Origin of the sequence: Ramlibacter lithotrophicus (genome assembly GCF_012184415.1) — a bacterium.
Classification (GTDB): Bacteria; Pseudomonadota; Gammaproteobacteria; order Burkholderiales; family Burkholderiaceae_C; genus Ramlibacter; species Ramlibacter lithotrophicus.
Map to the genome: position 1 here is coordinate 225434 of NZ_VTOX01000003.1, position 55178 is coordinate 280611.

A 55178-nucleotide genomic window follows, 5' to 3' on the forward strand; every position below is an offset into this window, starting at 1 on the left:
GGACGCGCGGCGCCGGCGGAGCTGATCGACCTGGCCGATACGGTCACCGAGATGGCGTTGGTGAAGCATCACCACCACGCCGGCGTGCCGGCGCAGCGGGGGATCGAGGATTGAGCGACGAACCGGTCATGGTCGTCGCCGGGGCACTCGTCGTGGCGTGGCTGCTGGATGCTGCATTCGGCGAACCGCGCAACGCCTGGCATCCCGTGGCCTGGCTCGGACGCCTGCTCTCGGCGCTGGGCCAGCCCCTGCCCGGCTGGCCGCCCCCGGTGGCTCTGGCAGCCGGAGCCGGCCTGTGGCTGGCCACCGCAGGCACCATCGGCGCCGCGGCACGGTGGCTCGAGGTCACGCTGCTGGAATGGCCCGCCTGGGCCGGCGTGCCGCTGCTGGCGCTGGCGCTCAAGCCAACGTTCGCCTGGCGCATGTTGCGCGAGGAGGTGGCGGCGGTGGAAGTTGCGCTGGCGAGCGGCCTGCCCTGCGCGCGCAAGCGGCTGGCGGGCCTGTGCAGCCGTGACGTGGGCGGCTTCGACGCGACCGCCGTGCGTGAAACGGCGCTCGAGACGCTGGCCGAGAACCTCAACGACTCGGTGGTGGCGCCGCTCTTCTGGTACGCGGTAGCCGGCCTGCCGGGCGCCTGGGTCTGGCGCGCGGTGAACACGATGGACGCGCTGTGGGGCTACCACGGCCGCTGGGAATGGGCCGGCAAATGCGCAGCCCGGGCCGACGATCTGCTGGCCTGGCTGCCGGCCCGCATTACGGCAGCCTTGCTGTGGCGCCCCGGCGTGCAGCCGGCGGCCTTGCGCCGCGAGGCCGCGACCACGCCATCGCCCAACGGCGGCTGGCCGATGGCCGCAATGGCGCTGCGGCTGGGCATTCGCCTGAGCAAGCCGGGCGTGTACGTGCTGCATCCCGGCGGCGACCAGGCGCGCTCCGGCCATATGGCGCAGGCGCTGCGCGCGGCGGGCCACGCTGCCGCCCTGGCCGCCGCGCTGGCCCTGGGCGTGCTGTTGTGGCGGGGTGCGGCATGAACCAGGACGGGCGTTGCCACGGCGGACCGGACCGAGCGTTCGCGGCCCGTTGGGACTTCTCCACCTGCGCCAATGCCGCCGGCCCCTGCCCCGCCGTGCTGGCAGCCGTGCGCGCAGCCGACCCGGCGCGCTACCCCGATCCCGATTGCGCCGTCGTGCGCGAGCGACTGGCCGCGCTGCACGGCGTCCCCGCGCATCGCATCCTGCTGGCCGCCAGCGCCAGCGAGTTCGTGCAGCGTGTGACGGCCGTCGGTGGGCGCCTGTGGCCCGGACCGGTCGCAGTGCCGCGCCATGCCTACGGCGACTATGCAGCCGCCGCGCGCGCATGGGGCCGCGCCTTGCAGTCCGATGCAGCGGGGCCGGCCGTGCCGGCGCTGCGCTGGTGCGCCGAGCCGTCCAGCCCGCTCGGCGACGACGCCGCCCCGCCCCCAGACCCGCAGCGCGTGCCCACCGTGCTGGACGCGGTGTACGCGCCGCTGCGCCTGCATGGTCCCGGCCGCTGGCAGGACTCCGACCGCTCCGGCGTGTTCGTGCTGCACAGTCCCAACAAGGCGCTCGGCCTGTGCGGCGTCCGCGGCGCCTACGCGGTGGCACCGGAACGAGCCGGCTGGGACGTCGCAGCCTGGTGCCGCGCGCTCGAGGCGGCGCTGCCGTCCTGGCCGCTGGGCGCGCACGGCGTAGCCATGCTCGGCGCCTGGGCCTCGGGCGAAGTGCAGCAGTGGGTGCGCGACACGCGGCCGCGCCTGGCCGCCTGGAAGCAGGCCCTGGCGCAGGCGCTGGCCGCCCGCGATTTCGAGGTACGCGCGAGCGGCACGCCGTTCTTCTGCGTGCGCCCGCCGCGGCCGCTGGCCGCCGACCGGCTGCACCCCTATGACATCGCCGTGCGCGACGCGGCCTCGTTCGGTCTGGCCGGCTGGTGGCGCGTCTCGGCACAGCCGCCGGCCGCGATCGGCGCACTGGCCTCGGCGCTGGACGCGCTGTCGAGAAAGGACCGCCCATGAAATCGGCACTGATGGTGTGGGGCGCCAGCAGCGGCGCCGGCAAGAGCCTGCTGGCCACCGCGCTGTGCCGCTGGGCGGCACGCCAGGGACTGGACGTGGCGCCGTTCAAGGCGCAGAACATGAGCAACAACGCCCGGGTGGTCCCGGCACCGGACGGCGCCTGGGGCGAAATCGGCGCTGCGCAGTATTTCCAGGCCCTGGCGGCGCGCGTGACGCCGACGGTGGACATGAATCCGGTGCTGCTCAAGCCCGAAGGCGACGTGGCCAGCCAGGTAGTGCTGCACGGCCGCGTCGACGCCGCGCTGTCGCGGCAACCCTGGCGGGAACGCAGCGCGGCGCTGGCCGCGGCTGCGCGCGCCAGTTTCGACCGGCTGGCCGCACGCCACGAGCTGCTGGTGATCGAAGGCGCCGGTTCGCCGGCGGAAATCAACCTCGCGCCGCAGGACTACGTCAACCTGGGAACCGCCCGCTGGGCCCGGGCGGCGGGCCGGCTGCGGGCCTGGCTGGTGGCGGACATCGACCGCGGCGGCGCCTTCGCCCACCTGCACGGGACCTGGGCGCTGCTGCCAGACGATCTGCGCGCGCACCTGCAGGGATTCGTGCTCAACAAGTTTCGCGGCGACGCCGCGCTGCTGGCGCCCGGACCCCAGCGCCTGCAGCAACTCACGGGCGTACGGGTGCTGGGCGTGCTGCCCATGCGGCGCGATCACGGCTTGCCCGAGGAAGACGGCGTCTACGCCGCGCCGAGTGCCGCCGACGGGCCGCGTGTGGCCATCGTCGCCGGCCCGCACGCCAGCAACGTCGACGAATTCCAGCCCTTGGCGCATGCCTGCCGCCTGCGCTGGGCACGCACGGCCGCGGAGCTCGAGGACGCGGACTGGCTGATCCTGCCGGGCTCCAAGCAGGTCAGCGGCGACCTGGCGTGGTTGCGCTCCCATGGGCTGGACCGGGCGATCCTGCGGCACGCGCACGCCGGCCGGCGCGTGCTGGGCGTGTGCGGCGGCCTGCAGTTGCTGGGCCGGGTCCTGGACGATCCCGAAGGCGTCGACGGCCAGGCTCACGGTCCGCTGCGCGGCTTGGGGCTGCTGCCCTTGGCCACCCGGTATGCGCAGCCGAAGCGGCTGATCGCGGCCCCGGTGTGTTTCGGTGCGCTCCGCCCGCCCTGGGATGCACTGTCCGGCTTGCGCGTGCCGGCGTACGAGATCCGCAACGGCAGCAGCATCGCCCGCGCCTCGGCTGAGGCGGCGCTGCACGCCGACAACGGCGACGCCATCGGCTGGCAGGCCGGCAGCGTGCTCGGCGTCTACGCGCACGGCCTGTTCGAAGCACCGGCCGTCATGCGCGCGCTGCTCGGCGCCGCCGTGCCGACGCTGGACGCCAGCCTGGACACGCTGGCGGACCTGCTGCAGGACCACATGGACCCCGGCGCCCTGCATTCGCTGCTGCCGTGAACCGCCACCATCGCAACCACGACCATGATCAAGACCACGACCATGACCCCGGCCGCCGCGCCCGACATCTCCGATCTGCACGACGCCGCGCTGGCCGCCCAGGTGCAGCACGATCTCGACCACAAGACCAAGCCGCAGGGTTCGCTGGGACGGCTGGAGAGCCTGGCGCTGCAATTGGCGCTGATCCAGCGGCGGCGGCGCCCGCTGCTCGAGGCGCCGCAACTGGTGGTATTCGCCGCCGACCACGGCATCGCGGCCCGGGGCGTCTCCGCGTTCCCGGCCGAAGTCACGCGGCAGATGGTGGCCAATTTCCTGGCCGGCGGCGCCGCGGTGTCGGTGTTGGCGCGACAGCACGGCATCGCGCTCACCGTGGTCGACTGCGGCGTGGCGCACGACTTCGAGCCGCAGCCCGGCCTGCTCCGCGCGAAGGTCCCAGGGGCCGAGCACGGGACCGCGGACGCGAGTCGCGGGCCGGCCATGAGCGCGGCGCAACGCGATGAGGCGATCACGAACGGCCGCCGCATCGTGACGGGCCTGCCCGGCAACGCGCTGCTGCTGGGCGAGATGGGCATCGCCAACACCTCCGCGGCGGCCCTGCTGATGGCGCGGCTGACCGGCCGGCCCCTGGCCGACTGCGTCGGTCGCGGCACCGGCCTGGATGACGACGGGCTGGCGCGCAAGCTGGCAGTGCTGCAGCAGACCCTGGACCGCCACGCCGGCGCGGTCGCGCCGCTGGACGCGCTGGCCGCCCTGGGCGGACTGGAGATCGCCACCATGGCGGGCGCGGTGCTGCAGGCCGCCGGCGAGCACCGCGTGATCGTGGTCGACGGCTTCATCACCACCGCGGCGGTGGCGGTCGCGGCGGCGCTGGCGCCGGCGGTGCTGCAGCGCTGCGTGTTCTCGCATTGCTCGGCCGAGACCGGGCATGAGCGCTGGCTGCGGCACCTCGGAGCCCGCTCCCTGCTCGACCTGGGCCTGCGCCTGGGCGAAGGCTCCGGCGCGGCACTGGCCTGGCCGCTGCTGCCCGCCGCCTGCAGGGTGCTGGCGGAGATGGCCAGCTTCGAATCGGCCGGCGTCAGCACGCGCAGCGACTGAGGCCGGCATGCGAGCGCTCGCGCACGAGCTGCGCCTGTTCTTCGTGGCGCTGCAATTCCTCAGCCGGATCCCGGCGCCGCGCTGGACCGGCTTCGAGCCACACTGGCTGAACACCTGCGTGCGGCACTTCCCGCTTGCCGGCGCGCTGATCGGTGCGGCCGGGGCGGTCGTGCTGTGGGCCGCCCAGGCGCTCTGGCCGCCGGGCGTGGCCGCCGCGCTGGCGGTGGCCGCCACCGCGTGGCTCACGGCCGCGTTCCATGAAGACGGACTGGCCGATACCTTCGACGCGCTGCTGGGCGCGGCCGGCCGCGACCAGGCGCTGGCGATCATGAAGGATTCGCGCATCGGCAGCTACGGGGCCACCGCGCTGATCCTGATGCTGGGCCTGCGCACGGCGCTGCTGGCGGCGCTGCTCGGGCACGGCTGGCGGTTCGCGGCGGCAGCGCTGGTGGCCAGCCATGTGCTGGCGCGTGCCGCCGCCGTCGCGCTGATGGTGCTGCTGCCGTATGCCGGCGACGCCGAACACGCCAAGGCCAAGCCGCTGGCACGGTCCGTGGCGCGCCGCGACGCCGTCGCCGCCGCCGGCTGGTGCGGCGTGCCGCTGGCGCTGCTCGGCTCGCTGGCGACGGGCGGACGGGCCACCGCCGCAGCGGCCGCAGCCGTCCTGGTCGTGCTGGCGATGCGCCGCTGGCTGGACAGGCGACTGGGCGGCTATACCGGCGACACGCTGGGTGCCACCGAACAACTGGCCGAAGTGGCGGTGTTGCTGGCGCTGGCGACCACGTGGTGAGCGGCACGCTGGTCGTGTGGCGTCATCCACGCGCAGCCGGCGCGGTCGGCCGCTGCATCGGCCGCACCGACCTGCCCGTGCCGCGGCGTCAGGCCAAGCGGCTGGCGCGCCGCATCCAGCAGGTGGCCCGGCGGCGGCGACTGCCGAAGATCGTCGTCACCTCGTCCTTGCGGCGCAGCGCCGACGTCGGCCGCTGGCTGGCGCGCTGGGGCTGGCGCCATGTGGTCGATCCGGCCCTGTCCGAACTGGACTTCGGCGACTGGGACGGACGGCCCTGGAGCGCGATTCCGGTGGCCGAGCTGGATGCATGGTGCCGCGACTTTCTGCACTACCGTCCCGGCAACGGCGAGAGCGTCGCCGAGCTGATGACCCGCATGGCGGCCTGGTCAGCTCACGGCGCCCGGGTCGCCGTCGGCCATGGCGGCTGGCTGTCGGCGGCGCGCTGGCGCCTCGAGCACGGGCCCGCCGAGCCGGACTGCCGGCACTGGCCGGCCGCGCCCAGGCATGGTTCCAGTCTGCTCCTGCCGACGCCCCCAGCCTGACGCGAACGCCGGCCGTTTCGGTCAATCCCGCAGCGCCGCCTCCAGCATGGCGCCGGCGGCCAGGCAGAGTGCGTCCTCGCCCGGCCGCGCGACCAGTTGCAGTCCCATCGGACGTCCCTTGACGCCGACCGCACCCGGCACGCCGACGCACGGCGTGCCGAGCAGCGTCCAGGCGCGGTTGAAGGTCGACACGCCGGTGCTGGCGTAGCCTTCGGGCGGCTCGTCGGGCGCACTGGGCGTGAGCAGCACGTCGATGCCGTCGAACCAGTGGCGCGCCGCGGCCTGCGCGTGCACGGCCTTTGCCTGCGCGATGGCGTATTCGGCATCAGTGATCCTCGCGTACCCCGCCAGCGTGTCGCGCAGCAGCGCGGAGAACTTGTCGCTGGCGGTTTCCATTTCGTGAGCCAGCGAGCGGACGGCTTCCCAGCCCTGGATGGTGTCGTGGATCGCGAATGCGTCGGCTCCCCACGAGGGCAAGGCGCACGACACCACGCGGACGCCGGCGGCGCGCAAGGCCGCGACGCCGCGCTCCATCGCCTGCCGCGCGCTGGGCGTGAGCTCGCCCCAGGGGTACGAGTCGGGGACGCCAACCACCCATTGCCCGGGCGCGCGCGCCGGCAACTCGCCGATGCGCGTCCCCGACGCGGCCCGCGCGAACGCGGCGACCTCGCCTACCGTGCGGGCGAAGAGCCCCACCGTGTCCAGCGACCACGAGAAACACTTCATCCCGGCCGTGGGCAGCAGCGCGAAGGTCGGCTTGAAGCCGACGATGCCGCAGTACGACGCCGGCCGGATCGTCGAACCGCCGGTCTGCGAGCCGACCGCCAGCGGCACCATCCCGGCGGCCACGGCGGCGGCCGAGCCCGCCGACGAACCGCCGGGCGTGCAGCCCGGCGCGGCGGGATTGAGCGTCGGCGCCGGCTGCAGGAACGCGAACTCGGTCGTCTCCGACTTGCCGATGACCAGCCCGCCGGCGCGGCGGATGATGCCGACGATCGCGGCGTCGCTGGCCGGCTGGTGGCCGGCGTAGATCGGCGAGCCGTAGCCGGTGGGGAGTTGAGCGGTGTCGAAGATGTCCTTCACGGCGATCCACTGGCCGGCCAGCGGACCTTCCAGGCGCGTGGCCTGGGCGGCGGCGGCCGCGTCGTCGAGCAAGGATGCGAAGGCGCGCAGCTCCGCATCCGCGCCGCGCAGCGCGGCGAGATCGGCGACGGACGATGTTGGCGATGTCATGGAGTCCTCCGTTGGTTCCGGGCCGCCGCGGCGGCTCCGGCAAGCGCGGATTGTGCGCGATGCGCGCCGGCATCCGTAAGCGCGCCTACAGAACGAAAGCAGCGGCGCGGCCTTTTTCGCGGCGCGGCGCCGGCGTACCTTCTGCGTCCTGCTGACGCGGGCCTCCGGTCCCAGAAGTACTCCCCCGGCTCCCGTGCGCCAGCACCAGGTTGGCTGTCACACACAGGGAGATTCCTTCATGAGATTTCGTTCGCTCCGCCTCGCCGGCATCCTGGCGCTCGGCATTCTCGCGGGCGGCTCCGCGCTGGCCCAGGCCGTGCGGCCGCTGGTGGTCGCCGAGGACGTCGTGCCCCAGACGTTCGATCCGACCCAGTCGTCGCAGATCCGCACCTGGTATGCGTGGCAACTGGTCTACGAAGGCCTGGTGCGCGCCGACGCCGGTGGCGCGATCGTGCCCGTGCTCGCCACGAAGTGGACGGTCGATGCGGCCCAGACCACGTACGACTTCACCCTGCGCGACGGCGTGAAGTTCGCCGACGGCACGCCGCTGGCGGCCGACGACGTCGTGTTCTCCTTCCAGCGGCTGGCTGAGAAGGGGCTGCCGTACGCCAAGGATCGTTTCAAGTCGATCGAGTCCGTGACCAAGGTCGACGACAAGCACGTGCGGTTCAAGCTGAAGCAGCCCGACGCGGGCTTCCTGCTGAACCTGGGCAGCCCCTTCGTGGTCGGCTCGGCCATCCTGAGCCAGAAATGGGCGCAGACCCACGACCCGAAGCGCGAAATGATGGGAACGGGCCCGTTCAAGTTCGTGTCGTACTCGCCGAACACCCAGCTCGTCCTCAAGCGCAACGAGTTCCACTGGAACAAGGACGGCGCCGCGAAGGTGGCCGACCTCGTGATCCGCTACATGCCCGAGCAGTCGGCCCAGATCGCCGCGCTGAAGTCGGGCCAGATCGACCTGATGTTCCCCAGCGCCGAAAGCCGGCTGCAGCTCAAGGGCGACCAGTCGGTGGGCACCGTGCAGGTCAATTCCACCAACACCGTGCGGCTGAACGTCAACACCGGCCGCAAGCCGTTCGACAACCCGGACGTCCGCCGCGCCATCTCGCTGGCGATCGACCGCGCCGCCGTGGCGCAGGGCGCCTTCCTCGGCGAAGCCGTGCCCAGCGCGCAGGTGCCGCCGTCGTATGCGTGGGCGCCGAAGATGAACACCATGAAGTACCACCGGCATGACGTGGCGCAGGCCAAGGCGCTGCTGGCCAAGGCCGGCTACCCGAACGGCTTCGAGGTGAACCTCAACCACCTGGCCGGCTACGCGACCTACCTCGACCGCTTCGCCGAACTGCTCAAGACCCAGCTGGCGCAGGTCGGCATCAAGGTCAACATCCAGGCCAACCAGAACGCCGTCTGGCTCGACAAGCAGAACCGCGCCGACTACGAGCTGATGGACAACGAATATGCCTACCAGGCCGACCCGCTGTTCTACCTGATGCCGCGCCCCGGCCGGCAAGGGCCCACGCCGCCCGAGATGGCGGCGCTGATCACCAGGGCCCAGGGCGGCACGGCCGAGGAGTACCTGGCGCAGCTCGCCAAGGTGGCCCAGATGCAGGACGACCTGGTGTACCCCGACATCACCATCGCGGCGCGCAACGCCTGGGTGTCGTACGGTGCCAAGGTGCAGTCGGTGGCGCCCGACGCCACGCTGTCGCGCACCTTCCTCGCGGGCGTCACGTTCAAGTGAATCCCGGGCCGGTCCTGGCGGTCGAGGGGCTCACGACCCGCTTTCGCACGCGGCGCGGCACCGTCACCGCGGTCGACGGCGTGTCCTTCAGCGTCGGGCGCGGCGAGACGCTGGGTCTGGTGGGCGAATCGGGTTCGGGCAAGAGCGTCACCGCGATGTCGATCCTGCGCCTGGTCGCCAGCCCGGGCCGCATCGAAGGCGGCTCGGTGATGCTGAACGGCACCGACCTGCTCCAGCTCGACGAGGAGCAGATGCGCGAGCGCCGCAGCACCCAGGCGGCGCTGGTGTTCCAGAACCCGATGACCGCGCTCAACCCGGTGTTCACCGTCGGCTGGCAGCTGGGCGAAACGCTGCGCGCCCACGGCCGCGGCGACGCCTCCTCGCCGGCCGTGCTGCAGGCGCTGCGCGACGTCGGCATGCCCGACCCCGAACGCCAGGCCGCCTCGTTCCCGCACCAGATGTCGGGCGGCATGCGCCAGCGCGTGGTGATCGCGATGGGCATGCTCAACGAGCCGCAACTGCTGATCGCCGACGAACCGACCACGGCGCTGGACGTGACGATCCAGGCCCAGGTGCTGGACTTGATGAAGCAGCTGACCCACGACCACGGCACGGCGCTGCTGCTGATCACGCACAACATGGGCGTGATCGCCCGCATGTGCGACCGCGTCGCCGTGATGTACGCCGGCGAGATCGTGGAGGAGGCCCCGGTCGACGAGTTGTTCGGCAACGCGCGCCATCCGTACACGGCCGGCCTGCTGCAATCCATTCCCCGCGTCGACCAGCCGCGCGGCAAATTGCCCACGCTCCCCGGCGCGCCGCCGGACATGAGCGCGCTGCCGGGCGGCTGCCGCTTCCGCGACCGCTGCCCGCGGGCCCAGGAGCGCTGCCTCTCGCACCCGCCGCTGGCCGAAGTCGGGCCGCGCCACAGCGCCCGCTGCTGGCTCGCGCAGGATGCCGCCGAGTTCGAGACCATGGAGATGAGCGATGCCGCCTGACGCCGCACCGCCGCTGCTCGAGGTACAGGGCGCCGTCAAGCACTTCCGCATCCGCGCCGAGGGCGGTCGCCCCGGCGGCCTGCTGCGCGCCGTCGACGGCGTCTCGCTGCGTCTGGACGCCGGCGAAACGCTGGGCGTGGTCGGCGAGTCAGGCTGCGGCAAGTCGACGCTGGCCCGCCTGATCGTCGGCCTGCTGCCACCCGACGCGGGCACGGTGAGCCTGCGCGGCGGCGACATCTGGGCGCCGGGCACGGCGGGCCGCGAGCGGCGCCGCCAGTCGCAGATGGTGTTCCAGAATCCCGCCGGTTCCATGAACCCGCGCCGCACCGTTGGCGCCAGCGTCGCCGAGCCGCTCGTGGCACGCGGCGTCCGCAGCGCCCGGGCCGACGCCGAGGTCGAGCGCATGTTGCCGCTGGTGGGCCTCAATCCGAAGATGGCCAGCCGCATGCCGCACGAGATGTCCGGCGGCCAGCAGCAGCGCGCCTCCATCGCGCGCGCGCTCATCGCCAGGCCGGCGCTGGTGGTGCACGACGAGGCCGTCGCCTCGCTCGACATCTCGCTGCAGGCGCAGATCCTCAACCTCCTGGTGGAACTGCAGGAAACGCTGGGCACCTCCTACGTGTTCATCAGCCACGACCTGGCCGCCGTGCAGGCAATCAGCCATCGCGTGATCGTGATGTACCTGGGCGAGATCGTCGAGACCGCGCCGGCGCGCACCTTCGCCGAGCAGCCGCTGCACCCCTATGCCGTCGCACTGCGCAATTCCACGCTGATGCCGGATCCGGCGCTGGAACGCAGCCGCTCCAGGATCGTGCTGCGCGGCGACGTCCCCAGCCCGATGAACCCGCCGTCCGGCTGCCGCTTCCGCACCCGCTGCCCGCAGGCGATGGCGCGCTGCGCCGAGGAAGCGCCGCGCCTCGCCGACGCCGGTGGCGGCCACCTGGTCGCGTGCCACCTCGCGCCGGTCGCGGTGGTGCCGCGGCGCGAGCCGGAGGCCGTGCCATGTTGAGACTGCTGCTCTCCCGCGCCGGCGCGATGCTGGCCGTGCTGTTCGCCGTGTCGGCGCTGGTGTTCGCGCTCGGCTCGTTGATTCCCGGCGACCTCACCAGCGTCATCGTCGGCCAGGAAGGCGCGACCAAGGAGCAGTTCGAGCAGGTGCGGCGCGACCTGGGCCTGGACCGGCCGCTGCCCGTGCAGTACGTGCGCTGGCTTGGCAACGCGGTGCGGGGCGACCTGGGCACCTCGCCGATCACGGGCCGCAAGATCAGCGCCGACCTGGCGCACCAGATTCCGGTCTCGCTGGAACTGGCGGTGCTGTGCCTGCTCCTGTCCACGGCCCTGGGCCTGCCCGCGGGCATCGTCGCCGCGGTGCATGCCAACCGCCGGCTCGACGTCGTCATCCGGGCCCAGCTGCTGGTGGCGTTCTCGGTGCCCACCTTCGTGATCGGCATCCTGCTGCTGCTGGTCGGATCGCGCTTCGCGCCCGACCTGTTCCAGGTGGCGTTCACGCCGTGGTCGCAGGACCCGGCGGCCCACCTGCGCTCGATGGCGATGCCGCTCGCGACCATCACGCTGCCGATCGCGGCGATGACCATGCAGATGACGCGCAGCGCGATGCTGGAGGTCCTGTCGGACCCGTTCATCGTCACCGCGCGCGCCATGGGCGTGCGGCTGCCGCGCATCCAGTACCTGCACGCGCTGCGCAACGCGCTGCCGCCGATCGTCACCTTCATCGGCTTCCAGTTCGGCGTGATGCTGGGCGGCCTGATCGTCGTCGAGCAGATCTTCAGCCTGCCCGGGCTGGGCCGCGCGATGCTGGAGGCGATCTCGACCCGAGACTATCCGATGGTGACGGCCACCACGCTGGTGTTCGCCGTGGCCTTCGTGCTGATCAACGCCGTGATCGACATGTTGTATCCGGTGCTGGATCCCCGCCAGAGGCCAAGATGACCAATCCCGACGGCGCCGCGGTGGCGCTTCCCCAGGAACCGGCGGCCGGCGAGCCGCCGCGCTCCGGCTTCCTGGCCGACCTGCTGCGCCACAAGGGCGGCGCGTTCGCGCTTGGCGTCGTGGTGCTGTTCGTGCTGCTGGCCATCGCCGGCCGCGCCGTGGCGCCGTACGACCCCAACACCGGCGATCTCGCCAGCATGCTGGCCGCGCCGTCGGCCCAGCACTGGTTCGGCACCGACGAACTGGGCCGCGACACCTTGAGCCGGGTGATCGACGGCTCGCGCATCGCGATCGTCGTCGCCTTCCTCTCGGTGGCCCTCGCCATGCTCGCGGGGGTGGCGATCGGCGTCGTCGCCGGCTACTTCGGCGGCTGGATCGACAGCGTCCTCAATCGCAGCCAGGACGTGCTGTTCGCCTTCCCGACGCTGCTGCTCGCGATCATCATCGTCGCCGTGCTCGGGCCGGGGCTGTTCAACGCCGTGCTGGCCATCGCCATCGTCTACACGCCGCGTTTTGCCCGGCTGGCGCGCGCCAGCGCGCTCACCGTGAAGACCAGCGAGTACCTGGACGCGGCGCGGCTGGCCGGCGTCGGCACCGGCGCCATCCTGCTGCGGCACATGTTGCCCAACGTGCTGCCGTCGGTGATCGTGCTGGCGGCGCTGAGCATGTCCACCGCGCAGCTGGCGTATGCCTCGCTGAGCTTCCTGGGCCTGGGCGTCAGTCCGCCGCAGGCCGACTGGGGCAGCATGTTGTCGAAGGCGCGCGACTTCATCACCGTCGCGCCCTGGCTGGTGATCTGGCCGGTGACGGCGCTGGTGCTGCTGATGCTGGCCTTCAACGTGCTGGGCGACGCGATCCGCGACGTGCTCGACCCGCGCCACGCGACGGCCACCGGCCCGGCCAACGCGGTGTGACGCCATGAGCGAACTCCATGTCGTGCTGCATCCGCGGTTTCCCCCGGCCGTGGACACGGCGCTGCGGTCCATGCCGGGCGTCGTGCTGCACTGCCCTGCCGACGACGCCGGTGTCGTGCGCGCGCTCGATGCCGGCGCCCAGGTGCTGGCCACCTTCACCTGGCGGCCGGAATTCCTGCGGCCGTCGCTGCGCTGGATCGCCGGCACCGGCGCCGGCACCGAGCAATATCCGCTGGCGCAGTTCCGCGAGCGCGGCATCGTGCTCACCACCGCGGCCGGCGTCCACGCCGAATGCGTCGCCGAGCACGCGTTCGCGCTGATGTTGGCCCTCACCCGGCGCATCGGCGAGGCCGTGCGCCACATGACGGCGCGGCGCTGGCAGGCGCTGCCGGGCGAGCAGCTCGCCGGCAAGAAGCTAGCCATCGTCGGCCTCGGCCGCATCGGCGAGCAGGTGGCCCGCCGGGCGCAGCCTTGGGGCCTGGAAATCATGGGCGTCAAGCGCGATCCGAAGCGCTACGACGGCTGCGTGCGCGACGTGCGCGGCGAAGACCAGCTGGACGCCGCCTGCGAATGGGCCGACATCCTGCTGCTGGCGGCCCCGGCGCGGCCGGACCGCAGCTCGCTGCTCGGCGCAGGGCAACTGGAGCGGCTGGGCCGTGGCTGGCTGGTCAACGTCGGACGCGGCAGCCTGGTCGACGAGCCGGCGCTGGTGCGCGCGCTCGAGTCGGGACGGTTGCGCGGCGCCGGCCTGGACGTCACGGCCGTGGAGCCGCTGCCGCCCGAGTCGCCGCTGTGGGGCATGCCCAACGTCGTCATCACCGCCCACAACGCCGGCGACAGCCCCGGCTTCGGCCCGCGCTGGGGCGCGATCTTCGCGCGCAACCGCGCGGCCTTCACGGGAGACGGCGAGTGGGAGAACCTGGCCACCGGACGGGCCGCCGCATGACACGCACGATGGTGATGCTCGCGGAGCCCGAGGTGCCGATGGAGGAATGGGCCAGCGCCGTATCGGCGGCGGCGCCCGGCCTGCGCGTGCTGGTGGCCCCGGACCACGCGGCGGCCATGCACTTGCTGCCGGACGCGGACGCGGCGTTCGGCACGCTCGATGCGCAACTGCTGGCGCGGGCCGGGCGGCTGGCGTGGCTGCAGGCGCCGCAGGCCGCGCCGCCGGCCGGCTACTTCTTCCCGCAACTGGTGGCACACCCGGTGCAGGTGACGAATTTCCGGGGCATCTACAACGACCACGTCGCGCTGCACGCCGTCGCCATGCTGCTGGCCCTGGCGCGCGGGCTGCCGCGCTACCTGCGCCAGCAGCAGCGCCACGAATGGATCCGGCACCTCGCCGACCAGGACATCCTGCACCTGCCGGAGAGCACCGTCCTGGTCGTCGGCGTGGGCGGCATCGGCGGCGAGATCGCCCGCATGGTCCACGCGCTGGGCGCGAACGTGATCGGGCTGGATCCGCGCCGCACCGAGCCGCCCGCCGGCATGGAGGCGATCTTCCCGCCGCACCAGCTCGACACGCTGCTGCCGGTGGCCGACGCCGTCGTGCTGACGCTGCCGCACACGCCGCAAAGCGAAGGCATGATCGATGCCCGCCGGCTGGCGCTGATGCGGACGCACGCGCTGCTGGTGAACGTCGGCCGCGGCGCCACCGTGCGCCTCCAGGCCCTGACCGACGCGCTGCGGGCCGGCCGGCTCGGCGGCGCCGCCCTCGACGTGTTCGAGCAGGAACCGCTGCCACCGGGTCATCCGCTGTGGAACGAGCCACGGGCCCTGCTCACGCCGCACGTGGCGGTAGTCGGTCCCTACATCGTTGAGCGCCGGCTGGCGGTGCTGTGCGACAACGCCCGCCGCTTCGCGTCGGGCGAGCCGCTCGTCAACGTCGTCGACAAGGCCAACTGGTACTGAGAAGCTGATCGCATGGACGCCACCATCTTCGTTTTCGGCACCGACCTGCTGCACGAGGGCTGGGACACGGTCCTCGCCAACGTGCAGGAGCGCGCGGGCGCGGGGGGCATCGCGCTCGCCGCCACCTATCACGACGCACGCGACGTGTTCCCGCACAACCCGAGGTTCCATGTCTACCGGCACCAGGGCGACGTCGCGTGGTTCGCGCCGCAGCGCAGCCGCTACGCGAGCGGGCTCGTCCCGCAACTCGCGGACGCCGCCGGCGGGGCCGACGTCCTGGCGCAGCTGTGCGAAGCGGCGGGCCGGCGCGGCCTCGCCGTCGATGCCTGGACCATCTTCCTGCACAACTCGGTGTTGGCCACGGCACACCCGGACTGCGCCACCCACAACGTCTACGGCGATCCCTTCCTCACCGACCTGTGCCCTGCCAATCCGCGCGTGCGCGCGTACTGCCGCGAACTGGCGGCGGACCTCGCGCGCTATCCGGTGCGCAGCCTGCTCGCCGAGAGCCTGCACTACCGCCCGCTGGAACACGGCGAACACCACGAACGCTACCTGATCCACCTGCCGGCGGAAGCCCGCACGCTGCTGGGGCTGTGCTTCTGCGGCCACTGCCGCGAAGCCGGGGAGCGCGCCGGCGTTCGGGTGGCAGCGCTCGCGGCTGCCGTGCGCGCCGCCCTGGAGCCGCTCTGGCGCGGCGACATCCCGCCGGGCCCGGCGGCGCCGCTGCTCGGCCCCGACGCGCAGGCCGAGCTCTCGGCCTTCGTCGGCGCGCGGATGGCCACGGTCGCCAGCCTCGTCGCGGAGGTGCGCAACGCCATGGCGCCCTCGGGGGTGCCATTGAGCTTCATCGACCACGCCGGCGGCATGCCGCACGTGATGGCCGGCACCAGCGCCGACGACGAGGTGACGCTGTCGTCGCGCAAGCTCGGCATCGACGTCGCCGCCGTGGCCGGCGCCTGCGACGAGATGTGCCTGCTCGGCTACGTGGACACGCCGGAACGCCTGCAGGCGCTGCTGGCCAGCTACGCCCGCGCGCTGCCCGCGGGGACCCGGCGCCGCGTGGCGCTGCGGCCGCTGCTGCCGGACTGCCATGCCGCGCAGAACCTCGCCGCCAAGGTGGCCGCGGTGCGCGCTTCGGGCGCGCCGGGGGTCGCCTTCTACCACTACGCCATGATGCCGCTGGGCCGGCTGGACTGGATCCGCCGCAGCCTCGCCGGCGAGGAGACGCCATGAACGTGCTCGTCACCGGCGCCGCCGGCCACCTCGCCACCCTGGCCCTGCCGGGGCTGCGCGGCCACGCGCTGCGCCTGGCCGACGTGCGGCGCCCCGCGGCGTTGCCGCCCGGCGCGAGCTTCGTGCCGTGCAGCCTGCTCGCGGCGCCGCAGGCCGAACTGGCGCAGCTGTTCCGCGGGGTCGAGGTGGTGGTGCACAGCGCCTACATCCCCTCCGGCGAGCGCGACGTGTACAGTGCGCGGCCGCCGCAGCTGGAACGCTTCGACGCCGAACTGGACAACGTGCGCATGGCCCAGCGCGTCTACCGCGGCGCGCTGGAAGCGGGCGTGCGCCGCGTGGTGGTGGTCTCGTCCAACCACGCCGCCGACTGGTACGAGCATGCGCAGGTGCACGAGCGTGCGCGCGAGACGGTGTACGAGACCGACCTGCCGCTGGCCGACAACTTCTACGGCTGGGCGAAGGCGTCGTACGAGCTGCTGGCGCATCCCTATGCCTGCGGCACCTTCGGCCGGCGGATGGAGTTCGTCATGCTGCGCATCGGTTCACCCTACCCGATCGACCCCGGCCGCTACGCGCCTGGCGTCGCCCCGCCAGCCACCAGCCTGCCGCGGCCACGGGGCCCCGCCGCCTTCAAGCGGGCGCTGGGCGCCTGGTTGAGCGACCGCGACTGCGCCAGCCTGTTCCGCTGCGCCGTCGATGCGCCGCTCGCCCTGCCGCCGCAGGCGGTGCCGTGGGTGATCGCCTACGGCATCTCCGACAACACCCGCGCATTCTGGTCGCTGGAACAGGCGCGTCGGGTGATCGGCTACGAGCCGCAGGACGACTCGGAGATCGCGTACGCCGATGCCGTGCGGCGGCTCCTGCACGAGGCGCCCGCCGGCCGGCTGGGGCCGCAGCCGGGCCTGCAATGACCATGTCCTGCCGCGGTGGCATCATTGAGGCCGCCATTCCATGCCCAAAGACATCTTGTGATGACAGGATGGTCAGTTCCGGGCGCCAACTTCGATCGAGCCACCAGCCATGAGCCCCTGGAAAGCCGCCCGCGTGGGCGATCCTCTCTCCGCCGTCGACACGCCCGCCCTGGTGCTGGACCTCGACGCGTTCGAGCGCAACCTGCAGCGCCTCGCCACAGCCGTGGCCGGCACCAAGGTGCGGCTGCGCCCGCACGCCAAGAGCCACAAGTGCCCCGAGATCGCCAGGCGCCAGGTGGCGCTGGGCGCCGTGGGCATCTGCTGCCAGAAGGTCGGCGAGGCGGCCGTCTTCGTCGAGGCCGGCATCGCGGACGTGCTGGTCACCAACGAGGTGGTCGGCGACGCGAAACTGCGGCAGCTGGCGGCACTGGCGCGGCGCGCCCGCATCGGCGTGCTGGCCGACCATCCGCAGCAGGTGCAGGCGCTCGCGGCGGCGGCCAAGGCGCAGGACGCCAGCCTCGACGTGTACGTGGAGGTCGACGTGGGCGCCAACCGCTGCGGCGTACCGCCGGGCGAGCCGGCAGCGCAACTCGCGCGCCAGATCGCGTCCAGCGCGGGGTTGCGCTTCGCCGGGCTGCAGTGCTACCACGGGCCGGCCCAGCACATGCGCACGCCGCAGTCCCGCGCCGACGCCATCGCCGGCGCCTGCGAGGCGGTCCGGGCCAGCGTCCGCGCCTGCGAGGCGGCGGGCCTGCGCGTGGAGCGAGTCACCGGCGCGGGCACCGGCAGCTTCGTGAACGAACTCGCCAGCGGCGTCTTCGACGAACTGCAGGCCGGCTCGTACGTCTTCATGGACCGTGACTACGGCGACAACCAGCTCGGCGCCGGCGACATCGCCTTCGAACATGCCCTGTTCGTGCGCGCCATGGTCATGAGCCGGCCCACCGCCGACCGGGCCGTGGTCGACGCCGGCCTCAAGGCCTCGAGCGTCGACAGCGGCATGCCGACCGTGTGGCAGCGTCCGGAGCTGCGCTACGCCAAGGCCTCCGACGAGCACGGCGTCATCGCCACCCCGTCGCAGGAGGCGCTCGCCCTCGGCGACGCCGTGCTGCTGGTGCCAGGCCATTGCGACCCGACCGTCAATCTCTATGACGAACTGATCTGCTTCCGCGGCGACACCGTCGAAGCCGTGTGGCCGATCGCCGCGCGCGGCGCGCTGCTGTAACTCCTTCCCAATTCGATGCCAGATCTTTCCCTCGCCCAGTTCGAAACCCCGGCCCTGCTGCTCGACGAGCAGCGCATGGAGCGCAACATGGAGCGGATGCGCTCGCACCTGCAGCGCCTGGGCGTGTCGTTCCGCCCCCATGTGAAGACCAGCAAGTCGATCGACGTCACGCGGCGGCTGCTGCCCCAGGGCCCGGGGCCGATCACCGTGTCGACGCTGCACGAAGCCGACTTCTTCGCCGGCCACGGCTTCACCGACATCCTGTACGCGGTGTGCATCGCGCCCAACAAGCTGGCGCACGCCGCCGCGCTGCAGGACCGCGGCGTGCGGCTGACGCTGATCCTCGACAACATGGAGACCGCCCGCGTCCTGGCCGCCGAGCGCGAGCGCAGCGGCCGCGTCTGGCCGGTGCTGATCGAGATCGACTCGGACGGCCACCGCTCCGGAATCGAGCCCGGCGCGGCGGAACTGCTGGAACTCGGCCGCTTCCTGGAAGCCGCGGGCATCCCGGTCCACGGCGTGCTGACCCATGCCGGCAGTTCCTACGACTGCGCCTCCACCGAGGCGATCCGGGCGATGGCGCGCCAGGAACGCGACGCCGTCGTGCATGCCGCGGACCGGCTGCGCGCGGCGGGCAGCGCCTGCCCCGTGGTCAGCGTCGGCTCCACGCCGACGGCCACCTTCGCCGACGACCTGACCGGCGTGACCGAAGTGCGGGCCGGCGTGTTCGTCTTCTTCGACCTGGTGATGGCCGGCATCAACGTCTGCCGGGTCGAGGACATCGCCCTGTCGGTGCTGGGCACCGTGATCGGGCATCGCGCCGACAAGGGCTGGACGCTGGTCGATGCCGGCTGGATGGCCATGTCGCGCGACCGCGGCACTTCGGGCCAGGCGGTGGACCAGGGTTACGGCCTTGTATGCGACCTGGACGGCCGGCCGATAGCCGACCTCATCATGGTCGGCGCCAACCAGGAGCACGGCATCATCGCGCACCGCAGCGGCCGCATCGAAGGCGCGCTGCACCTGCCGGTGGGCACCCAGGTGCGGATCCTGCCCAATCACGCCTGTTCGACGGCGGCCCAGTACCAGCAGTACCTCGTCGTCGGCGCCGGCGGGACCGTCACCGCCACCTGGCCGCGCTTCAACGGCTGGTCGGCGTGATCGCCGCCGCCGGCCGTGTTGACGGCCGAGCCCGGTCGGCTATGCTCCATGGAGTATCCCGCGCCGCCTGACGCGGCCGGGTGCGCCCATGGTGCACGACATCACCGACCTGCGCTTCTTCGTGACGATCACGGAGAGCGGCTCCCTGGCAGAGGCCGCCCGCCGGCTTGACGTCACTCCTTCGGCCGTGTCGCAGCGGCTGCGGCACCTGGAGGCCAGGCTGGGCATGGCGCTGGCCCACCGCAGCACCCGCCGTTTCGTGCTGACCGAGGAAGGCCTGTTGTTCCGCGATGGGGTCGCCGCCGTCCTGGGCGACCTGGACCGGCTGGTCGAGAACCTGCGCGAGCGCTCCGGCGAGGTGGCCGGCACCTTGAACATCGGCGGGTCGCTCGGGTTCGGCCGCCGCTACCTGGCGCCGGCGATCGCCGACTTCCACGCCCGGCATCCGCAGCTGAAGGTAGCGCTCACGCTCAGCGATGCGCTCACGGCGACCGAGGCCGGCCGCTTCGACATGATCGTGCACATCGGCAGCCTGGCCGACTCCAGCATGGTCGCTTACCCGGTGGCGCCGAACAACCGCTTCATCTGCGCGGCGCCGGCCTACCTCGAACGGCGTCCCGCCCCGCGCGATCCCAAGGAGCTCGCCGTCCACGACTGCATCGTCCTGCGCGAAAACAACGAGGACGTAACGCTGTGGCGCTTCCACCAGCGGCGCCAGGAGGTGGCGGTGCGCGTGCCGGCCATCCTCAGCAGCAACGACGGAGACGTCGTCAAGCAGTGGGCGCTGGCCGGCAAGGGACTGTTCGTGCGCTCGGAGTGGGACGTCGCGGACCTGCTCGCCACCGGCCAGCTGGTGCGGGTGCTGCCGGAATGGAGCCTGCCCAACGCCGACGTGGTGGCGCTCGCCAGTGCGCGCGGGGCGATGTCCAGGCGGGCAACGCTGTTCCTCGCCTTCCTGCAGGCGCGCTTCCAGCCGGCGCCGCCGTGGCGGCTGGATCTGCCGAAGAAAGGCAGGGGCCAGGGGCCAGGGGCCAGGGGCTAGGTTAGGGAGCGCAGCAGCCCTCGCGTGTCGGCGTGGACTCACAGCCGGCATGGCGGTTTGCCGACAACGTCGCCGCCCTGCTCTGCCAGCATGCCCCCATGAAACCCAAGACCGACCACGAACTGCTGTGGAACATGATCAAGGACATCCGTTTCGGGATGCTCACGCATCGCCATGCCGACGGGACGCTCCACTCGCACCCGCTCATCACCCAGGACAAGTCGCTGGGCGACGACGGGCTGCTGCACTTCTTCGTGTCGCGCCAGACCGAGCTGGGCCAGCGCCTGCGGCTGGACGGCAACGTCAACATCGCGTACGTCGATCCGTCGAAGGACGTCTACGTGTCGCTGGCGGCGCATGCCACCGTCAAGGAAGACGCGGCGCTCAAGAAGCGGTTGTTCAACGCGCTGGACAAGGCCTGGTTTCCGGGCGGGGTGGACGACCCGAACCTCGAGCTGGTCCAGGTGCAGATCCGCCATGCCGAGTACTGGAACGCGAAGGAAAGCAAGCTGACCCAGTTGCTCAAGATCGCGACCGCGGCGGCGATGCACCAGCAGGCCCACGTCGGCGAACACCGCGAGCTGCACGTGGGCGAGCGGCAGCCCTGACGGCTCCCGAGCCAGCGGCCGGGCGCCCCGGGCTCACTCCGAAACCGAAGCCGGCTTGTTCACGAACCCGATCACCAACCCGGCCTGGGTCACGGTGATGTCACCCGGCTGCAGGCCCATGGCCTCCGCCAGCGCCAGGTCGCGCGGCTGCAGCCGGTGCAACACGACTTCCAGCAATGCCTGCGCGGCCAGGTCGCTCGTGGCCTGCTGCAGCAGCGCGGCGGCCTGCCCGCCGAGCCCGGGCACGGTCAGCGACTGCACGCGCAGCGCGTGCGCTCGGATCGTGCGGTCGGCCGGCTCGTAGCGCAGGCCGAAGTCCAGCCCCAGTTCGCCGGCGTAGCTGCGGCGCAGCGCCGGCCCCGCGACCTGCACCGGCAGGTCGCTTGCAACGCGGTTCGCCTCGGGCAGCAGCCGCAGGCGTGGCACCGCCACTACGACATCGAACAGGCCGGCGACCGGGTAGCGCAAGGGAAAGCGCTCCTGCAGCGACTGCTCCAGCTGCCGCAGCGAAACCCGGTACGACGGACCCGCCGCGAGCGGGCGGCCGGCCGCGACCACGCCGAAGGCGATGCCGGCGAGGACGGCGAGTGATGTTCTGCGGTGCACCGCGGTTGGAGCCGGGCCGCTGCGCCGAGTTCTACCCGTTTGCGGCGTACCGCTCGCGCAGTTCGCGCTTGAGGACCTTGCCGATGTCGCTGCGCGGCAGCTCGGCGATGTAGCGCACGTCGGCCACGCGCTGGGTCTTGCCCAGCTGCCCGTTGGCCCACGCTCGCAATTCGCCCTCCGGCGGCGCGCCCGGCCCCGGCACGACGAAGGCCACGGGCGTCTCGCCCCATTCGGCTGACGGCACGCCGACCACCGCCGCGTCGACGACGCCGGGATGCCGGCGCAGCACGGCCTCGAGGTCGCTCGGATAGATGTTGAAGCCGCCCGAGATCACCAGGTCCTTGCGCCGGTCCATCAGCGTGAGGAAGCCGTCCTCGTCGAAACGGCCGACGTCGCCGGTGCGGATGAAGCGGTTGCCGTCGGCGTCGTACCACTCGGCACCGCGAGTGAGCTGCGGCTGGTTGTTGTACGCGGTCATCATCGACGGCGATCGCCCCACCACTTCGCCCACCGCGCCGCGCGGCAGCTCGCGCTCGTTCTCGTCGATCACGCGGATGTCGTGGCCTTCGGGCGGCTTGCCCACCGTGTGCAGCTTGTCCGGGTGGTTGTGCGCCTCCAGGATGCAGGTGCCGCCACCTTCGGTCATGCCGTAGAACTCGATCAGCCCGCCCGGCCAGCGCTCGAGGATGTCGGTCTTCAGGTCGGCATGGAACGGGGCGCTGGTGCAGAACTTCAGCCGGAACGACGACAGGTCGTAGCGGTCGAAATCCGGCAGCGCCATGATCCGCCGGTACTGCACCGGCACCAGCATGGTGTGGGTGGCGCGCTCCTTCTGCGCGATGGCGAGCCAGGTCGCCGCGTCGAACCTGGGCGGGCACAGCACCACGCAGCCGCCTTGCGCGACTGTCGGGAAGAAAGTCACCAGCGTGGTGTTGGAGCACAGCGAGGTGGCGAGGATGGTCACCGAATCAGGACCGTAACCGTAGGCCTGCGCCCGCGCGACGTGGGCCCAGCGCATCGCGTGCGGCTGCACGATGCCCTTGGGCGTGCCGGTCGTGCCCGACGAATAGATGATGTTGAACGGCCACTCGGGCTGCACCGTCACCGGCAGCGGCCGCGCGCCCGCGGGCAGCAGCCACTGCTCCAGCGACGGCGCCGCCGACCCGTCCATCGCGATGCGCTGCACCGCGCCGTCCAGGACCGGCACGCCGGAGTCCACGAAGAAATGCCGCGCGCCGCTGTCCGCCAGCATCCCGGCCAGCTGCGCCGGCTGCGACCCGGTCGGCAGCGGCGCCACGGCGGCGCCGGCGCGCAGGCCGCCAATGAAGATCGCCGCGTACTCGATGGAGTTGGCGCCGCAGATCGCGATGCGCTCGCGCGGCAGCACGCCGTCGCGCTGCAGCGACGCGGCGATTCGGTCGGCGAGGCGGTCGAGCTCGCCCCAGGTGAGGCTGCGGTCGCCTTGCACCAGCGCGCGCTGGTCCGGCCGCGCCGCCGCATGCTCGCGCACCAGGTCGGCGATCGCGCGGAACGGCGGCGCCGCCGTCACCGCGTCGGACTCGAGAACCGCACTCATGCCGCTGCTCCGCCGTGCTGCGGATCGACCAGGTCCCGCATCCGGGGATGGCGCTGGATGTACTTCGCGATGTACGAACAGCTCGGCACCACCCTGGCGCCCTGGCGCCGGACGTCCTCCAGCGCGAACTCGGCCAGCCGTCCCGCGAGCCCGCGGCCTTCGAACCGGGGCAGCACTTCGGTGTGCACCAGCGCCACGCTGTCACCCTGCGCACGGTACTCCACGAAGCCGGCCAGCTCGCCGGCGACGGCGATCTCGTAGCGCTGGCGGCCGCCCTGCTTGCTGATCGAAACGTCCTCGTTCTCGTTGCCCACGAACTGCTCCATCAGGAAAAAGACGCACCTTACCGCAAGGGCCGGCGGCGCTGTCGGCGGCCGGCTCGGCAGTGGCGCGGCCCCGTCTTTGCCGGCTTGCCGCCGCCGTCCTACAGCCGTGGGCGGCGGTGCAGTCCTACATTGTGGCGTCCACACCATGCACTCCATGAAACAGGCCCTGTCCCGCCTCGCCGCATTCCTCGTAGCCTTCGGTTACCGGGTGGGCGGCGCGCTCCGGCGGCATCCCTGGCGCGCGGCGGCCGTGCTGCCGCTCCTGCCGCTGCTGTACGTGCTGGCGCTGGTGCCTTTCACGCCCGGCATCGGCGACATCCGCAAGGCCAGGACCCAGCAGCCGGCCGTGGTGCTCACGGCCGACGGCAAGGAGCTGGCCGTGTTCCGCCGCGTCAATCGGGAATGGGTGGAGCTGCGCGAGATCGCGCCGCACGTCGTGAAGGCCCTGCTGGCCACAGAGGATCACCGCTTCTACCAGCACCACGGCATCGACCTCAGGCGTACGCTGGCCGCCGCGGCCAGCACCCTGGCGGGCGACCGCGAAGGCGGCTCCACCATCACCCAGCAGCTCGCGCGCAACCTCTACCCGGAGGAGATCGGCCGCGCGCCCACGATCACGCGCAAGGTCAAGGAGGCGATCACGGCGCTGAAGATCGAGTCCGCGTACAGCAAGGACGAGATCCTGGAGAGCTACCTCAACACGGTGCCGTTCCTGTACAACGCGCACGGCATCGAGATGGCCGCGCGCACCTACTTCGACAAGCCGGCCCGGCAGCTGGACGTGCTGGAGGGCGCGACGCTGGTCGGCATGCTCAAGGGAACCAGCCACTACAACCCGGTGCTCAATCCCGAACGGTCGCTGCAGCGGCGCAACATCGTGCTGGCCCAGATGGCCAGGCATGGGCAGTTGACGCCCGGGCAGCTCGAGGGGCTCAGGAAGCAGCCGCTGAAGGTCGATTTCGAACGCCAGGAAGACGATCCCGGGCCGGCGCCGCACCTGGCCCAGCAACTGCGGCGGTGGCTCATCGACTGGTCCGACCGCAACGGCTACGACATGCACGCCGACGGCCTGGTGGTGCACACCACGATCGACTCGCGCCTGCAGCAGATGGCGCTGGAGGCGGTGGAGCGCCAGGGCGACAGGTTGCAGGCGACCGCCAGCGCGGCCTGGAAGCCGACCGCCAACCGCGCCTTGCTGCAGGCGTTCCTGCGCGAGACGCGCCAGTTCAAGGAGCAGCGCGAGGGCGGTGCAAGCGAGGAGCAGGCGCTGAAGAAACTGGAGGCGGACGGCGAACTGGTGCGCAAGGTCTGGGCGGACAAGACGCGGCTGCAGGCCGGCTTCATGGCGCTCGACCCGGCGAGCGGCCACGTCAAGGCCTGGGTCGGCAGCCGAGACTTCAGGCAGGACCAGTTCGACCACGTGGACCAGGCGCGGCGTCAGCCGGGCTCCACGTTCAAGCCCTTCGTCTACGGTGCCGCCTTCGAGGACGGGATCAGTCCCGACGAACTCTTGATGGATGCGCCGGTCGAGATCCGGATCGACGCGCGCACCGTCTGGAAGCCGACCGACATCGACGGCTCCAGCGGGCAGCCGATGAGCGTGCGGGACGGCCTGGTGCAGTCGAAGAACACGATCACCGCGCAGGTGATGCAGCGGGTCGGCCCGTCGCGCATCGCCCAGGTGGCCCGCGCGATGGGCGTGCGCCACAGCAAGCTGGACGCGGTGCCGTCGCTGGCGCTTGGCACCAGCCCGGTCACGCTGAAGGAAATGGTGGCGTCGTACGGCACCATCGTGAACAGCGGCAGCTACGTCGAGCCGCTGGTGGTCACGCGGATCGAGCGCGCCGGCCAGGGCGTGGTCGCGGAGTTCCGGCCGCGCGCCGCCGAGCAGGGGCTCTCGACGCACGCCGCGCAGACCTTGCTGGACGTCATGCGCGGCGTGGTCGACCGGGGCACCGGCGTCGGCATCCGCAGCCGCTTCGGCCTCAAGGGCGACCTGGCGGGCAAGACCGGGACCACGCAGGACTACACCGACGGCTGGTTCATCCTGATGCACCCGCAACTGGTGAGCGGCGCGTGGGTCGGGTTCAACGACAACCGGATCACCATGCGCGAATCGTGGGGCCAGGGATCGCGCAACGCCTTGAACATCGTCGGCGACTTCGCGCAGCAGTCGCAGAAGGCCAGGTTCCTCGATGCGAAGGCGGCGTTCGCGGCACCGCGCCAGCCGCCGCAGGCCTTCGACGGCTCGCTGTTCGGCCGGGTCAACGAGTGGCTGGGCGGCGTCTTCCCCGGCCAGCAGGTCCAGGAGGCGCAGCCGCTGCCGCCCTTGCCGCCACAGGAGCAGGTGGTGCAACCGGGGGTGATCCTGGAGCCGGCGCCCGCCAGCCCGGTGGCGACGATCCCGTCCCCCGCCGCCGGGGCCGAGCCGGTCGAGCGGCCGCCGACGGTGATCATGTCGGGCCCGCCCGCGCAGCGCGGCGCCGAATTCCAGTGGCAGGTCGCGCCGCCGCGCAGCAGCGAGCCGGCGCCGCTTCCGCGAGGCAGCGAACCGGCGGCCTTGCCGCCGGGTGCGTCCGAGTCCCGCCGCACGCCGGGAGCCGAGCGCGGCAGCCTGGGACCGCCCGCCGCCGTGATCCTGCCGGCGGAGCCTGCCCGCCCCGGCACCGACCGCCCGGCCGCCGTCATCATCCAGCGACCGGACGGGGGCAGCGAGCGGCGCGGGCCGCCGGTGGTCGAATTCACGCCGCAAGCCGCGCGCGAGCGGCCCGCGGTGCGCATCGAAACCGCGCCGGACGCACCGCCGTCATCGGCCAGCCCGGCCTGGACCGATGGCAGCACCGGTCTCGGCCAGAACTAGTGCCCTGTCCCACAAATATCTGTACTCTCGTTCGGATGGATGCGGGGATGATCGGTGGTTGGCCAGAGCGGGTCCAGACTGGACGTCTGGACCCGCTTTGGACGGCCGCCGAGCGCCCCGCAGGCGCCGAACCCTCCGGGCTGGCTCGTAGCGGGCCGCATGCCGCGTTACGGTCACCGGCCAATACGTCAAGTATTGGCCGGCGCCCGCGCCTTGCCTGCGGCCCGCTACGAACCAGCGAGAGCACAGATATTTGTGGGACAGGACACTAGCACGCAGCGCGGGTTCAAGCTGCATCGGCCGCGCCGCCATCGAGCGCGCGCGCGCGCTGGAGCAGGAACGCGCGCTCGCGCTCGTTGCCCGCCAGGGCGGCCGCCCGCTCGAATTCGGCCCTGGCCTCGCCGGGGCGTCCGAGCCGCGCCAGCAGGTCGCCGCGCACGCTGGGCAGCCACTGGTAGGCGCGCAGCGCCGGGTCCTCATTCAGTGCATCGACCATCGCCAGCGCCACGGCCGGCCCTTGCGCCATGCACACGGCCACGGCGCGATTGAGTTCCACGACCGGCGACGGCGCCACGCGCGCCAGTTCGCCGTACAGGTCGCAGATCCGCTGCCAGTCGGTTTCGGCGGCCGTGCGCGCGCGGGCGTGGCAGGCCGCGATGGCGGCCTGCAGCGCGTACGGTCCGGCGCCGCCACCGAGGCCCTGCGCCCGCGCCAGCGCCGCCTGCCCGCGGCGGATCAGGAGCTGGTCCCAGCGCGAGCGGTCCTGGTCGAGCAGCAGGACGGGCCGGCCGGCGCCGTCCTGCCGCGCCGACGCACGGGAGGCCTGCAGCTCCATCAGCGCCACGAGGCCATGGACCTCGGGCTCGGCCGGGGCCAGTTCCGCCAGGATCCGGCCCAGGCGCAGCGCCTCGTCGCACAGCTGCGGGCGCATCCAGTCGGCACCGGCCGTCGCGGTGTATCCCTCGTTGAAGACCAGGTAGACCGCCTCCAGCACGGATGCGAGGCGCGGCGCTAGTTGCTCGCCGCGCGGCAACTCGAACGGCACCTGCGCCTCGCGCAAGGTGCGCTTGGCCCGCACGATGCGCTGCGCGATGGTCGGCTCCGGCAGCAGGTAGGCCCGCGCGATCTCGTGGGTCGTCAGGCCGGCCAGCAGCTTCAGGGAGAGCGCGACCCGCGCATCGCTCGACAGCACCGGGTGGCACGCCGTGAACATCAGCCGCAGCAGGTCGTCGCCGATGTCGTCCGCGCGCACGGCGTCGAGTTCGTCGACGAAGTCGGGCACGAGGTGCGCTTCCCGTGCCTGCAGGTCGGAGGCGACCTGCTCCAGCCCGGCGGCGTGGCTGCCGCGCCGCCGCAGTTCATCCAGCGCGCGGTTCTTCGCCGTGCGCATCAGCCACGCCGCCGCGTTGTCGGGGATGCCTTGGCGCGGCCAGTGCTCCAGCGCAGCCACCAGCGCATCCTGCGCCAATTCCTCGGCGACACCGACGTCGCGCACCAGGCGGGCGACGGCGGCGACGATCCGCGCGCATTCGATGCGCCAGACGGCGGCGATGGCCTGGTGCGTCGCCGAATGCATCGGCGCTTACTGCGGCGGCACCGCGGCGGCGTCCATGTACGAGAGCTCCCACATGTGGCCGTCGAGGTCGGTGAATCCGTGCCCGTACATGAAGCCGTGGTCTTGCGTGGGCATCGGCGCCGTGCCCCCGGCGGCGACCGCCTTGCGCACCAGGTCGTCGACTTCCTCGCGGCTGGCGCAGGAAAGGCAGACCAGCACCTCGGTGCTCCTGGCGGCGTCGGCCACTGGCTTGTTGGTAAAGGTGCCAAAGAAGCTTTCCACCAACAGCATCACGAAGATGTTGTCGGCGACCACCATGCAGGCGCCTTGCTCGTTGCTGAACTGCGGGTTGAAGGAAAAGCCCAGCGCCGCGAAGAACGCCTTGCTGCGCTCCATGTCGCGGATCGGGAGGTTGACGTAGATCTGGCGGTTCATGGCTTGTCCCTGCGGCCTGGCGAGTTCCGCCTCGAGCCGGTCGAAAAGTTCCTCGTTGCACCGGATGGCGTAGCGGGCCGTCTCGTAGCGCTCGGCCACGCTGTCGAACACCATGCGCCAGCCCAGCGCCGTCGCGCCGCCGCGCTCCTCGAGCGTGATCGTCAGCATGAAGTGGTGGACGCTGCCCAGGTGCTCCAGCACGACGCGCGACGGCGCCTCGATCTCGCGAAAGACGCTGTGGTTCGGCCAGTCGGTGCCGTCGGGCCCGTGCATCACGAACTTCCAGGTGCCGCCGGGCCGGAACTCGAAGATCTCGAACGTGTTGCGAAATCCTGCCGGCCCCCACCAGCGGGCCAGCCGCCCGGGATCCGCGAGGCACGCGAAGATGGCCTCGGGCGGCGCAGCGATCACGCGCTGGCTGACGAGCTCGCGGCCGGCCTGTTCGGTGGACGTGGATGTATCCATGGCGCTCACCGCAGGTCCAGCTTGCGGAACTGCTCGACGGCATCGAGCGGCCCCGCGATCGCTTCGATGTCTTCCAGCTCGTACAGCTGGCGCACCTCGATCTCGCAGGTGCCACGGCCGGGCATGGGGTTGGGAAAACGCCTGGACCACTCCAGCGCTTCCTCGCGCGAGCGGCACTCGATCAGCGTGTAGCCGGCGATCAGCTCCTTGCTTTCGGCGAACGGGCCGTCGATGACTTTCGGCGCACCGGTGCCATAGCGGATACGCCAGCCTTTCGAACTCGGCTGCAGGCCGGACGCGTCGAGCAGGACGCCGGCCCTGGCCAACTCGTCGTGATAGTCGGCCATGGACTGGAACAATTGCTGCTTGGCTTCGCCTTCGGGGAACCAGGCTGCCTCGGTGTCGGGCGTGGCCCGGACCATGATCATGAAACGCATGTGGTGCTCCTTCCTGTGGAGCGGCACCGCGCCGCCCCTGCTCACACGACGAACGAGGAGAGGCGAAATCGACAGGATTCCGACTGGGACAAACCCTAGGTAAAGCAAGGACCGGTCTCGCGCACCTCGACCGTTGCCCACTCCGCCGCCGGGCAGAGTGCGGCGATCGCCACCGCTTCCTCGCGCGTGGCGCAGTCGAGCAGGAAGAAGCCGCCGACCATCTCCTTCGCCTCGGCGAATGGCCCGTCCACGACCTGCGCGCGGCCACCGCTCACCTTGACCCGCGCGGCGCCGTCCTGCGAACCGAGCGATTCCACGGCGCGCAGCACGCCGCGCGCCTGCAAGTCGGCGGCAAAGCGCACCATGCGGTCGTAGACGGCTTCGCCTTCGGCACGCGTGCGCTGCTGGCGCTGGCCGACGGGTTCCTGGATCAGGAGCAGGAAGGGCATGGCTCAGTCGACGAAAAAGTCCGGGATGAACCGTTTCGTTCCCGGCTTTACCGAGTACCGCTCGAGGTCGCTGACGCCGTGGGCGGCCAGCACTTCGTCGTCGATGTAGAAGTTGCCGCTGGCGGGCTCGTCGGCCGTGAGGATGAAGTACGCGGCGTCGGCCAGGATGTCCGGCTTGCGGCACAGGTCAAGGTCGACGCCAGGGATCATCTGCAGCGCCGCTGTCGCGATCGCCGTGCGCGGCCACAGGCTGTTGACGGCGATGCCGTACTTCGCGAATTCGCCCGAGTGGCCCAGCGTGCACATGCTCATGCCGTATTTCGCCATGGTGTAGGCGGTGTGCGGGGCGAACCAGTGCTGCTTCATCGACAGCGGCGGCGACATGGTGAGCACCTGCGGCCGGCGCCCGGCCCGTGCCGACTTCTTCAGTTCCGGCAGGCAGGCCTGGGTGCAGAGGTAGGTGCCGCGAGCGTTGATCCCGTTCATCAGGTCGTAGCGCTTCATCGGCGTGTGCTCGGTGTCGGTGAGGCTGATGGCGCTGGCGTTGTTCACCAGGACGTCGATGCCGCCGAAGGTCTCGACGGCCTTGGCCACCGCCGCCAGCACCGCTTCTTCGTCGCGTATGTCGACCGCCAGCGGCAATGCCTGGCCGCCGGCCGCGCGGATCTCCTCGGCCGCCGTGTAGATGGTGCCGGGCAGCTTGGGATTGGGATCGGTCGTCTTGGCCGCGATGACGACGTTGGCGCCGTCGGCGGCGGCCTTCCGGCCGATCGCCAGCCCGATGCCGCGCGAGGCGCCGGTGATCAAGAGGGTCTTGCCGCGCAGGTCCATGCCGTCCTCCGTTGCCCCCGCGACGGCGGGAGCCCAGTGTCACGCATTCTGCACGCGGCGCGCCTCAGCCTTGCGGCTTCGGCGGCAGGCTGCGCAGGTACAGGTGCAGCGCGCGCACGTCGGTCTCGCTCATCGCGCGCAGCGACTCGAAGGGCATCACCTTCACCGCCGAGCCGTCGGGCCGTTGACCGGTGCGGAACAGCCGCAGCAAGGCGCCGGCGTCGCCGTACCTGACCATCGCCGTGCCCGAGCCTGGCGTGAGGTTGGGCGCCGCCGGCCAGTCCGGTGGCCCGCCGGGGATGCGGCCGCCGGCGAGCTGCGGGCCGTGGCAGCCCAGGCACATGTTGGCGACGTAGGCGCCGTGCGCGACGTTCACCCCTTCGGCCACCGGCTGCGAAGGTGCCAGGCCGTGGTCGATCTTCGCGGCGGCGTCACCGATGGCGCCGAAGCCGTAGAGTACGCGCGCCGGCAGCGGCAGCTGCACGACCGCCGGCTCGCCCGCCACTGCCGGCAGCGACCGGACGTAGGCGACGAGCGCTGCGAGGTCGGCGTCGGTGAACCGGTTGTAGTCCTCGCTGGGCATGATCATCAGCGGCCGGCCGCCCGGCGCGATGCCGTGCCGGATCGCGCGCACCCAGTCCTCCGGCTGGTAACTGCCGACGACGGACCCGGGACCGGTCGTGATGTTGGGCCCGCGGATGTGCAGGCTCTTGCCGTCGTTGACGAAGGACCGGCCCGCGCCGTTGGCGCCGTGGCAGTCCGCGCAGCCGCGCGAGGAGAACAGGTAGCGCCCGCGCTCCAGCGCGGCACCGTCGGCGGCGTACGCCACCGGCCGCACTTCCACCGCCACCTTGCGCTGCATGCGCCGCTCGCCCAGCTGCAGTCCGGCGACCACCACGGCGCCGGCCAGCACCACCAGGGCGGCCACGATGCCGCCCGCCACCTTCCACCACCTGTTCATGGCGTCGCTCCCTTTATAAATTGATATATTGACCAAATCTGGACGTATAATCCAGAAATGGATTCTGCCTCCACTTTCTGGCCGGCGTCAATGCCGCCCCTGCCGCCGGCGCTGGCGGCGGCCTTCCTGCGGGCGACGAGCGGCGGTCCCAAGCGCGAGCGCACGCAGGCGCTGCTGTTGCATGCGGCGGTGTCCGTGATCTGCGAGCGCGGCCTGCAGGCCGGCACCATGCAGCAGGTGGCGCAGGCCGCCGGCGTCACGACCGCCACGCTCTACAACCACTTCGCCACCAAGGAGGCACTGGTCGAGCGGCTGGCCGCCACCCTGGCGCAGACCGTCTGCCGCGCGATCAACGACAGCTACGGGCACGTCACCGACGCCGCCGAGCGCATGGCTATCGGCCAGCGGCGCTACGTCGGGCTGGCGGCCGAAAGCCCGGCGTGGGTACTGCTGCTGCTCGACGTGATGAACGCCTCGCCGGCCGTGCTACGGGAGATCGAACAGTACCCGCTGGCGGACCTGCGCCTGGGGGTCAAGCAGAAGAAGTTCAAGGTGACTAGCGAGGCGATCGCGATGGACGCCATCAGCGGCGTCTGCAGCAATGCCATGCGACGGGTGGCGACGGGCCAGGCGCCGGCGAAACATGACGTCGCCTGCGCCGCGACCGTGCTGCGGGCTCTTGGCGTGCCGTCCCAGGAGGCGGCGGAAGTGGCGGTCCGGCCGCTGCCGCCGCTACGGTTCGAGGACGAATTGGCGCCGGCGCCCGCCAGCCGCAGGACGCCGCCGAAGGCGACGCGCCGCCCTGCGGCCTCTGTGTAAGCTTTGCGGCTTCTGCGTTCGGCTGCCGGGTTCCCTGCCAGGGCTAGAACTTCGAGAAGTCCGGCTTGCGCTTCTCCATGAACGCCCCGAACGCTTCCTTCGCCGCCGGCGCCGCCAGCAACTGCCCGAACGTCTCGCCTTCGATGGCGATCTGCTCCAGCACCCGTTGCTGCTGTCCCTGCTTCATCAGCCGCTTGGTCGCCATCAGCGAGCTGAGCGGCTTGTGCGCCAGCTTCTGCGCCACGGCCTGTGCATAGGCGTTCGCCTCGGTCGGCGGCAGCACGCGGTTCACCAGCCCGACTTCGAGCGCCGCCTCGGCCATGAACGGCTCACCCAGCAGCAGCGCCTCCGCGGCGCGGTGGTAACCCAGCATCCGGGGCACCAGCAGGCTGGACGCCGCCTCGGGACACAGGCCCAGGTTGACGAACGGCATCGAGAACGCCGCGTTGTCGCCGGCGTACACCAGGTCGCAGTGGAACAGCATGGTGGTGCCCACGCCGACGGCCGGCCCGCACACCGCCGCCACCAAGGGCTTGGGGAAGGTGGCCAGCGTTCGCAGGAAGCGGAACACCGGGGACTCCATGGTCGCCGGCGGGTTGTTCAGGAAGTCACCGATGTCGTTGCCGGCGGAAAACACCGTCTCGTGGCCCTGGAAGACGACGACGCGCACCGCCTCGTCGGCCTGCGCCGCGGCGAGCGCCTCGGCCATCGCCCCGTACATCGCCGCGGTGATCGAGTTCTTGCGATCCAGGCGGTTCAGCGTGACGGTCGTGATGCCGCGCTCGGTGTGGGAGAGGATGTCATTGCTCATGGTGTATCAGCTTCCAGTGCTTCCTTGACGAAATCGAGCCGGTCCTGGCCCCAGTACATCTCACCGTCCACGAAGAAGGTCGGCGCGCCGAACACGCCGCGCGCCACGGCCTCCTGCGTGTCGTCCTTGAGCCGCTGCTTGACTTCGGGGTCGCCCGCCAGCGCGAGCAGCGCGTCCGGGTCGAAGCCGGCCCGCTGCAGCACGCCGGCCACCACCGCCGGGTCGTTCATGTCGAGCCCGTCGGCCCAGATCGCGCGATACATGGCGTCGAGATACGGCAGGAACCGTTGCGGCTCGCGCACCTGCAGTCCGGTCGCCATGCGCATCAGCGTCAGGGTGTTGATCGGGAAGTGCGGATTCCTGCGGAACGGAATGTCGTGCCGGCGCGCAAAACGCTGCAGGTCGGTGAAGATGTAGGCGCCCTTGGCCGGCACGTTCACCGGCGACTGGTTACCGGTGGCCTGGAACACGCCGCCCAGCAGCATGGGCCGCCAGTGCAGCGTGGCGCCCGCGGCTGCGCACAGCGCCGGCAGCCGCCGGAACGCAAGATAGGCAGCCGGGCTGCCCAGGTCGAAGAAGAACTCCACGGTCCTGCCCATGGCCACCTCCGTTCAGAATTTCTCGATCCAGGGCCGCAGGTCCAGCTCGTGCGTCCAGGCGTCGCGCGGCTGGCGGTGCAGCATCCAGTAGGTCTCGGCGACGTGTTCTGGATCGACGATCCCGTCCCGGTCGCGCAAGGCGTACCGTTCGGGGAAATTGTCGCGGATGAAGGCCGTGTCGATCGCGGCATCGACGATCAGGTGCGCCACGTGAATGCCGCGCGGGGCCAGTTCGCGCGCCATGCTCTGCGCCAGCGCGCGCAACGCGTGCTTCGCGCCGGCGAAGGCGGCGAAGTTGGCGCCGCCGCGCAGCGACGAGGTCGCGCCGGTGAAGATGATGGTGCCCTTGTGGCCTTCGCCGGGCCGCGCCACCATGCGGCGCGCCACTTCGCGGCCGCACAGGAAGCCGGCGAAGCAGCCCATCTCCCACAGCTTGAAGTAGCGGCGCGCCGTCTCGTCCAGGATGCTGCTGGGCGAATTGGCGCCGATGTTGAACACCAGCACCTCGATGGGACCGACGGTCGATTCGATCCGCTCCACCAGCGCGACGACTTCCTCTTCCTTCCTGGCGTCGGAAGCGAAGCCATGTGCGACGCCGCCTTCCGCGCGGATGGCGTCGATCAGCGGCTGCAGCTTGTCCATGGTGCGCCGGGTGGCACAGACGGCGTAGCCGCCGCGCGCGAAGCGGCGCGCCACGGCGCCGCCGGTGGCGTCGCCGGCGCCGATCACCAGGGCCACGGGAGGACGGCTCATGGACTATTCCTTGTAGTAGACGATCTGGTGGCTGGTCGCCAGCAGGTCGCCGGCCTCGTTCCACAACTGCGCGGTCTGGTCGAAGTAGCCGTCGCGAAAGCCATGGGCATGCGCCTGCCCCAGCAGGTGGCCGCTGCCGGTGCGCGCCAGTTGGGCCCCGCCCGCGTGGAAATAGACGGTCATGGAGACGGTGCCGATCGGCGTGCGCGTGGCGCGGCGCCGCCAGATGCGCGGAAAGAACACGTCGGCCAGCGCGGTGAGCGACGCGAAGTCGAGCGGCCGCGGCGGCTCGTCGCGCAGCCACAGGCAGGTGCGGCTGTCTTCGGAATGCGTGCCGTCCCAGGCCGGCGGATAAGCGCCCTCGACGAAGCGCATCTCGTAGCGGTTGATCCACTCCACCTTGCCGCGGGCCAGCGGCCGCGGCACGGCGGGCGGCGGCGGCACGGCGGGCATCGCCAGCTCGGTCGCGCCCCAGGTGTCGCGCCGGACGGCCGTGACGGCGGTCGCCGTCGCCACCGTCTGGTCGCCCTGGCGCAGCTCGGCGATCCAGTGCTGCGTGGAGCGGTTGGTGCGGGCCGGCCGCGCCAGCGCCAGGAACGGTCCGTCGGCCACCGGCGCCGCGAAGTTGACGGTGTACGCCACCGGCTCGCCGAGGCGCTGCGGGTGCTGCAGCACGGCGTTGAGCGCCTGGGCCGCGGTGATGCCGCCGAAGGGGCCGATCATGTTGGCGTAGGCCGGGCTGGTGTGGCCGTGCCACGCGCCCTCGCCTTCGGGCCGCAGCGCGATGGCCGCGTCGAAAGGATGCTGGTTCTCGTTCATGCTGGACGCATTGTGGCCAATCCGGCGAGCCACTGCGCGAGCCGCGGCCACAGGTCGGCCTCGCGCTCGCGCCGGAAGGCGCCGAAATGGCCAAGCCGGCCGATGCCCAGCTGGCGCGGCGCGATCCGCTCCACGGCGCTGGGCGCGTTCTCGTACAGCGCGACGAGGCTGCGGATTCCCGGCAGGGTCATCAATTCGTCGTCGTCGACCGACAGCGCGTGCACCGGAAACCGCACGCTCGCATAGCGCCGGCGCACGGCCGCGCCTTCCGCGCCGACGCTGTAGCGCGGGCTCAGGCACCAGCGGCGCCATTGCAGCACGACGCCGGACGGCAGGTTGCCGACGACGCCCAGCCGTCGGCCCGGGAAGTAGCCGCACAGTCTTGTCGCCAGCGGCACCAGCACGAACCAGAAGAGGAGGACCACCCGCCGCAACCGCGGCGCGTTCTGGCGCCAGTAGCCGCTGCCGGCGGCCACGCTGAGCAGGCCGCTCACCTTGTGCTGGTTGCGCAGCAACCCGGGCAACTGCGCGCCGAGGCTGTGGCCGAGGAGGTACAGCGGCGCTTGCGGCAGGGCCGCGTGCGCCTGGTCGATCACGGCCGCGTAATCGGCGGTCCAGTCGAACAGGTCCGCCCGGAAGCCGCGCAGCGAGCCACCCGGCGGCGCCGACCGCCCGCTGCCACGGTAATCGAAGGTGGTCACGCGCCAGCCCTGGCCCGACAGCCACTGCGCGAACGGCGCATAGAAGTCCTGCACCACGCCCATCGCGCCGCCGATCACCACGTTGCCCCGCGCCGCGACGGCCGGCTCGTACACGCAGGCCGCGAGCGGCGGGCCGCCCGGTGCGTGGATGACCTCCAGGTTCATGTGTCTCCTTGTCGCTCCCTCTGCGGGGAGTGTCTCGCGGCCGCGGCGGGCGGCAGCGCGTGTCAGACCCGCTCGAAAATCCCGGCCGCGCCCTGCCCCATGCCCACGCACATGGTCACCATGCCGTACTTCAGGTTCTTGCGGCGCAGCGCGTGCACCACCGTCGCGGCGCGGATCGCGCCGGTGGCGCCCAGCGGATGCCCCAGCGCGATGGCGCCGCCCATCGGGTTCACCTTGGCCGCGTCCAGGCCCAGCGTATCGATCACGGCCAGCGACTGCGCGGCGAACGCTTCGTTCAGCTCGACCCAGTCGATGTCGTCCTGCCTGAGGCCGGCATGGCGCAGCGCCGCGGGAATGGCCTCGATCGGCCCGATGCCCATGATGTGCGGCGGCACGCCGCGGGCCGCGAAACTGACGAAGCGGGCCAGCGGTTGCAGGCCGAAGCGCTTGACGGCTGCCTCGCTGGCCAGGACCAGGGCCCCGGCGCCATCGGAAGTCTGCGAGCTGTTGCCGGCGGTGACCGTGCCGCGTGCCGCGAACACCGTCTTCAATTTGCCCAGGCCCTCCACCGTGGTGTCTGGCCGCGCGCCTTCGTCGAGATTCACGGTCCTGGTGGAGACTGCAACCTGCGCGGACTCGAGGTCCACCGACCGCTCGGCCACCTCCACCGGCGTGATCTCGTCCGAGAACTCGCCGGCCTTCATCGCCGCCAGCGCCTTCATGTGCGAGCGGTAGGCGAACTCGTCCTGGGCCTCGCGGCTCACCTTCCACTGGCGCGCCACCTTCTCCGCGGTGAGCCCCATGCCGTAGGCGATGCCGTAGCTCTCGAGGTCCTGCGGATTGGAGAAGATCGCCGGCGACAGCGACGGCGAATTGCCCATCATCGGCACCATGCTCATGCTCTCGGTGCCGGCGGCGATCATCACGTCGGCCTCGCCGACGCGGATGCGGTCGGCGGCCATCTGCACCGCGGACAGCCCGGACGCGCAGAAGCGGTTGACGGTGATGCCGCCGACGCTCTTGGGCAGGCCGGCCAGCACCGCGCCGATGCGTGCGACGTTGAGCCCCTGCTGCGCCTCGGGGATCGCGCAGCCGCAGATCACGTCTTCGACTGCTTGCGGATCGAGGCCCGGCACCTGGGCCAGCGCCGAGCGCAGCACGGTGGCGAGCAGGTCGTCTGGCCGCGTGTGGCGGAAGTAACCGCGGTGGGACCGCCCGATGGGCGTGCGGGTGGCGGCGACGATGTAGGCGTCTTGGATCTGTTTCATCGGAAGCTCCATGTATTACTCCTTCCCCCTCTGGGGGAAGGCTGGGATGGGGGCACCGCCCGCCAGCACCTTCAGTTGTTCAAGAATCGCGGCGCGCACGCCTTCGAGGTTCGTCAGGGGAGCATCCGTCGGAAACCGCAGGACGATGAACCCGTTCTCACGCAGGAACCGGTCCCTGCGGACGTCGTATGCCGCCTGCTCAAGATGCTGGCTGCCGTCCAGTTCGACCACGAGCTTCGGATCGAGGCACGCAAAGTCCGCGATGAAGTTCCCGATGGGATGTTGCCGCCGGAACTTGACGCCAAGCTGTTCACGGCGCAGCCCAAACCAGAGCGCTCGCTCCGAATCGGTCATGCCCGCCCGCAAGGAGCGCGCATGTCGCTGTGCTGTCGGCGTCGATTGATGTTGCATGTGCCCCCACCCCAACCCTCCCCCAGAGGGGGAGGGAGAAAGGCAGTTCAATTCCGCAACGGCTTCCCCGTCGACAGCATCGCCATGATCCGGTCCTGCGTCTTCGGATGCGTGACCAGTTCGCAGAACGCCTTGCGCTCCAGCGCCATCAGGTACTCCTCCGTCACCAGCGTCCCGCCGTCGACGTCGCCGCCCGTCAGCACGTTGGCGATCAGCGACGCGATGTGGAAATCGTGCTGGCTGATGAAGCCGCCGTCGCGCATGTTCACCAGCTGGCCCTGGATCGTCGCCTTGCCATTGCGGCCCGCGACGGCGAACTGCCGTCTGTGCGGCGGCCGCCAGCCGGCGGTGAACATCGCCTTGGCTTCCTCGATCGCGACGTACAGCAGTTCGTCCTTGTTCGGCACGATGACGTCGTCGTCCAGCAGGTAGCCGAGCTTGCGCGATTCCAGCGCGCTGGTGCCGACCTTTGCCATTGCCGCGGCGGTGAAGCCTTCGGTGAGGAACGGCAGCAGGTCCTTGTGCGTGGTGCGGGCCTGCTGTTCGGCGGCGCGGCGGGCGATGTAGGTCAGGCCGCCGGCGCCGGGCACCAAGCCGACGCCGACTTCGACCAGGCCGATGTAGCTTTCCATCGCGGCGACGCGCTTCGACGCGTGCACCGCGATCTCGCAGCCGCCGCCCAGGGCCATGCCGCGGATCGCGGCGATCACCGGCACGTTGGCATAACGCATGCGCAACATCGTCTGCTGCAGGAACTGCTCGGCATCGTCGATGGCGCTCACGCCCACCGCGATGAAGGCCGGCATCAGCGCCTGCAGGTCGGCGCCGACGCTGAACGGATCGTCCCCCGACCAGATCACCAGCCCCTGGTACTTCTGCTCGGCCAATTCGATGCCCTGCTGCAGGCCCTCGGCGACTTCGGGGCTGATCGCATGCATCTTGCTCTTGATGCTGGCGATCAGCACCTCGTCGTCCAGCGTCCACAGGCGGATGCCGTCGTCCTCGTGGACCGTCGTGCCGGCGGTCTTGAAGCTCGCGGCCTTCGTTCCCGAAACGTTCTCGGGAAACAGCTGCCGGGCATGCACCGGCAGCAACCGGCGCGGCTCGAACTTGCCCGTCGTCGGATTGAACGAACCCTCCGGCGTGTGCACGCCGCCCGCCTCGGCCACCGGGCCCTTGAACACCCACTCGGGCAGCGGCGCGTTCGACAGCGCCTTGCCGGCGGCTATGTCTTCCTGGATCCACTGCGCGACCTGCAGCCAGCCGGCCTCCTGCCAGGCTTCGAACGGACCCTGCTTCATGCCGAAGCCCCAGCGCAGCGCGAAGTCGACGTCGCGCGCCGTTTCGGCGATGGTCGAAAGATGCACGGCGGCGTAGTGGAAGCTGTTGCGCAGAATCGCCCACAGGAACTGGCCTTGCGCCCCTTTCGACTCGCGCAGCAGCTTCAGCCGCTCCGCGGGCGGACGCTGCAGCATTCGCGCATAGACCTCGTCGCCCTTCTCGCCGGCCGGCACGTAGTCGCCCGACTCGAGTTCGAACCGGTACACCTCGCGCCCGACCTTCCTGTAGAAGCCGGCCTTGGTCTTCTGGCCCAGATTGCCCTTCTCCAGCAGCACCTTCAGCACTTCGGGGGTGGCGAAACTCGGGTAGAACGGATCGGTTTCGGCCGAGAGCGTGTCCTGCAGCGTCTTGATCACGTGGGCCATGGTGTCCAGGCCCACGATGTCCGCCGTGCGGAAGGTGCCGGAGCTCGCGCGCCCCATCTTCTTGCCCGTCAGGTCGTCGACGACGTCGTAGGTGAGCCCGAACTTCTCCACCTCGCGCATGGTCGACAACATGCCGGCAATGCCGACCCGGTTGGCGATGAAGTTGGGCGTGTCCTTGGCGCGGACGACGCCCTTGCCCAGCGCGCTGGTGACGAAGGACTCGAGGTCGTCCAGGATGCGGGCGTCGGTCGACGGCGTGCCGATCAGCTCCACCAGGTACATGTACCGCGGCGGATTGAAGAAGTGGATGCCGCAGAAGCGCGGCTTGAGCGCCTCGGGCAAGGCCTCGCTCAGCTTCGTGATCGACAGGCCGGAGGTATTGGACGCGAGGATCGCGTGCGGCGCCACGAAGGGCGCGATCTTCTTGTAGAGATCCAGCTTCCAGTCCATGCGCTCGGCGATGGCCTCGATGACGAGGTCGCACTCGCGCAGCTGCTCCAGGTGCTCGTCGTAGTTCGCCTGGCCGATCAGCACGGCGTCGTCCGCGACGCCCAGCGGCGAAGGCTTGAGCTTCTTCAGGCCATCGACGGCCTTGGAAACCACTCCGTTCTTCGGCCCTTCCTTGGCCGCCAGGTCGAACAGCAGCACCGGCACCTTCACGTTCACGAGATGGGCGGCGATCTGCGCGCCCATGACGCCGGCGCCGAGCACGGCGACCTTCCTCACCGGGAATCGGTTCATCGCTGTCCCCTTTGCGCCGGCCGTGGCCGGGCGCGCTTCAAGTTCCTGGTACATGCCAATTCCTCGTCAGGCCAGCGCGAGGTCGGTATCCATCAGCGGCTTGGCGCCGGCGCGCGCCGTGCGCATCAGCATCGCCGTCTCCGGGAACAGCTTGGCGAAGTAGAAGCGCGCCGTCTGCAGCTTGGCCTGGTAGAACGGGTCGGTGTTGCCGGCAGCGATCTCGCGCAGCGCCACCTGCGCCATGCGCGCCCAGAAGTACCCGTGCACCAGGTGCCCGGCGACGCGCAGGTAGTCCACCGCCGCCGCGCCGACTTCGTCCGGGTTCTGGAAGCCGCGGAACCCGATCTCGGTGGTGAACTTGGTCATCTGCTCGCCGAGATAGGCGACCGGGTTGACGAACTCCGCCATGTCCTCGTTGACGCCTTCTTCCTGCACCAGCTGCGCGACGAGCTTGCCGAACTTCTTCAGCGTGGCGCCGTTGTTGCCCAGGATCTTGCGGCCCAGCAGGTCCAGCGACTGGATCGTATTGGTGCCTTCGTAGATCATGTTGATGCGGTTGTCGCGCGCGAACTGCTCCATGCCCCACTCGTGGATGTAGCCATGGCCGCCGAACACCTGCAGGCAGGCGTTGGTCGCGATGTGGCCGTTGTCGGTCGTGAACGCCTTCACGATCGGCGTCAGCAGCGACAGCAGTTCGTCGCTGTCCTTGCGCACCTTCTCGTCGGGGTGGAAGTGCGACTTGTCCAGCAGCACCGAGCAGAACACCAGCAGCGCCCGGCCGCCTTCGGCGTACGCCTTGGCCGTGAGCAGCATCTTGCGCACGTCGGGGTGCACGATGATCGGGTCGGCCGGCTTGTCCTTGGCCTTGGTGCCGGAGAGCGAGCGCATCTGCAGGCGCTCCTTGGCGTAGGCCAGCGCGTTCTGGTACGCCACTTCGGTCAGGCCCAGCGACTGGTTGCCCACGCCCAGGCGCGCCGCGTTCATCATCACGAACATCGCCTGCATGCCCTTGTTCGGCTGGCCCACCATCCAGCCGGCCGCGCCGTCCAGGTTGATCTGCGCCGTCGCGTTGCCGTGGATGCCCATCTTGTGCTCCAGGCCGCCGCAGAACACCGGGTTGCGCTCGCCGAGCGTGCCATCGGCCTTCACCAGGAACTTCGGCACGATGAACAGGCTGATTCCCTTGATGCCGGGGGGCGCGTCGGGCAGGCGCGCCAGCACCAGGTGCACGATGTTCTCGGCCATGTCGTGCTCGCCGGCGCTGATGAAGATCTTGTTGCCGGTGATCCGGTAGCTGCCGTCGGCCTGCGGTTCCGCCTTGGTACGCATCAGGCCGAGGTCGGTGCCGCAGTGCGCTTCGGTCAGACACATGGTGCCGGTCCACTCGCCGCTGGTCATCTTCGGCAGCCAGGTCTTCTGCTGCTCCGGCGTGCCGTGCGTCGCCAGCGCCGCGTACGCGCCGTGCGTCAGGCCGGGGTACATGGTCCACGCCTGGTTGGCGCTGTTCATCATTTCGTAGAAGCACTGGTTCACCACCAGCGGGAGGCCCTGGCCGCCGAACTCCGGGTCGCAGGACAGCGCGGGCCAGCCCGCTTCGACGAACTTCGCGTAAGCCTCCTTGAATCCGGCGGGCGTGGTCACCTCGTGCGTCGCCGGGTCCAGCTTGCAGCCTTCGACGTCGCCCGCCGCGTTCAGCGGGAAGGTCACTTCCGCGGCGAACTTGCCGGCTTCCTCGAGGATCGCGTTGATGGTGTCGGCGTCGGCCTCCGCGTATCGCGGAATCGCCTTGAATTCGTCGGTGACCTTGAACACTTCGTGCATGACGAATTGCATGTCGCGCAAGGGCGGCGTATAGGTGGGCATGTGGGGCTCCTTAGGCCTTGGGTGATCTGGTGGATGGCGTGGATCTGTCCGCCGGCGCGCCGCGCGCGCCGTACAGCTTCAGCAGGTTCTCGAAGGCGGCCGTCGCCCGGTCGATGGAGCCGGGGTTGTGCAGCAGCCGCGCCTCGTAATGCAGGGCGAGGATCAGCCCGTGGATCTCGAAGGCCAGTTGCTGGTCGTCGATGTTGGAGCGCAGGTGCCCTTCTTCGCGCGCCTGGCCGATGGCCCGCTGCAGGGCGGCCAGCCAGGACTTGACCGAGTGCACCAGCGCGTCGCGCACCGGGCCGGCGCGGTCGTCGAATTCGACGGCCCCGCTGATGTAGAGGCAGCCGGAGTCGATCTCGACGGAGGTGCGGTTCATCCAGTGCCGAAACAGCGCCCGCAGGCGCGGCAGGCCGCGCGGCTCCTGCATCGAGGGGTAGAACACCTCCTCCTCGAAGCGCGTGTGGTACTCGTGGATCACGGAGATCTGCAGTTCCTCGCGCGAGCCGAAGTGGGCGAACACGCCCGACTTGCTCATGCCGGTCGCTTCCGCCAGCGCGCCGATCGACAGCCCTTCCAGGCCGATCTGCGTCGCCAGCGCCAGCGCGGCGTCGACGATGGCGGCCTTGGTCTGCTGCCCCTTGTGCAAGGCGCGGCCGCGCCGCGGCGGGCGCGGCGCAGGAACTGGCGTGTCGGGCGCGGACATGGCAGGACAAATAAAACGAACGGTCGTTCTATTTTGCCTGAATCCCGTCGCCGTCCAACAACTTTCACCAGACAGGGACTTTTCCGACTCGCCAGGACGCCGGTGTTCCACCGCCTGCCGTCGCTAATGGCGGTCAGGCTGCGCCGTGGTCGTCCGGACTTCGCTCCCCATCGTCCGGGGCGCGGCCCGGGATCGGGAACCGGCGTGGCAGTTGCAACGTCTGCTTCGAGGGGCTGTCCGGGGGCAAGAACTCCTCGGCCGTGCTGAGCGCAGCGGCACTTTCCCGGCGCACGGCAAGGATCAGGTCCTCGATCGAGGCGACCGGCCGCTGCGGACGGCGTGATTTCGGGCTCACGGCCAATCCCGAGCCACGGCCTGAAACCGTCGCGTGTCGGCTGCCGCTCCGGGCCGGCCCGGAGAACCCGCGCCGCCGCCCGCCCCGGCAGGGTGGGCGTCCGACAGGGCCCGCGGAAGGCTCACCACGAACCGGGCCCCGCGGCCGATGCCTGCACTGAAGGCGCGAACCTGGCCACCGTGCATCTGGGCCAGCTCGCGCGTCAAGGTCAGCCCCAGTCCGACGCCGCGCCTTTCGCATCTGGCAGCAGGAATCTGGACAGATGGATCGAAGATGCGCTCCAGCTGAGAGGGCGGGATGCCGATACCATGGTCCTGCACGGCAATGAGCACCTGGTGCTTCTCGCCGCAAACGGTCACCTCGATCGCGCAGCCCTTGGGCGAAAACCTGGACGCATTCCGGACCAGATTCACGACGATCTGGTGCAGGCGCAGCGGGTCCGCGTACACAAACCCAGCCGGCGCCGGCTGCAGCAGCACGACCCGCTGCTGCCTGCCGGCCGTGGCGCAACGCGCCTCCGTGACCGCGTCCTGCACAAGGAGAAACACGTCCACCATCTGCCGCTGCAGGGACAGCTTGCCGGTGTCCAGTCGCGAAACGTCCAGGAGATCGCCCACCAGGCGCGACATGCGTTCGGTCTGCCGCTCGACCATGTCCAGCGTGCCTTGCACCGCCATGGGGTCGAGCGTGCCGGTCCTCAGGATCTTGCCACCCATGGCAATGGTCGCCAGGGGCTTGCGCAGTTCGTGGCCGAGCAGCGCCATGAAATCCGACTTGCGCCGGTCCGCCTCCCGCAGTTCGTCCACGATCGTGATGGTTTCCAGCTTGTCGCGCCGCAGCCACTCCGCCAGCGACACGATGGTTACCGATGCCGCGAGGTAGCCCATCAACGCGAGCGCGTTATGCAAGTTGTCAAGATCCGCCGGGTGGCGCGGCTCGAAGACTTCGCCCCACGCCAGGCACACCAGCGCGATCAGCGCTCCGGCGCGCCAGCCGACCAGCCAGGTGCCGACCGCGACGGCGCCGTAAGCCGGCAGGTACTGATGCTTGTCCGTAAGGAACGGGTCGATGGCAAAGCGAAGGAGGAATGCCGCCGCCGTCACCATGGCAACGACCGCCAACGCGGCGCCCGCCTGCGACGCCTTCTTGCTGAAGACGAGGTCCGCTGCGAGTTCCCTGCACGCTGTTCGCATCGTCGCCTTTCGGCCGGTGCCAGAGCACAAGTCTCTGGATTTACTGGGGACAACGCTGGGGATACGGAGTGGATAAAAGGCCGCCTCCGCATCAGGACTGCAGATATAGCGCCGATCGCACGGCGAAGACCGTGAATTTGTTGGAAAAACGCAGACATTCGCGTGTCGAAACGCATAAGGTGTTTCCAGACGATTCAGTTCGTACTGAATGGGGATGCAAATGTCGGCCGGGCGTCAGTCGGGCCGCGTGCGCTCCGCGCTCTCCATCCCCCCGCTGGAAACGCCCAGGCGCTGCTCCAGCTTCATGAGCACGCTGAGCCGGGCGCGGGTCTGCTCGTCGAACCTCGACTCGGCCCGCCACTCCGCCCGCAGCGTGTGATTGATCTCGTTGAGCGCCTCGATCTTGTTGTTGGCCGAGCGCAGGCGCCGCGTTACGTGTGCCAGCACGGCGCGCAGCAGGGCGCAGCCGAGGTCCGGCTTGTCGCGCACGATCTGCGCCAGCGCCTGGTCGTCCAGCGTTGCGAGGCAGGTGTCCGACGTCGCCCGCACCAGCACCGACCGCGTGATGCTGTCCAGCGTGCCGAGCTCGCCGAACAGGCTTCCCGCGGCGAGTGTGCGCAGCACGACGGCCTCCTTGCCGCCGACCAGCTGCCCTTCGACGACCGCGTCGCCATCGAGCAGCAACACGAGGAACTGGTGGCTGGGTCCCCCGGCGCGAAACAGGACCGCGTCCGGCCGCGCCAGCGTGAGGCGCATCCACGGCACGACGCTGATGGCGTCGGCCAGGCTCAGGTCGGGCAGCGCCAGCTCGGAAGTCAGCAGCCGCGCGCCGTCTTCGTAGGTGAACCGGTGCATGGCGTCGCTACCGCTGCGCGCGGTCGGCCGCGCCGGCCGGGGCCGGCCTCATCGCCGCAACTCCGCGAACAGGCGGGCGGTATCCACCACCGGCACGGCCCGCCCCCCGTGCTCGAAGCAGGCGATCGCGATCCACGGCCAGAGGTCGCTGTCGGACGGCAGGTCGCAGGCCTGGCCGTCGCTCACTTCGATCATCTGCACCAGGGAACGTGCGCACACGGCACCGTACTCCAGCGGCGCGCCCGGGGCCGCCTGCCACGCCAGCACGAGCGCGTGCCCCAGCGGCGCCGGCTCGCTCGGCGGACAGGCTTGCAGCAGCGTGTTCAGGTCCAGCAGCGGCACGTGGCCGTCCTGCCAGGGGATGAGGCCGACGCAGTAATACGGCGCGCCGGGCACGGGCGTGACCGGCGGCTCCTCGAGCAGCGCCATGGTGGTGTGCGGCGCGAAGGCGACGAAGCCGCCGCGCCGGTACTCGAGGAGCCGGGCCGGCGCTGTGAACGGCGCCGAGCCGTCGGCCGCGTCCGGCGGCGCATCGTCCATGGTCGCCAGCAGATCGCTCTCGGTCATGTCAGGTCTCCGGCGCCGGCCGCGTACGCGAGCACGCGCGGCGCGGTGGCGCACAACAGCAGCTCTTCGCCGAGCTGCACGTAGCCGTCGATGGGACTGCCCGCGCCACGCATGGCGGGTGGCAGCGGCCGCGCCTCGACCGCCGCGTCGATCAGCACCCGCACTTCGTCCCAGGCGAACGACGCCTCGCCTCCGTGCAGCCGCGCCAGCACGAAGCGGCCGGCCGGAAAGCGCTCCAGCGGCCGCAGCTGCTCCGACAGCGCGACGACGGCGCGCCGCTCGCCTCGCACTTCGAGCTCGAAGATGCCGGCTTGCGCCACGCCAAGCGGCGCCTCCCCAATGTGTTCCGCGGCGGCCACGTCCGCGTGCGGCAGCAGCAGCCGCAAGGTGCCGGCGCGCAGCACGACGAAGTTCCCGCGGCCTGCGCTGCCCTGCGCTGGCGGCGGGACGGTGCCGGACACTGCTGTCATGGGCCCGGCCTTCACGCCGCCAGCGCCTGCCGGATCGTCAGCAGCAGCTCGGCGTCGTTGTAGGGCTTGGTGATGTAGGTGTCGACTCCGGCTTCGGTCGCCAGCCGGCGGTGCTTCTCCTGGGAGCGGGAGGTGATCATGATCACCGGCAGCCCCTGCAGGTCGGCGCGCGCGCGGATGTGGCTGGTGAGCTCGATGCCGTTCATGTTCGGCATCTCCAGGTCGGTGAGCACGACGTCGGGCCGGAACTGCCGCAACGCGTCGATCGCCTCGACGCCGTCGCGCGCCGCCTCGGCCCGGAAGCCCGCGTCCTGCACCAGTTGCACCAGCGTGTTGCGCACCGACAGCGCGTCGTCGACGATCAGCACGCCCGGCAGCGCCGGCACGCCCGCGGTCGCGCCGGGGGCCGCCGGCGCCACGGCCGCGCGTGGGGCGGCGGCGGCGGACAGCAGCTGCGCCAGGTCCAGGTTCACGGCGACGCTGCCGTCGCCGAGAATGGCCAGCCCCACCACGCCGCGCAGGTGGCGCGCGTAGCGGCCGGGACTCTTGACCAGCAACTCCCGCGAGTCGACCAGCCGGTCCACCGCGAGCGCGATCGTCTCCCGATCGACCCGCACGATCACGGCATCGCGCTCAGGCGGGGGCGCTTCCGCGTCCGCGCCCAGACCGCAGGCCTCGGCGAGGCAGCGGGCCGGCAGCACACGCTTGCCCCAGCGGTACACCAGCCGGCCGCCAAGCGGCTCGAAGCGGCCCGCGCCGCGCGGCACCGCCTGCTCGATGGCCAGCGTCGGCAGCGCGAAGCGCTGGCCGCCGGCCTCCACGATCAGCGACTGGATCGTCGAGAGCGACGCGGCGAAGCGCAATTCCAGCGTGCAGCCGCGACCGGGGCGCGACTCGATGCCGACGCTGCCGCCGACGCTGGCCGCCCACTCGCGCACGACGTCCAGCCCGATGCCGCGGCCGGACACTTCGCTCACCGCGTCGGCGGTCGAAAAGCCGGGCAGCAGGATCAGGCGCGAGATTTCCTCGTCGGCCAGCGGCTGGTCGGCGGCCACCAGCCCGCGCTCGACCGCGCGCTGCCGGATCGCGGGCAGGTCCAGACCGCGGCCATCGTCGCTGCAGCGCAGGACCACCTGCTGGCCCTGCCGCGCGAAGGACAGCTCGATGCGGCCGACCGGGTCCTTGCCGGCGGCGGCGCGCTCTTCGGGGAACTCGAGGCCGTGGTCCACCGCATTGCGCAGCAGGTGCAGCAGGGGCTCGGTCAGGCGGACCAGCACGTCCGAATCGATGCGAGTCGCGCCGCCCGCCACGGCCAGCAGCGCCTGCTTGCCGGTCGCCTGGCACGTCGAGCGCACGTTGCGCTGCAACCGCGACTCGATCACGGCGGCCTCGGTCATGCGGGTGCCGATCACGAGGTGCTGCAGGTCCTTGGCCAGCCGGGCGTGGCGCAGTTGCACGCCCCCGAGTTGCGCGAGGCCTTCCTCGAGCCGCTGCGCCAGCATGCGGGCATCGCTGGCTTCTTCCATCAGGGCGTGCGCGCTGCTGTGCAGCTCGCTGTACTGGTTCATCTCCAGCGGATCGAACCCGTCATGGGCGGCGCGCCGCCCTGGCCCGGTCAGCCGTGGCGCGTCGACCAGCGTCTCCAGCTCGAACAGGCGCTTCTGCACGCGCAGGTTCTGCGCCAGCAGTTCCCGGGCCTGCTCGTGCAATTGCTTCAGGTGCGCCTCCATCGCGGCGCTGTGCACCGACACCTCGCCCGACAGGCGGAACAGCTCGTCGACGTGCTCCACGCTCACCCGCAGGGCGGCGCCCGGCGCGGCCGTGGGCGCGCCCAGCCGCGCGACGCCCGGCGCGGCCGGCGCCCCGCCTTCGGCCGGGGCGGCCACCCGTTCGAGCGCCACCTCCAGCGACTCGCCGCGATCGATGCGGTTGGCCAGGTCGAGCACCCGCTGCAGCACCGCCTGCGCCTGCTGGGGCTCGTCGTCCGCGCCGGTGGCGTACCCCACCATCTGCTCGAGGCAGTAGGCGGCGTCCAGCAGCGCGTCGGCCGCCGGCCTCGCCACCTGGCCGCCGGCGTGCTCGAAATGCTCCAGGATGTCCTCGAAGTGGTGCCCCAGCGAAGCCAGGCCCCGCAGCCCGATGATCGCGCCCGAGCCCTTCAGCGTGTGCGCGACCCGCTTGGCGGCGACGAGGTCGGAGCTGTCGCCCTCCCCCGAGACCATGTTGCGCGCGAGCTGGACCAGGTAGCGCGCCTGTTCCGGCGCTTCGTGGAAGAAGCCTTCCAGCAGTTTCTGGTCGACGTCCGCCGGCATCTCGAGCGCGACGTCCTCGCGCGTCGCGAGCACCGGCCGCGCCGGCTGGTCGGCGAGCATGCCCGGCAGCACCTGCCGCGGCATCGCGCCCAGCATGTGCATCATCTTGAGCGACTGGTCTTCCTCCAGCGGGTGCGGCGCCTTGACCAGGTGGTCGACCAGCCCGGTGGCGGCGGACGGGTCGCTCACGTTGCGCAGGTAGTAGGCCATCAGCGGCGGCCAGCCGCGCAGGAACTCGACGAGCGGCGCGCGCTCCGGCGGCTCCAGCATGGCCGCCATGAGCGTGTTTTCCAGCACGTGGTTGCACACCGCCTGCAGGCCGGGGAAACCGGCCATTTCGGCGGCTTCGCCCATGCGCTGCGCCTGCCCGGCGTACTGCTCCAGCGCGTCGAGGAACGCCGGCGCCTCCGCGTCAAGCGCCGCCAGCTCGTCCAGGCAGCGCTCGAGCCGCGGCTGCGCGGCCTCGACCTCGCCGGCCAGCGCTTCGATCAGCTCGTCGAGTTTCACGCCGGCCGCCTAGGCCGCCGGCAACGGCAGCTTGAACACGTTCACCGACTCGACCAGCCGCTGCGCGGACTGGAGCAGCGTCTCCGTGTCCTGGTTCTGGGCGTCGATCTGCTGCGCCGTGCGCTCGGTGCTCTCGCCGATGCGCTGCACCGAACCCAGCAGGTTGGCCGACACGCTCTTCTGCAGGTCGGACGCCTCGCCGATCTTCCTCACCTGCGCCACCAGCTGGCCGGTGATCTCCTGGGTGCGGCGCATCTGCTCGCCCGCCTTCTGGGCCTGCTCGGAACCCTGCACCACCTGGCCGATGGTGCGGTTCACGGTGCTGATGGTCTCGTTGGTCTCCAGCTGGATGTTGTTCACCAGCGTGGCGATCTGCTGCGTGGCGTTGCGCGAGCTTTCCGCCAGGCGCTGCACTTCCTCGGCCACGACCGCGAAGCCGCGACCCGCCTCGCCGGCCACCGCCGCCTGCATCGAGGCATTGAGCGCCAGCACGTGGGTCCGTTCGGAGATGGTGTTGATCAGGTTGACGATGCCCGAAATTTCCTGCGACCGCTCGCCCAGGCGCTTGATGCGCTTCTCCGTTTCCGCGATCGTCTCGCGGATCGATTCCATCCCGCGGACGGTCCCCGTCACGGTGTCCAGGGCGGTGTCGGTCGCCACCGTCGCCTGCTCGGCCGAGAGGTTCGACTGCTCGGCCAGCGCCGAGATCTGGTTCATCGTCTGGGTGGCGTCGGCCAGCGACTCGATCATCTGCGCGACGCCGCTGCGCTCGTCCTGCGCGGTCCGCGAGACCAGCGCCGCCTGCTCCTGCACCTTGCCGGAAGCCTGCGCCACCTGCCCGGCGATCCGGGTCACGCCGTGGAGCACCCTGGACGTTTCTTCGGTCAAGGCGTTGATCGAGTCCGCCACCGTGCCGAGCACGTCCTGCGTCACCGGGGCGCGGACGGTGAGGTCGCGCTGCGACAGCAGGTTGACCGACTCCAGGATCGCGATCACCGAGTTGTTCAGGCGCAGGTTCTCCTCCTCCGCGGCGCGTTGCGCGGCGATCCGCTCGTCGAGCAGGCGGTCGAAGTTCTTGGCCACCTGGCCCAGTTCGTCGTCGGTGGTGAGCCCGGCCCGCGCCTCGTGGTCGCCCGCCTTGATCCGCTCGATGGTCTCCTGCAGCCGCGCCAGCGGCCGGTTGACATCGCGGTAGAGGAAATACGCCGCGGCGCCGGTGGTCAGCAGCATGATCACCGCGGCGATCGCCAGCAGGACGTCGCCGGTCTTCTGCTGCTGCTCGCGCCGCTGCGCATCGCTGCGCGTGGTCGTGTCGAGCAGTTCGCCCAGCGCCTTCACCGTGGCGGCGGCCGCCGGATTGGTGTGGTTGGCCCGGTACACCGAGGCTTCCTCGGCCTTGCCCTGGTCGACCAGCGCGAACCACGCGGGGCGCTTCTCCTTGTACACCGCGTAGGCCTCCGTCATCCGCTTGTGCCCTTCCACCTCGTCCGCGGTGAGGCCGTCCATTGCCGCGAACGCGCGGAAGTTCTCTTCGACGATCGCCAGCTGCTTGGGGCCGGCTTCGTTGATCCGCTGCCGGTTCGCCGCATCTGGATACAGCACGTACTGGGCCAGCTGGAACCGCAGTTCCCACATCGCGTTGTCGGCGCGCGCCAGCAGCGCCGTCTTGCCCTGCGTCTGCTGCTGCAAGGTGTTCAGCTCGCGCATTTCCCAGGCGGCTACGCCGGCAAAGAGGCCGGCGAGCGCCAGCAGTCCGCCGAACGCAATCACCAGCTTGGTACGGATCTTCAGGTCCAGCAGTTTCATTCACGCACTCCAGTCAACTTGTCCACACGCGTCAGGCCGGCACCGCGAGCTCGGCGGCCAGTTGCGCCAGCAACGCTTCCACCTGCAGGTCGATCCAGTCGGCGCCGTCGCTCCACCACGCGCCGTCGGCACATGGCGCCAGCCGCGGCGGCAGCGCCGCGTCGGCGAGCCGGTCCTGGGGGTCCAGGCGCAGCCGCACCGGCAGTCCGTCGATGACGATGCCGGCCCGTGCTTCGCCGTGCCCCAGCACCAGCAACATGGGCTTGCCCTCGTCATGCGCCACGGCGAAGAGCACGGCGAGATCGAACACGGGCACCAGCGCGCCGTGCAGGTTGGCCATGCCGAGGAACCACGCGGGCGCACCCGGCAGGCGATAGACCGCCGGCAGGTCCGTGAGCTCGCTGCCGTCCTGGTAACGGACCATCAGCCGCAGCCCACCGATCCGGAAGCCCTGCCGCAACAGCGCCGCGGCCGCCGGCGGGCCGGCGGCGGCCAGGACCGGCGCGGCCGGTTCCTCGAAGACGAAGCCGCGCAGCAGCGCCTGCGTCGGCGTCAGCAGCGTCCCCGCGGTCGGCGATGCCCAGCTGTCCATCGCGGACGGTTCAGGCATTCAGCTGGGCCAGGATCTGGTCCGCGCTGTAGGGCTTGGTCACGTAGCCCTTGGCGCCCAGCATCTGGCCCCAGGCCATGTCGGCCTTCTGGTTCTTGCCGGTGACGAAGACGATCGGGATGTGCTTCGTCGCCTCGTCCGCCTTGAGCTTGCGGGTGGCGGCGAAGCCGTCCATGTCGGGCATGTTCACGTCCATCAGGATCACGTCGGGCTTGTCGCGCCTGGCCCGCTCGATCGCCTGCAGGCCGGACTCGGCAAGCAGCGCGACATGGCCGGCGCCCGACACGATGCGCTCGAGGTTGCTGCGGTCGGCCAGCGCGTCGTCGACGATGAGGACTCTGCGGGACATTCGGATGCTCCTTGTGGATGGCGGGTGGATCGGCACGGGCCCGGGTCAGCGGGCCGCGTTGGGATCGATGCGTCGCACCGGCACCGCGGGCGCGGTGCGCGCCGTGCCCGCGCCGACTTGTTGCGCGAGCACTTCGCCCAGGTGCTGGGGGTCGACCGGCTTGGTCAGGTACGCGTCGCAGCCGGCCATCTTTCCGCGGATGCGGTCGAAGGGTGAACCCTTGCTGGTGAGCATCACGACCGGCAGCGCGTCGGCGCCGCGCAGCCGCGCCTTGATCCGGTGACAGCCTTCGTAGCCGTCCACCTGCGGCATCAGCACGTCCATCAGGACGCAGTCGAAGCGGCCCTCCTCGATGCGCGCCATCGCGGCGGCCACGCTGTCGGCTTCGGCGATCTGGTAGCCGCGCGCCTCGAGCAGCGAGCGCAGGTGCACCCGCACGGCCAGGCTGTCGTCCACGACCAGGATCCGGGCCGTGCGCGAAGGGGCGGCGGTGGGCCGCGCGGCCTGCGGCGCCGCGGGCGTCGCGGTGGCTGCCGTACCGGGGCCGCGCTCCAGCGCGCGCGCCAGCACCATGGGCAGGATCGGCCACTGCACCGGACGGCGCAGCAGGGTGTGGCCCGGCCCGGCTTGCGCCCCGTCGATCCAGATCACCGCGCGCTGCGCCAGCCAGGGCCGCTGCTGGGCCCAGGCCACGGCGGCCGGGTCGCGGGCGTCGACCACGATCACGTCGGCGTCGCGCGCCGCCTGCGCATCGAGGATGGCCAGGCGCGGACTGCGGCGCTGGGAGACCTTGACCAGGCCCTCCAGGAGCTGGCGCTCGATCGGCTTGAGGCCTTTCACGGCCAGCCGCAGCACCGGCGCCGGCTCGCCCGCAGGCTGCGGCGAGGCCGGCTGCGGCGCGGGCCGCGCCGGGGCCGGCTCGAACATCGCGCCGCCCAGCAGCATGTCGGCTGGCGGCATCTGGGGAGAAACAGGAGGCAGGCTGGACGCGGCGAAGGCAACCGCTGGTTTGGTTTCGGTCGTGCTCATGGATACCGTGCAGTCCCTGCTGCTGCGCCGACGGCGAACCGGCTGCCGCCCGCGTCCGAAGGACGCGGTGCATCGTCAGCGGTCACTCCTCATCAGCAGATTCAGAGTAGCAGCGCTCGCGCTGTCCGTGGTTGCGGTACCTCAAGGTCGGGTCAGCTGAACAGCAGCGGCGGCCGGACGGCGGCGGCCGACCGGTCAGTAGAATGCGCCAGCTTTTCAGCCGCCGCGCCCTTGCCTGCCAGCCACCCCCTGATCGCCCGCTCCTTCGCCACGCTGTGGCTGGCCGGGCTCCTGTTCCTCGCATTCCGGGGCGCCACCGTCGCCCCGCCGTCGAATGCCGTGCTGTTCGCACTGGCGGCAGCGGGCAACGCCTGGTTCCTCGTGTTCGAGCCCGCACAGGTCCGGCGCCTCCTGCACGAGCATCGGGCCATGCTGCTGGCGGTGCTGCTGCTGGCCGCGGCGATCCTGTCCTCGGAAGCCGCCGGCAGGTTGCGGGGCGAGGCGCCGCCGCATCCGCTGCCGCCGCAGGCCGCACTGCTGCTGTGCCTGCCGCCCCTGGCGCTGTTCCTGCGCGACGAGCGCCTCCTGCGCGCGGTCGTGCTGGTCTTCGCCGCCGTGTGCCTCTGGCACCTGGTGGCGATGCCGCTGGAAGCGGTGCTGGGCCTGAAGGTGAGCTGGCACCGCATCGAACTGCTGCCGCGCGATGCCGGGCCCTTCCATTACCAGGCGTCCGGACTGGCCTGGCAGGCCTATTACTTCCCGGGGCTGTTCCTGCCGCTGTTCTATCTCGCGTGGGGGCCGGTGTTCGAAAAACGCGTCCTCCCGGACTGGCCGCTGTCGCGGCGCGCGATGCTGGCGCTGCCGCTCGTCTGGCTGGTGCCGGCGCTGTCGGTGCAGTCGCGCAGCGCGTTCGCCGGCGCACTGGCGGCCGCGCTGCTGGCGATCGTCGGGGCCAGCCGCGCGCGGCGGATGCGGACCTGGGTCGGCCTCGCCGTGATGGCGCTGCTGGGCGCCGCCGTGTTCTGGCTGCTGTTCGCCGAGAACAAGAGCGGGGCCGAACTGCGCATCGCCTATTTCAGGCACTACATGCGCGCGGCGCTGGACTGGCAGTGGCTGGCGACGGGCCGCAGCTATTACCTGGATCCCGACCTGCGGATGATGGTGCCCGGCCTGCAGATGCTGCAGCACAGCCACAACGACATCGCGCAGATCTTCTACAGCTGGGGGTTACCGGGGCTCGCCGCGTACGTTGCCTTCTGGGTGGCGCTGGTGCGGCTCGTCTGGACCCGCTTCGTGGGCCACGGCGAATACTGGCCGGCCTGCGCGCTGGTGGCGCTGGTCCCGAACATGGTCACCGACCTCGGTTTCCAGCACTACGAGAAGGCGGCGTTCCTGGTGCTGCTCACCGCCTTCTGCCTGGCCTGTGCCGCCCGGCCGCGGCCGGGCGCGGCACGGGATGCTGCGCCGGCAGTCAGGCCTTGAACGGCACCACGACCTGGCGCTGCTCGCCCAGGCCTTCGATGCCCAGCGTCATCACGTCGCCCTTCTTCAGGTAGACCGGCGGCTTCATGCCCAGGCCCACGCCGGGCGGCGTGCCGGTCGTGATGATGTCGCCGGGCATCAGCGTCATGAACTGGCTGACGTAGCTCACCAGCTTGGCGACGTTGAAGATCATGGTGCGGGTGTTGCCGGTCTGCATCCGCTGGCCGTTGACGTCCAGCCACATGGACAGGCGCTGCACGTTCTCGATTTCGTCGGTCGTGACGAGCCACGGGCCGACCGGCCCGAAGGTGTCGCAGCCCTTGCCCTTGTCCCACTGCGGGCCGCGCTCCAGCTGGAACTCGCGCTCGCTCACGTCGTTGACCACGGCAAAGCCGGCGACGTACGTGAGCGCGTCCTTCTGCGACACGTAGCGCGCGCGCGTGCCGATGACGACGCCCAGTTCCACTTCCCAGTCGGTCTTCACCGAGCCCTTGGGCAGCATCACCGGATCGTTGGGCCCCTGCAGGCAGGTGGTGGCCTTCATGAACACCACCGGCTCCTTCGGGATGGGCACGCCGGATTCGGCGGCATGGTCAGCGTAATTGAGCCCGATGGCGATGAACTTGCCGACGCCGTTGACCGGACAGCCGTAGCGCGGCGTGCCGCGCACCAGCGGCAGCTTGGCCGGGTTGACCTTGCGCAGCTTGTTCAGGGCCGCCGCGCCGAGCTGCGCGGGACCGATGTCCGGCACCACGCCGCTCAGGTCGCGGATGCGGCCGTCCTCGTCGACCAGGCCGGGCTTTTCCTTGCCGGGGTTGCCGTAGCGGACCAGTTTCATCGTTTCTTCCTTTCTTTCCTGGAGTGTTGAGGACAGAGCAGGATTGCCGACGCAATTCTTGATCTGTCCCGCAATGGATCTGGATCAGTAGGTGGAGCGCCCGCC

At 71.0% G+C, this 55178-nt stretch carries 54 protein-coding genes and 1 pseudogene (2 of these 55 running past the window's edge); 23 read left to right on the forward strand and 32 right to left on the reverse strand.

The features are described from left to right. The 7 genes in view from cobO to RAMLITH_RS10980 are tightly spaced (at most 24 nt apart) and all read left to right on the forward strand, a layout consistent with a single transcriptional unit that may run on beyond the window. Positions 1–114: the final stretch of a cob(I)yrinic acid a,c-diamide adenosyltransferase gene (gene cobO, locus RAMLITH_RS10950; RefSeq protein ID WP_168107437.1), read on the forward strand. It extends 456 nt beyond the left edge of the window; the window shows 114 of its 570 coding nt (coding positions 457–570); the start codon falls outside the window, past its left edge; it ends in the stop codon at positions 112–114. Continuing rightward, positions 111–1028: an adenosylcobinamide-phosphate synthase CbiB gene (gene cbiB / locus RAMLITH_RS10955; RefSeq protein WP_238344134.1), complete on the forward strand. Its 918-nt coding sequence runs from the start codon at positions 111–113 to the stop codon at positions 1026–1028. Before cobO ends, cbiB begins: the two co-directional genes overlap by 4 nt. Beyond that, positions 1025–2029, forward strand: coding sequence for an aminotransferase class I/II-fold pyridoxal phosphate-dependent enzyme (locus RAMLITH_RS10960; RefSeq protein WP_168107438.1), 1005 nt, complete (start codon positions 1025–1027; stop codon positions 2027–2029). Before cbiB ends, RAMLITH_RS10960 begins: the two co-directional genes overlap by 4 nt. Beyond that, positions 2026–3480 carry a cobyric acid synthase gene (locus RAMLITH_RS10965; RefSeq protein WP_168107439.1) on the forward strand — a complete coding sequence of 485 codons (1455 nt, stop codon included), beginning with the start codon at positions 2026–2028 and terminating at the stop codon, positions 3478–3480. Before RAMLITH_RS10960 ends, RAMLITH_RS10965 begins: the two co-directional genes overlap by 4 nt. A gap of 24 nt (positions 3481–3504) precedes the next feature. After that, on the forward strand, positions 3505–4575 hold the full coding sequence (cobT, locus tag RAMLITH_RS10970) for a nicotinate-nucleotide--dimethylbenzimidazole phosphoribosyltransferase (RefSeq protein ID WP_168107440.1): 1071 nt from the start codon (positions 3505–3507) through the stop codon (positions 4573–4575). A gap of 7 nt (positions 4576–4582) precedes the next feature. After that, positions 4583–5365 carry an adenosylcobinamide-GDP ribazoletransferase gene (cobS, locus tag RAMLITH_RS10975; protein ID WP_168107441.1) on the forward strand — a complete coding sequence of 261 codons (783 nt, stop codon included), beginning with the start codon at positions 4583–4585 and terminating at the stop codon, positions 5363–5365. Beyond that, positions 5362–5907, forward strand: coding sequence for a histidine phosphatase family protein (locus RAMLITH_RS10980; protein ID WP_168107442.1), 546 nt, complete (start codon positions 5362–5364; stop codon positions 5905–5907). Before cobS ends, RAMLITH_RS10980 begins: the two co-directional genes overlap by 4 nt. 21 nt (positions 5908–5928) lie before the next feature. On the opposite strand, the gene RAMLITH_RS10985 is transcribed toward RAMLITH_RS10980, so the two are convergent. Further along, positions 5929–7140, reverse strand: a complete 1212-nt coding sequence (locus tag RAMLITH_RS10985) for an amidase (protein ID WP_168107443.1) — start codon at positions 7138–7140, stop codon at positions 5929–5931. 238 nt (positions 7141–7378) lie between these two features. Between RAMLITH_RS10985 and RAMLITH_RS10990 the strand changes: the two genes are divergently transcribed. From RAMLITH_RS10990 to RAMLITH_RS11050, 13 genes are all read left to right on the forward strand, one after another. Further along, on the forward strand, positions 7379–8881 hold the full coding sequence (locus RAMLITH_RS10990) for an ABC transporter substrate-binding protein (protein WP_168107444.1): 1503 nt from the start codon (positions 7379–7381) through the stop codon (positions 8879–8881). Next, the gene (locus tag RAMLITH_RS10995; protein ID WP_168107445.1) at positions 8878–9879 is read left to right on the forward strand and encodes an oligopeptide/dipeptide ABC transporter ATP-binding protein; all 1002 of its coding nucleotides are present in this window, start codon (positions 8878–8880) and stop codon (positions 9877–9879) included. The genes RAMLITH_RS10990 and RAMLITH_RS10995 overlap by 4 nt, the downstream gene beginning before the upstream one ends. Next, on the forward strand, positions 9869–10888 hold the full coding sequence (locus RAMLITH_RS11000; RefSeq protein WP_168107446.1) for an ABC transporter ATP-binding protein: 1020 nt from the start codon (positions 9869–9871) through the stop codon (positions 10886–10888). The genes RAMLITH_RS10995 and RAMLITH_RS11000 overlap by 11 nt, the downstream gene beginning before the upstream one ends. Then, positions 10882–11829, forward strand: coding sequence for an ABC transporter permease (locus tag RAMLITH_RS11005; protein WP_168107447.1), 948 nt, complete (start codon positions 10882–10884; stop codon positions 11827–11829). Before RAMLITH_RS11000 ends, RAMLITH_RS11005 begins: the two co-directional genes overlap by 7 nt. After that, positions 11826–12743 carry an ABC transporter permease gene (locus RAMLITH_RS11010; RefSeq protein ID WP_168107448.1) on the forward strand — a complete coding sequence of 306 codons (918 nt, stop codon included), beginning with the start codon at positions 11826–11828 and terminating at the stop codon, positions 12741–12743. Before RAMLITH_RS11005 ends, RAMLITH_RS11010 begins: the two co-directional genes overlap by 4 nt. Positions 12744–12747: 4 nt before the next feature. Beyond that, positions 12748–13689, forward strand: a complete 942-nt coding sequence (locus RAMLITH_RS11015) for a D-2-hydroxyacid dehydrogenase (protein WP_168107449.1) — start codon at positions 12748–12750, stop codon at positions 13687–13689. After that, a complete protein-coding gene (locus tag RAMLITH_RS11020) occupies positions 13686–14654 on the forward strand; it encodes a D-2-hydroxyacid dehydrogenase (protein ID WP_168107450.1) in 969 nt (322 codons plus the stop codon). Before RAMLITH_RS11015 ends, RAMLITH_RS11020 begins: the two co-directional genes overlap by 4 nt. A gap of 12 nt (positions 14655–14666) precedes the next feature. Further along, positions 14667–15890 carry a hypothetical protein gene (locus RAMLITH_RS11025; protein WP_168107451.1) on the forward strand — a complete coding sequence of 408 codons (1224 nt, stop codon included), beginning with the start codon at positions 14667–14669 and terminating at the stop codon, positions 15888–15890. Next, the gene (locus RAMLITH_RS11030) at positions 15887–16801 is read left to right on the forward strand and encodes an NAD-dependent epimerase/dehydratase family protein (protein WP_168107452.1); all 915 of its coding nucleotides are present in this window, start codon (positions 15887–15889) and stop codon (positions 16799–16801) included. Before RAMLITH_RS11025 ends, RAMLITH_RS11030 begins: the two co-directional genes overlap by 4 nt. 109 nt (positions 16802–16910) lie before the next feature. Further along, positions 16911–18026 (forward strand): DSD1 family PLP-dependent enzyme, encoded by a 1116-nt coding sequence (locus RAMLITH_RS11035; RefSeq protein WP_168107453.1) that lies wholly within the window; start codon positions 16911–16913, stop codon positions 18024–18026. Between the two features lie 15 nt (positions 18027–18041). After that, on the forward strand, positions 18042–19187 hold the full coding sequence (locus tag RAMLITH_RS11040; RefSeq protein ID WP_168107454.1) for a DSD1 family PLP-dependent enzyme: 1146 nt from the start codon (positions 18042–18044) through the stop codon (positions 19185–19187). Between the two features lie 88 nt (positions 19188–19275). After that, positions 19276–20229 (forward strand): LysR family transcriptional regulator, encoded by a 954-nt coding sequence (locus RAMLITH_RS11045; protein ID WP_181956348.1) that lies wholly within the window; start codon positions 19276–19278, stop codon positions 20227–20229. 98 nt (positions 20230–20327) lie between these two features. Further along, the gene (locus RAMLITH_RS11050; protein ID WP_168107455.1) at positions 20328–20837 is read left to right on the forward strand and encodes a pyridoxamine 5'-phosphate oxidase family protein; all 510 of its coding nucleotides are present in this window, start codon (positions 20328–20330) and stop codon (positions 20835–20837) included. A 33-nt stretch (positions 20838–20870) separates the two neighbouring features. Here RAMLITH_RS11050 and RAMLITH_RS11055 read toward each other — a convergent pair whose 3' ends face one another. From RAMLITH_RS11055 to RAMLITH_RS11065, 3 genes are read right to left on the reverse strand one after another with little or no spacing between them, the layout of a single operon-like run. After that, on the reverse strand, positions 20871–21443 hold the full coding sequence (locus tag RAMLITH_RS11055; RefSeq protein ID WP_168107456.1) for a DUF1439 domain-containing protein: 573 nt from the start codon (positions 21441–21443) through the stop codon (positions 20871–20873). A gap of 31 nt (positions 21444–21474) precedes the next feature. After that, a complete protein-coding gene (locus RAMLITH_RS11060) occupies positions 21475–23019 on the reverse strand; it encodes a class I adenylate-forming enzyme family protein (protein ID WP_168107457.1) in 1545 nt (514 codons plus the stop codon). After that, positions 23016–23345 carry a GNAT family N-acetyltransferase gene (locus tag RAMLITH_RS11065; protein ID WP_168107458.1) on the reverse strand — a complete coding sequence of 110 codons (330 nt, stop codon included), beginning with the start codon at positions 23343–23345 and terminating at the stop codon, positions 23016–23018. Before RAMLITH_RS11065 ends, RAMLITH_RS11060 begins: the two co-directional genes overlap by 4 nt. Before the next feature lie 154 nt (positions 23346–23499). Between RAMLITH_RS11065 and RAMLITH_RS11070 the strand changes: the two genes are divergently transcribed. Continuing rightward, positions 23500–26205, forward strand: a complete 2706-nt coding sequence (locus tag RAMLITH_RS11070; protein WP_168107459.1) for a penicillin-binding protein 1A — start codon at positions 23500–23502, stop codon at positions 26203–26205. A gap of 286 nt (positions 26206–26491) precedes the next feature. Here the strand turns inward: RAMLITH_RS11070 and RAMLITH_RS11075 are convergent, their stop codons facing one another. The 7 genes and pseudogenes from RAMLITH_RS11075 to RAMLITH_RS11105 form a co-directional block, all read right to left on the reverse strand. Continuing rightward, positions 26492–27781, reverse strand: coding sequence for an RNA polymerase sigma factor (locus tag RAMLITH_RS11075; protein WP_168107460.1), 1290 nt, complete (start codon positions 27779–27781; stop codon positions 26492–26494). Between the two features lie 6 nt (positions 27782–27787). Beyond that, entirely contained in the window at positions 27788–28195 is a 408-nt protein-coding gene (locus RAMLITH_RS25745; RefSeq protein ID WP_168107738.1) for a VOC family protein, read from the reverse strand. 33 nt (positions 28196–28228) lie between these two features. Further along, a pseudogene (locus RAMLITH_RS25750) lies at positions 28229–28660 on the reverse strand (SRPBCC family protein); the annotation flags it as partial. 5 nt (positions 28661–28665) lie between these two features. Next, positions 28666–29097, reverse strand: a complete 432-nt coding sequence (locus RAMLITH_RS11090; RefSeq protein WP_168107461.1) for a YciI family protein — start codon at positions 29095–29097, stop codon at positions 28666–28668. 95 nt (positions 29098–29192) lie between these two features. Further along, on the reverse strand, positions 29193–29546 hold the full coding sequence (locus RAMLITH_RS11095; RefSeq protein ID WP_168107462.1) for a YciI family protein: 354 nt from the start codon (positions 29544–29546) through the stop codon (positions 29193–29195). Between the two features lie 3 nt (positions 29547–29549). Next, a complete protein-coding gene (locus RAMLITH_RS11100) occupies positions 29550–30377 on the reverse strand; it encodes an SDR family oxidoreductase (RefSeq protein ID WP_168107463.1) in 828 nt (275 codons plus the stop codon). A 64-nt stretch (positions 30378–30441) separates the two neighbouring features. Continuing rightward, positions 30442–31338 (reverse strand): c-type cytochrome, encoded by an 897-nt coding sequence (locus tag RAMLITH_RS11105; RefSeq protein WP_168107464.1) that lies wholly within the window; start codon positions 31336–31338, stop codon positions 30442–30444. Positions 31339–31395: 57 nt separating this feature from the next. On the opposite strand from RAMLITH_RS11105, the gene RAMLITH_RS11110 reads away from it, so the two are divergent. Then, positions 31396–32157 carry a TetR/AcrR family transcriptional regulator gene (locus tag RAMLITH_RS11110; RefSeq protein ID WP_168107465.1) on the forward strand — a complete coding sequence of 254 codons (762 nt, stop codon included), beginning with the start codon at positions 31396–31398 and terminating at the stop codon, positions 32155–32157. Positions 32158–32200: 43 nt separating this feature from the next. Here the strand turns inward: RAMLITH_RS11110 and RAMLITH_RS11115 are convergent, their stop codons facing one another. The 19 genes from RAMLITH_RS11115 to RAMLITH_RS11205 all read right to left on the reverse strand — a co-directional run bounded on the left by RAMLITH_RS11115 (position 32201) and on the right by RAMLITH_RS11205 (position 52753). Further along, the gene (locus RAMLITH_RS11115) at positions 32201–32968 is read right to left on the reverse strand and encodes an enoyl-CoA hydratase (RefSeq protein WP_168107466.1); all 768 of its coding nucleotides are present in this window, start codon (positions 32966–32968) and stop codon (positions 32201–32203) included. Further along, positions 32965–33567, reverse strand: a complete 603-nt coding sequence (locus tag RAMLITH_RS11120) for a 2-hydroxychromene-2-carboxylate isomerase (RefSeq protein WP_168107467.1) — start codon at positions 33565–33567, stop codon at positions 32965–32967. Before RAMLITH_RS11120 ends, RAMLITH_RS11115 begins: the two co-directional genes overlap by 4 nt. A 12-nt stretch (positions 33568–33579) precedes the next feature. Then, positions 33580–34320, reverse strand: coding sequence for an SDR family oxidoreductase (locus RAMLITH_RS11125; protein ID WP_168107468.1), 741 nt, complete (start codon positions 34318–34320; stop codon positions 33580–33582). Positions 34321–34323: 3 nt separating this feature from the next. Next, positions 34324–35139, reverse strand: a complete 816-nt coding sequence (locus RAMLITH_RS11130; RefSeq protein ID WP_168107469.1) for an acyl-CoA thioesterase — start codon at positions 35137–35139, stop codon at positions 34324–34326. Continuing rightward, the gene (locus tag RAMLITH_RS11135) at positions 35136–36005 is read right to left on the reverse strand and encodes an alpha/beta hydrolase family protein (protein WP_168107470.1); all 870 of its coding nucleotides are present in this window, start codon (positions 36003–36005) and stop codon (positions 35136–35138) included. The genes RAMLITH_RS11130 and RAMLITH_RS11135 overlap by 4 nt, the downstream gene beginning before the upstream one ends. 62 nt (positions 36006–36067) lie before the next feature. Beyond that, the gene (locus RAMLITH_RS11140; protein WP_168107471.1) at positions 36068–37273 is read right to left on the reverse strand and encodes an acetyl-CoA C-acyltransferase; all 1206 of its coding nucleotides are present in this window, start codon (positions 37271–37273) and stop codon (positions 36068–36070) included. Between the two features lie 15 nt (positions 37274–37288). Beyond that, the gene (locus RAMLITH_RS11145; RefSeq protein ID WP_168107472.1) at positions 37289–37684 is read right to left on the reverse strand and encodes an endonuclease domain-containing protein; all 396 of its coding nucleotides are present in this window, start codon (positions 37682–37684) and stop codon (positions 37289–37291) included. A 47-nt stretch (positions 37685–37731) separates the two neighbouring features. Beyond that, complete coding sequence (locus RAMLITH_RS11150; RefSeq protein ID WP_168107473.1) at positions 37732–40131, reverse strand: 3-hydroxyacyl-CoA dehydrogenase/enoyl-CoA hydratase family protein; 2400 nt, start codon at positions 40129–40131, stop codon at positions 37732–37734. 66 nt (positions 40132–40197) lie between these two features. Then, positions 40198–41994 carry an acyl-CoA dehydrogenase C-terminal domain-containing protein gene (locus tag RAMLITH_RS11155; RefSeq protein WP_168107474.1) on the reverse strand — a complete coding sequence of 599 codons (1797 nt, stop codon included), beginning with the start codon at positions 41992–41994 and terminating at the stop codon, positions 40198–40200. Positions 41995–42004: 10 nt separating this feature from the next. Then, positions 42005–42700 carry a TetR/AcrR family transcriptional regulator gene (locus RAMLITH_RS11160; protein WP_168107475.1) on the reverse strand — a complete coding sequence of 232 codons (696 nt, stop codon included), beginning with the start codon at positions 42698–42700 and terminating at the stop codon, positions 42005–42007. Between the two features lie 351 nt (positions 42701–43051). After that, entirely contained in the window at positions 43052–44278 is a 1227-nt protein-coding gene (locus RAMLITH_RS11165; RefSeq protein WP_168107476.1) for an ATP-binding protein, read from the reverse strand. Between the two features lie 204 nt (positions 44279–44482). Further along, positions 44483–45103, reverse strand: coding sequence for a cyclic nucleotide-binding domain-containing protein (locus tag RAMLITH_RS11170; protein WP_168107477.1), 621 nt, complete (start codon positions 45101–45103; stop codon positions 44483–44485). Between the two features lie 48 nt (positions 45104–45151). Beyond that, positions 45152–45670, reverse strand: a complete 519-nt coding sequence (locus tag RAMLITH_RS11175) for a chemotaxis protein CheW (protein WP_168107478.1) — start codon at positions 45668–45670, stop codon at positions 45152–45154. Then, positions 45667–46140 (reverse strand): hypothetical protein, encoded by a 474-nt coding sequence (locus tag RAMLITH_RS11180; protein ID WP_168107479.1) that lies wholly within the window; start codon positions 46138–46140, stop codon positions 45667–45669. Before RAMLITH_RS11180 ends, RAMLITH_RS11175 begins: the two co-directional genes overlap by 4 nt. 11 nt (positions 46141–46151) lie before the next feature. After that, positions 46152–48959: a response regulator gene (locus tag RAMLITH_RS11185; RefSeq protein WP_168107480.1), complete on the reverse strand. Its 2808-nt coding sequence runs from the start codon at positions 48957–48959 to the stop codon at positions 46152–46154. Between the two features lie 9 nt (positions 48960–48968). Continuing rightward, positions 48969–50765, reverse strand: coding sequence for a HAMP domain-containing methyl-accepting chemotaxis protein (locus tag RAMLITH_RS11190; RefSeq protein ID WP_168107481.1), 1797 nt, complete (start codon positions 50763–50765; stop codon positions 48969–48971). Positions 50766–50796: 31 nt separating this feature from the next. Then, positions 50797–51375: a chemotaxis protein CheW gene (locus tag RAMLITH_RS11195; RefSeq protein ID WP_168107482.1), complete on the reverse strand. Its 579-nt coding sequence runs from the start codon at positions 51373–51375 to the stop codon at positions 50797–50799. Further along, entirely contained in the window at positions 51368–51724 is a 357-nt protein-coding gene (locus RAMLITH_RS11200) for a response regulator (protein ID WP_168107483.1), read from the reverse strand. The genes RAMLITH_RS11195 and RAMLITH_RS11200 overlap by 8 nt, the downstream gene beginning before the upstream one ends. 45 nt (positions 51725–51769) lie before the next feature. Continuing rightward, positions 51770–52753 (reverse strand): response regulator, encoded by a 984-nt coding sequence (locus RAMLITH_RS11205; protein ID WP_168107484.1) that lies wholly within the window; start codon positions 52751–52753, stop codon positions 51770–51772. A gap of 231 nt (positions 52754–52984) precedes the next feature. On the opposite strand from RAMLITH_RS11205, the gene RAMLITH_RS11210 reads away from it, so the two are divergent. Beyond that, on the forward strand, positions 52985–54235 hold the full coding sequence (locus tag RAMLITH_RS11210; protein ID WP_168107485.1) for an O-antigen ligase family protein: 1251 nt from the start codon (positions 52985–52987) through the stop codon (positions 54233–54235). Here RAMLITH_RS11210 and RAMLITH_RS11215 read toward each other — a convergent pair. Continuing rightward, a complete protein-coding gene (locus RAMLITH_RS11215) occupies positions 54225–55073 on the reverse strand; it encodes a fumarylacetoacetate hydrolase family protein (protein WP_168107486.1) in 849 nt (282 codons plus the stop codon). The two genes, RAMLITH_RS11210 and RAMLITH_RS11215, sit on opposite strands and share 11 nt — an antisense overlap. Before the next feature lie 84 nt (positions 55074–55157). After that, positions 55158–55178, reverse strand: the 3' end of a protein-coding gene (locus RAMLITH_RS11220; protein ID WP_168107487.1) for an SDR family NAD(P)-dependent oxidoreductase. The gene runs 726 nt beyond the window's last position; 21 of the gene's 747 nt are visible here — the last part of the coding sequence; its start codon lies off the right edge, out of view — the gene reads right to left on this strand; it ends in the stop codon at positions 55158–55160.

Coding starts and splice junctions, on each gene's coding strand:
- RAMLITH_RS11060 (WP_168107457.1), bottom strand. CDS start 23,019: ATGAGTGCGGTTCTCGAGTCCGACGCGGTGACGGCGGCGCCGCCGTTC.
- RAMLITH_RS11160 (WP_168107475.1), bottom strand. CDS start 42,700: ATGTCCGCGCCCGACACGCCAGTTCCTGCGCCGCGCCCGCCGCGGCGC.
- RAMLITH_RS10990 (WP_168107444.1), top strand. CDS start 7,379: ATGAGATTTCGTTCGCTCCGCCTCGCCGGCATCCTGGCGCTCGGCATT.
- cobT (WP_168107440.1), top strand. CDS start 3,505: ATGATCAAGACCACGACCATGACCCCGGCCGCCGCGCCCGACATCTCC.
- RAMLITH_RS11180 (WP_168107479.1), bottom strand. CDS start 46,140: ATGACAGCAGTGTCCGGCACCGTCCCGCCGCCAGCGCAGGGCAGCGCA.
- RAMLITH_RS11175 (WP_168107478.1), bottom strand. CDS start 45,670: ATGACCGAGAGCGATCTGCTGGCGACCATGGACGATGCGCCGCCGGAC.
- RAMLITH_RS11090 (WP_168107461.1), bottom strand. CDS start 29,097: ATGCGTTTCATGATCATGGTCCGGGCCACGCCCGACACCGAGGCAGCC.
- RAMLITH_RS10965 (WP_168107439.1), top strand. CDS start 2,026: ATGAAATCGGCACTGATGGTGTGGGGCGCCAGCAGCGGCGCCGGCAAG.
- RAMLITH_RS11015 (WP_168107449.1), top strand. CDS start 12,748: ATGAGCGAACTCCATGTCGTGCTGCATCCGCGGTTTCCCCCGGCCGTG.
- RAMLITH_RS11000 (WP_168107446.1), top strand. CDS start 9,869: ATGCCGCCTGACGCCGCACCGCCGCTGCTCGAGGTACAGGGCGCCGTC.
- RAMLITH_RS11200 (WP_168107483.1), bottom strand. CDS start 51,724: ATGTCCCGCAGAGTCCTCATCGTCGACGACGCGCTGGCCGACCGCAGC.
- RAMLITH_RS11215 (WP_168107486.1), bottom strand. CDS start 55,073: ATGAAACTGGTCCGCTACGGCAACCCCGGCAAGGAAAAGCCCGGCCTG.
- RAMLITH_RS11025 (WP_168107451.1), top strand. CDS start 14,667: ATGGACGCCACCATCTTCGTTTTCGGCACCGACCTGCTGCACGAGGGC.
- RAMLITH_RS10985 (WP_168107443.1), bottom strand. CDS start 7,140: ATGACATCGCCAACATCGTCCGTCGCCGATCTCGCCGCGCTGCGCGGC.
- RAMLITH_RS11155 (WP_168107474.1), bottom strand. CDS start 41,994: ATGCCCACCTATACGCCGCCCTTGCGCGACATGCAATTCGTCATGCAC.
- RAMLITH_RS11100 (WP_168107463.1), bottom strand. CDS start 30,377: ATGGACCTGCGCGGCAAGACCCTCTTGATCACCGGCGCCTCGCGCGGC.
- RAMLITH_RS25745 (WP_168107738.1), bottom strand. CDS start 28,195: ATGAACCGCCAGATCTACGTCAACCTCCCGATCCGCGACATGGAGCGC.
- RAMLITH_RS11190 (WP_168107481.1), bottom strand. CDS start 50,765: ATGAAACTGCTGGACCTGAAGATCCGTACCAAGCTGGTGATTGCGTTC.
- RAMLITH_RS11150 (WP_168107473.1), bottom strand. CDS start 40,131: ATGAACCGATTCCCGGTGAGGAAGGTCGCCGTGCTCGGCGCCGGCGTC.
- RAMLITH_RS11195 (WP_168107482.1), bottom strand. CDS start 51,375: ATGCCTGAACCGTCCGCGATGGACAGCTGGGCATCGCCGACCGCGGGG.
- cobS (WP_168107441.1), top strand. CDS start 4,583: ATGCGAGCGCTCGCGCACGAGCTGCGCCTGTTCTTCGTGGCGCTGCAA.
- RAMLITH_RS11120 (WP_168107467.1), bottom strand. CDS start 33,567: ATGGGCAGGACCGTGGAGTTCTTCTTCGACCTGGGCAGCCCGGCTGCC.
- RAMLITH_RS10960 (WP_168107438.1), top strand. CDS start 1,025: ATGAACCAGGACGGGCGTTGCCACGGCGGACCGGACCGAGCGTTCGCG.
- RAMLITH_RS11065 (WP_168107458.1), bottom strand. CDS start 23,345: ATGGAGCAGTTCGTGGGCAACGAGAACGAGGACGTTTCGATCAGCAAG.
- RAMLITH_RS11045 (WP_181956348.1), top strand. CDS start 19,276: ATGGTGCACGACATCACCGACCTGCGCTTCTTCGTGACGATCACGGAG.
- RAMLITH_RS11040 (WP_168107454.1), top strand. CDS start 18,042: ATGCCAGATCTTTCCCTCGCCCAGTTCGAAACCCCGGCCCTGCTGCTC.
- RAMLITH_RS11140 (WP_168107471.1), bottom strand. CDS start 37,273: ATGAAACAGATCCAAGACGCCTACATCGTCGCCGCCACCCGCACGCCC.
- RAMLITH_RS11170 (WP_168107477.1), bottom strand. CDS start 45,103: ATGCACCGGTTCACCTACGAAGACGGCGCGCGGCTGCTGACTTCCGAG.
- RAMLITH_RS11105 (WP_168107464.1), bottom strand. CDS start 31,338: ATGAACAGGTGGTGGAAGGTGGCGGGCGGCATCGTGGCCGCCCTGGTG.
- RAMLITH_RS11050 (WP_168107455.1), top strand. CDS start 20,328: ATGAAACCCAAGACCGACCACGAACTGCTGTGGAACATGATCAAGGAC.
- RAMLITH_RS11115 (WP_168107466.1), bottom strand. CDS start 32,968: ATGAGCAATGACATCCTCTCCCACACCGAGCGCGGCATCACGACCGTC.
- RAMLITH_RS11075 (WP_168107460.1), bottom strand. CDS start 27,781: ATGCATTCGGCGACGCACCAGGCCATCGCCGCCGTCTGGCGCATCGAA.
- RAMLITH_RS11145 (WP_168107472.1), bottom strand. CDS start 37,684: ATGCAACATCAATCGACGCCGACAGCACAGCGACATGCGCGCTCCTTG.
- RAMLITH_RS11125 (WP_168107468.1), bottom strand. CDS start 34,320: ATGAGCCGTCCTCCCGTGGCCCTGGTGATCGGCGCCGGCGACGCCACC.
- RAMLITH_RS11030 (WP_168107452.1), top strand. CDS start 15,887: ATGAACGTGCTCGTCACCGGCGCCGCCGGCCACCTCGCCACCCTGGCC.
- RAMLITH_RS11070 (WP_168107459.1), top strand. CDS start 23,500: ATGAAACAGGCCCTGTCCCGCCTCGCCGCATTCCTCGTAGCCTTCGGT.
- RAMLITH_RS11095 (WP_168107462.1), bottom strand. CDS start 29,546: ATGCCCTTCCTGCTCCTGATCCAGGAACCCGTCGGCCAGCGCCAGCAG.
- RAMLITH_RS11005 (WP_168107447.1), top strand. CDS start 10,882: ATGTTGAGACTGCTGCTCTCCCGCGCCGGCGCGATGCTGGCCGTGCTG.
- RAMLITH_RS11135 (WP_168107470.1), bottom strand. CDS start 36,005: ATGAACCTGGAGGTCATCCACGCACCGGGCGGCCCGCCGCTCGCGGCC.
- RAMLITH_RS11205 (WP_168107484.1), bottom strand. CDS start 52,753: ATGAGCACGACCGAAACCAAACCAGCGGTTGCCTTCGCCGCGTCCAGC.
- RAMLITH_RS11130 (WP_168107469.1), bottom strand. CDS start 35,139: ATGAACGAGAACCAGCATCCTTTCGACGCGGCCATCGCGCTGCGGCCC.
- RAMLITH_RS11010 (WP_168107448.1), top strand. CDS start 11,826: ATGACCAATCCCGACGGCGCCGCGGTGGCGCTTCCCCAGGAACCGGCG.
- RAMLITH_RS11020 (WP_168107450.1), top strand. CDS start 13,686: ATGACACGCACGATGGTGATGCTCGCGGAGCCCGAGGTGCCGATGGAG.
- RAMLITH_RS11035 (WP_168107453.1), top strand. CDS start 16,911: ATGAGCCCCTGGAAAGCCGCCCGCGTGGGCGATCCTCTCTCCGCCGTC.
- RAMLITH_RS11110 (WP_168107465.1), top strand. CDS start 31,396: ATGGATTCTGCCTCCACTTTCTGGCCGGCGTCAATGCCGCCCCTGCCG.